Raw genomic sequence first — 57,671 nt, 5'->3', positions numbered from 1 at the left:
ACTTATATGTCAGATTTAAACCTGATTACTGCTAGATTTTACAAGCAGTTCTGAGGTCGTCTACTGCGTCTGTTTTTTCCCAGGTGAAGTCGGGGTTGTTGCGGCCGAAGTGACCGTAACATGCAGAAGGCTTGTAGATGGGGCGTCTGAGGTCCAGTCTCTGGGAGATGTACCATGGGCGCAGGTCAAATACTTCTTTAACTGCATTGGTCAAGGTTTCATCATCAACCTCGCCGGTTCCGTGGGAAGTTGCGAGAATGGAAACAGGTTCAGCAACACCGATAGCGTATGCAACCTGTACTTCTGCGCGTTCAGCAAGGCCTGCTGCTACGATGTTTTTAGCGATGTAGCGAGCCATGTATGCGCCGGAGCGGTCAACTTTGGATGGGTCTTTTCCGGAGAAAGCACCACCGCCGTGGTTACCCATTCCGCCGTATGTGTCATTGATGATTTTACGGCCGGTAAGACCGCAGTCACCCATAGGACCGCCGATTACAAAACGGCCGGTGGTGTTGATGTAGATTTTAGTAGCATCATCAACCATGTCAGCCGGGAGAGTTGCGAGAACAACTTCTCTTTTAATATCTTCATAAATCTGACCCTGCTCGATGCCGTCATCGTGCTGTGCAGCGATAACAACGTCTGCAATGCGGACAGGTTTACCATTGAAGTATTCGAAAGAAACTTCGGTTTTACCGTCAGGACGCAGGTAGTCGAGAGTCTTGCTTTTGCGGACTTCGGTCAGTTTACGGGAAAGTTTGTGAGACCAGTAAATTGGTGCAGGCATCAGAGTATCAGTTTCTTTACAAGCGAAACCGAACATCATTCCCTGGTCACCGGCTCCCTGACTTTCAGGGGAGCTGCGGTCAACACCCTGTGCGATATCAACGGACTGTTTATCAATAGAAGAGATAACAGCACAAGTGTCAGCGTCAAAACCCATGTTGGAATTGACATATCCGATTTCGCGAATGGTATCACGAACGATAGCCTGAAAATCAGCGTAGCCTGTGGTGCTGATTTCACCGGCGATGAATGCCATACCTGTTGTTACCAGGGTTTCACACGCTACACGTGCATCTGCATCCTGAGTAAGAATAGCATCAAGGATTGCATCAGAAATCTGGTCAGCCACTTTATCTGGATGACCTTCTGTTACGGATTCAGAGGTAAAAAAGTACTTGCCTTTGCTGCTGATCATTAAAGTTCCTCCTAGAGTGAAGTAAAGAGAGCATTTACTGGAACCGTTTTCCAGTAAGGCTCTGAAATATTGGTTTAAAATTAACTATATAAATAAATTTGCATATAAGAATAAACTAACGTTACACGTTTATTTGCAAATTGTCTATCAATCTTGCTTTGCCAACCTGCACTGCCACAGCACAAAGTGCCGGACCTTCAATTTTCTCAAGAATGCTTATATTCTCAGGGTGGACAATTTCGATGTAATCCACCTGACTGCCGGGAATATTGGCGGCGTAAAAATCAGTTAGTGATTTTTTAAGTTTAGCGGAGTCTGCTTCACCCTTTGCAACAGCTTTTTTCATCTCTTGCAATCCTTGCTGGAGCATGGGGGCTACCTTCTTCTCTTCTTCTGTCAGATATACATTGCGGGAACTTAGAGCCAGACCTGATTCCTCACGAACAATGGGATGTCCTTGAATATTTACAGGAATATTCAGGTCGCGGACCATGCGTTTGATAAGAGCCAGCTGCTGCCAGTCCTTTTCACCGAACACAGCAATGTGCGGCAGGGCGGTCATGAACAGTTTGGTTACGATTGTTGCAACACCTCTGAAATGAACCGGACGGGACTGTCCGCAGAGATTTTTCGCAAGTTCAGGAACTTCAACCCATGTACTGTGTGTAGGATAGTACATGGAACCTTTTGAAGGGATGAACAGGATATCAACACCGCGTTCTTCAGCCAGTTTTGAATCGCGCTCGATATCATTCGGATAATTGTCTAGATCTTCGTTTTCACCGAACTGAGTTGGGTTGACGAAAAGGCTGACTATAAGCACATCGGCCTGCTTGCGGGCCTCACTCATCAGCTGCAGATGTCCTTCATGGAAAAATCCCATGGTAGGAACAAGGGCGATTGTTTTGCCCTCACTGCGAAGCAGCAGGGATAAATTTTGTAATTCTTGAGGATTTCTTATAATTTCCATTTTTTTACCGTAATAATTTGAATATAGGTGCTAAAAAAATATGTAAAACTGGGAAGTTCAATTACGCTTATCGGTTATATGTGTCCATCTCATAATTGTGTTTTCGCAGGGAAGTATACACTGATTTCAGTATTTAAAAAATATTTTTTATATCCCTGTCTATTTAGCCGCTTGTATTGCAATGCGTTGCGGGTTATTGCCTTTGCCATGAACAAGGATAATCTATTTAAAGATGGAATCAGTCTGACTCCGCCGGATTTAATCCGCTATGAGCATACCCTCAAGGATTTGATTCAGGAGTTCCTGCCTTTTGAATCTTACAGCCTCTATTTTCCCAAGCCGGCTAAAGGCCAGTTTCGTGCTGAACTCAGTTTCAGTTACAATGAGGAAGAAGGAGAGTTGTTGCTGCCGCTCAGACTTCGTGGTCGCGGCCTCTGCTATTTTATTGCCAGAGGTGTAAAACTCAGTTCTCCTGATACGACTCCACCTTATCTGGAAGCTCTTGCCACCTGCTCACTAGAAAAAATTCTGCTTTATAAAACATCCATCACGGACAAGCTGACCGGTATGGCAACCCGTGAATATTTCATGACCAAACTGGTCAAAGAGCTGGATCTTATTCAAAATTGTATGATGCCGGCTCCCGGCGGATGCAAAGATCCGGGTATTCCTACTTTCAGTGGTTCCGTTGGAGTTGTAGTTCTTGATCTGGATAATTTTCAGCGCATTAACGACCGCTATGGCTACTCTATTGGTGATGACATCATTTCCAATGTGGCTTCATATATCAGCGACGCTGTGTTTGAATCGGTCATTTGTGCCAGAATCTTTGATGATAAATATGCCTTCCTTATTCCTGATGGACGGCCCAAGGTCTGCGCCAGACTTGCCGAAGAGTTGCGGGCACTGGTCGAAAGCCGTCCTGTGGAAGATCCTGTAACCGGTGATATCCTTAAAATTACTGCCAGTGCAGGTTTTGCCAACTATCCGCAGAGTTTGTCCGGGCCGCATTTTAAACGCAGTGCAGAAGAGCAGAGCCGTATTTTAATGCGTAAGGCTGCTAAAGCCGTAGCTACTGCCAAAGATTCCGGGCGTAACTGTGTTTTTGCTTATTCCGATATTTTGAAGCGTGGTGGCAAGGTTTTGGAGATACTGCCTCTGCAGCGTCTTGCTCTCAGTATCGGCCATAGTGTTGATGCCCGTGAAGGGGGCCGTTTTCTGGTCTGGTCCCCTGATTATCAGTCCGGCACGCAGGTCAATCTTACCGAAGATGAGCGTATTTCAGGCTCTTATCCCACCATGTACAAGGCTGAAATTGTTGTGATCGAAGTGCAGGATGAAATCGCTTTTGCGGAAATCCTGCATTTAAGTGACCCAGCATGGCCTGTGACAGAAGGTGACCGCCTGACTATGCTTGACGAGAAGGACAGCTTTTTTGATACGCAGGCCGGACCTGAATCATCAACTGCTCCGCAGCGTGATATAGTCACCGGACTTTATAATTACAAAGAATTTATCGGGCGTTACAGCCGTAAACGTCAGAATATGGATAAATTTTCTGTCGCAGTTCTGCGTCTTGCTGCCAATCCTGCAGAACAGGGCGGTAATTTTCAGAAATTGACTGATGCGCAGGTGCAGAAAGTTGCTTCACGGGCAGAGAGCTTTTTTGATGAATCATGCATGGGCGGGCGTTACAGCTTGAACAGCCTGATTTATTTTTTTCCTCATGAGGAATCCGACTCCGTAATGGAAAAGATTTTGCGATTGGTGCGTGAATGTCTGGCTGACTTTGATATTGATCTTGCCGCAGGAGTCGCATCATTTCCATTTTTGAACTACAGACGTAGCGAAATTCTTGATAACTGCCGCAAAGGCCTTGATCATTCATTAATGATGGAAAGACCTATGGTGGCTCAGTTTGATTCTGTTTCACTCAATATTTCCGCTGACAGGCTTTACGTGGATGGCGATATTTACGGAGCCATTGAGGAGTTTCGTTTGGCACTTCTTGCTGACTCGGATAATATTCTGGCCCGTAATTCGCTGGGTATCTGCTATGCGCAGGTTGGCAAGCCTGAGAAAGCCCGTAAGCAGTTTGAACATGTTCTGGAAATTACTCCTAAAAATATAATGGCTCTTTATAATCTGGGCTGGGCCTGCCAGATGCTCGGTAATCGTGACCGGGCCAGAGAAGCCTATGAAAAATGCCTTGAACTGGAACCTGAAAATGTCTTTTCTCTGGTTCGGCTCGGAGTTCTGGCAGAACAGGATCTAGGTCTTGATGAGGCTGAAAAGTATTATTTAAAAGCTGCTGAATTAAAGGGCGGAGATTCACTGACCATGCGGCATCTGGCCCGTCTCGCCTATGCCCGTAAAGATGTTAATAAAGCCCGCGAATATCTGCATCTGGCTCTTAATGCCAATCACAATGATGCTCATGCCATGAACCTTCTGGCACAGCTTTATCTGGAAAGTGGGGAAGATCCGCAGATCGCTGAAGTTCTTGCCCGTCAAAGCGCAGCTCTGAAGCCGTCAAGAAATGAGTTCTGGGAAACTCTGGCCGATACACTCGATGTACAGGGAAAAAAAGATGAAGCCAAAAAGGTTCGTTCCAGAATATAGGCTTTGTGCTTGAAGTATTTAGCGCTTTTATGTGGTGGATTTTTCATTTTTAAGTATGTTGTGAATATTAAGGTTTAAGTCGGTCAGAAAGTTTTTAAAGTAGAGGTCAGAGAGGAAAAGTTTTTCCTCTCTGGATTCCTGAGGAAAGTTTTTAATTAGTGTCCAGAATCTTTGTTGCTCTTTACCTTCTTATATGCGGGACAATCGTGTTTCGCATGTTTATTCCCGAAGATGTGGAACGTGAGTTTTCTCCTTCCATCCGGCGGGAGGTCCAGCAGCGGGTAATGGTTGCGGAAAATGAGCGTAAACCTGTTGAACCTTTGTTCAGACAAGTGGCCACAGAATTTTCGCTGGACCCTGAAATTCTTTATGCTATCGCCGATCATGAAAGTGGCAACAATCCATGGGCATTGAATATTGAAGGGCGGGCAATTTATCCGGCGTCACGGGAGAAAGCTCTTTCTATAATTGAAAAGAACCGAACCAAAAGTTTTGATGTCGGGCTTATGCAGGTTAACTCATTCTGGATAGATAAATTTGATTTAAGTGTTGCTACGGCTCTTGAGCCTGAAGGAAATGTACGTCTCGGAGCATGGGTTCTTAGATATTGTCTTGATAAGTATGGCTATAACTGGCGGGCAATAGGGGCATATCACACCGGCTCACCCAAAAAAATGCCGGAACGATCCCGGGCTTACGCAGAAAAAGTCATGAAAAAGTACAATTCTTTGATGGAAATATCCCGTAATGTCAAAAAAAAGAATTAAACTGATCAGGAATATTAAGAGCGCAAATACATTGTTTCCTACTTACCGGACCAAGTTATGAATGAAAATGACTACGTAATTCTAGATGTCGAAGCCTGTAAATTTGCTATTCCATCTGTGCAGGTGGATAAAGTTGAGCGGGCGGTTTTGCTGACACATGTGCCTGATGCACCTGAACCTGTACTCGGGGTGATCAGTGACGGTGGCAGGGTGATCCCTGTGCTTGGTTTGCGCAAAAAGCTGGGGTTGCAGGAAAGGGATGTTATTTTATCTGACCGATTGCTTTTCAGTGAATGTAATGGGCGTAAAATTGCTATTCTTGTTGATAATGTCAGTGCTGTTGTAGAGATTGAGCCTGGTTTGGTGAGGGTAGCGGATGAAATCTGGCCCGGAGTTGTTTTTTTGAAATCTCTAGCCGGAGTAGATGAGGATGTTGTTCTGGTTCAGGATCTGGGCGCAGTGCTTGATGTAGAGCAGGGTTTTAAACTTGATGCCGCTTTAAAGGCTATGAGAGATCTGGGAGATATTGAAGCTGATGGTGAATGATTTGACTGATGAAAAAATTCAGCAGCTTGCTTCAATGGTCCGTGATAAGTACGGGCTTGATTTTCAATCTGATCGCTGGCGTGATCTGCGCCACGCAGTGAAAGATTTTTATAGTGATAATAAAAAATTCAACTCGTCCGTGCAATGTCTTGATTACATAATTTCTCCGCAGGCAATGCAAAAAGATCTAGAACTTTTTATTAATAACCTGACTATAGGCGAGACATATTTTTTTCGTGATCCACGGACATTGGACGTAGTTGAGCAGGATATTCTACGCAATAAATGCGGAAAAGGAAGTGGTATTAACGGTGCCGTCCGTATCTGGTCTATGGCCTGTGCTACAGGGGAAGAGCCTTATACACTGGCAATGATCTGCAATCGGTCAAAAGTCTGTTGTGAAATTTTCGGGACTGATATCGACAGCAGGGCACTGATAAAAGCAGAAGAGGGGCATTACCGCAAATGGTCTTTTCGCACCGAAGCTACAGCTTACCGGGATATTTATTTTCATGAATCCGGTACAAATTCATATTTCATAGACCAGTCCATCAAGGATATGGTTACTCTTACGCGTTTTAATCTCATTGGCGATAAGATCCCTGCATCATTTACTGGTATGGATCTTATCTTTTGCCGCAATGTTCTAATGTACTTTTCTTCAGAGGGAGTTAACCTGGTTCTGGATAAGATCTGGAACAGCATGAGTCCCGGAGGCATACTGGTGGTTACTGCCAGTGAATCGGCCCTGATAACCAATCATGGAAAGTTTGAGCCGGTCAGTTTCGGCCCCGTCCTTTTATTTCGGAAGAATGTTAATTTTGCTCCTGAGAAACTGCAGTTTTCAGATTTATATGATGATTCAATATCTCCGGACAGTTTTGACTTGCCACAGGGGTTTGGCCTTTCAGGATCGGATTTTTCAGACTATCAGTCAGGTGATTTTTGTGATGATTATACTTCGCCTGAAGCTGGCCCGGACTTATTGGTGCAGGACGATACAGATATTTTCAGCACAGATATTCTGGATAGTTCAGAAACAATGCAGCCATCTTCTGAATCTGCAGTTGACTCATGTGGAGTAGACTTTATTGCAGAAGCTGAGAAGTTGCGCCGAATTGGTGATAAATCCGGTGCATTGACTCTGCTTAGAAGGAGTCTGGATACTGGACTAAGCAGAGATAAGAAAGTGGCAGTTCTATATGCTCTGGCTGAAATAAATGCGGATTCAGGTATGCTTGACGATGCAGCATACTGGTGTAAACAGGCTATTGAAGCAGACAAGGTATCTGCTGAGCCGCACTTTATGCTCGGGCAGATCAAAATGCAGCAGGGAGACTTGGACGGTGCAGTTGCCGAAGTTCGTAATGCGATATTTTTAAATTCGGGTTTTATTATGGCTCACGTGGTACTTGGCAATATTTATATGTCCTGCAGTGACAAATTATCTGCCATGAGGCATTTTAGAATTGCTTTGCAGGAACTTGACCGCTTGGAACATGATGAAATCATTCCGTACTCTGATGGAACAACTGCCGGAAGACTTAAGGAAATGGTTAAACTGGTTAACAATAACATTGGTTAACAGGTACTGAAATTATGGGAAATTCTAAGGTCTCTGAATTTATAGGCCGTGAAAATGACCGTGAGCTGCTCCGCAAAAGAGCGGTGAAACTGGCGCTAAATGTTGATGACGATCTCAGTGAGCATACAGAAAGCAACTCACGGGATTACGTCATATTCAGTATGGGCGGTAATATTTATGCTATCGAGACTGTCTTTATCAAAGAAGTTCTTGAACCTGATGAGATTGTTTCTGTTCCCTGCACACCTGAATTTTTGAAAGGGGTGGTCAGTGTACGGGGTAATATCTGGGCTGTTGTGGATTTGTGTGTCTTTTTTGGGACCGGTAAGCCCGTTGATCCACAGAGTTCTAAAGTGTTACTCCTATCTTCCGGTGAGAAAGAGTTTGGAATTGTTTTAGATGAAGTTATCGATGTTATACCTATTTCAAACGTTGAAAATAAGCCGCTTACTCAGAGTAATAACTCAGTATATCTCTATTCCAGAGGAGTTACAGAAGACCTTAAAATTATTTTAAACGGTGAATTGCTGTTAACTGAAAAAGCCTTCGTAATTAATGAGTCCGTAGGCAATATTTAGCGTGCAAGGCGTCCAGTGTGCAGTATTTATTATACAGAATCTGATCATTTCAGGGTGTAGAATATGACCATGAGCGATAAAGAACTTAAAAAAAGGCTGCTTAAAGCATTCCGGGGTGAAAGTGTTGAGCGCATGCGGGTGCTTTCATCGGATTTCATGCGGCTTGAGAAAGGTGGCAATGAGCAGGAATTATTATTGCTCATCGAGTCGTCATACCGCGAGCTTCACAGCCTGAAAGGTGCGGCCCGTGCCGTTGGGCTGGGCGGAGTTGAAAAATTTTGCCAGAGCTTTGAATCATTTTTTTCTGTATTAAAGAAGAACAGTCTTGTCCCTCCAAAAGCAATCAGTTCTTCCATGCTGGGCTGGCTCGATATTCTTGATAATATTCTGGCACAGGAGGATGACTCTGAGGCTATACTTCAGGCCCCGACTCCGGCTCTTGCTCTCTCGCAGATGAAAAATTTTGTTGATTCCCCTCATCTGATAAATGATGAGTCGGAAGAGGACGGAATCTTCTCTAATACTTCCACTGCAGAATCTGCGGTCGTAAATGAAACTGAAGATTTAACCCCTGCGGCATTGACTGAACCCGATTTAGAACTGGATTCTCCCATTCTTCAAGAGAATATAGAGACTGCTGAGTATACGATTTCGACACCGTCAGATAAGGGCGTAGCTACTGGTGTAAATAAAGTGTCATCACGGCAGGCAATGGACGATACTGTAAGGCTCAGTTCTTCTTTTGTTACCGGATTGCTTCTACGGACAGAGGAACTTATTTCTTCGCGTAATGCACAGAAGGCAAGGTCGAGGGAAGCTGTTGTTCTGGAAGATTCTCTTGCTGACTCTTTGAAGTTTTTTCAGAATTTTTATGAAAATAAGAAGAAATTTTTAGAGGATGAAGAACTTGTTTTTTTTGCTGATATGGAAAAGAGGCTGGAAGATTTTTCTCGCCATTTAAGTTCACTTTCATCTTCAGCTCAAAAAGCTCAATGGGAGCTTTCTTCAAAAGTAGATTCACTGATCGGTGATTTTAAAGATTCCATGCTTCTTCCTTTTTCATCAATGCTGGATGTCTTCCCTCGAATGGTCCGCAGTTTAAGTGCAGAGCAGGGGAAGAAGTGTGAGCTGGAAGTCTCTGGCGAGAATGTCCGTATTGATCGACGAATCCTTGAAATGCTTCATGACCCGCTTATGCACATGATCAGGAATTCTATAGATCACGGTATTGAATCACAAGAATATCGTGCTGCGGCAGGCAAACCTTCTTGCGGAAATATTTCATTTTCCATTACTCATACTGACCGCGATATCGTCAAAATTATTTATAGTGATGACGGCAAGGGAATAGATTGCGATAAGCTTCGAACCGTAGCAATACAGAATGGTATTGTTTCCAGGGAAGAAGCAGAGCAGATGGATCATAGAGCTGTTCTTGATCTTGTTTTTGTTTCGGGTATGTCCACCAGCGATATTATTACTGATATTTCCGGGCGGGGGCTGGGGATGGCCATAGTAAGGGATAAAGTTGAGGCGCTGGGCGGGAATGTTGTAGTTGCCAGCCCTGAGGGGAGAGGAGTCCGGGTTATCATGAATATTCCGGTTGCTCTAACCTCTTTCAGGGGAATTATTGTCGAGGCCGGAGGCAGTATTTTTGTGGTTCCCAAGGCCGGAGTCCGCAAAGTTCTGCTGGTTCGGCAGGAAGATATAGGCTCTGCCGGTGGAAGAGAAACTATTTTATTTTCAGGGCGTCCCATACCGTTGATAGGTCTTGCAGACATACTTGAACTCACAGTGACGAAAGCTGAGAAACAGTCATTTCCTGTTTTTATTATGGGTAAAGGCCGTAAGGCTGTTGCTATAAGTACTGAAGAGCTGCTCGGCGAACAGGATGTAATGGCTAAAAGTATGAGGCAAATACTTCAAAGAGTCAGAAATGTTGCAGGATTTTCAATGATCGGATCAGGTCGGCTGGTTCCTATTCTCCATGCTCCTGATATGGTCCGGACTGCTTTGAGTATTAATTCAGGTGTGAAAGTAAGATCTTCTTCCCACCAGATTGGTGAAAAAGAAGTTAAGACTGTCCTCATTACTGAAGATTCAATCACTTCACGTATGCTGCTCAAAAATGTGCTGGAAGCAGCGGGATATAATGTTGTCACTGCTGTAGACGGTCTTGACGGTCTCAACCATATTAAACAGCAATTGCCTGATATTCTTGTTTCGGATGTTGAGATGCCGCGTATGGATGGCTTTACTCTTACATCAGAAGTTAGAAAAATGCCTCAAAGTGCCAATCTTCCTATTGTGCTTGTTACGTCTCTTGGATCACAGCAGGATAGAGAACGCGGAGTGGAGGTTGGTGCCGATGCCTATATTATCAAGTCCAGTTTTGATCAGGGGAACCTGCTTGAGGTGATCAGTCGTTTAATAGGATAGATATTAATAAACAAGTTTTTAGTTTTATAATTTATTTTGTTAAAGCCGCGTAGTTGTATTTGTTATAGCAGTAGCTTTTTTTTGTGATTTATTGATTCTTTGAGTTTTAGTATGTAACAATAATACTAAATTAGTAATACTGCTTAAAGGCTTTTGATGAAGATGATTTATTCCCAGTTTATGAACTGAATTGTTGCTGTTTTGAATGTACTATGGGGTTAATAGTTTTTTTTGAGACGTTTCAATCGGGGGCACAGTGATTAAGGTACTGATTGTAGATGATTCAAAGTCTGTCTGCGAATTATTTAAAGAAATGTTTAATCGTGAGGATGACTTTGAGGTCGTAGGCTGTGCAGAAGATGGGGCTTCAGCACTTCGCATGGTTAAAGACCTTGCTCCTGATGTTGTTACTATGGATGTCAATCTTCCTGATTTTGACGGTTTTACTGTGACCCGCAGCATCATGGAAGAGAGTCCTGTTCCTATTGTTATAGTGAGTGCTGTGTATAGTTCATCTGATGCGGAACTTGGTTTCAGACTGCTTGATACAGGTGCTTTATCCTTTCATGATAAGCCGGCACTTAATAGTGATGATTTTTACGGGCAAATGGCTGAAATAATTATGTCTGCCCGGCTCATGTCCGAGGTCCGTGTTGTGCGGAGAAAGGGGAGGCTGAAAAAAGATAATTGTATTAAGATATCTGAGGATACAGCATTTGAAGGTCTGCATAATTATCCAAAAGAAGTAATCTGCATAGGTGCTTCAACCGGCGGACCGCAGGCGGTTAAAGCAATCCTGATGTCGTTGCCGGTCGGTTTTCCAGCTCCTATAATTGTTATTCAGCATATGTCGAGCGGATTTACTGCAGGTATGGTTAATTGGCTGATTGATAATACTGGACATAATATTAAAATTGCAGAACATGGCGAAATAATTCGGCCCGGTGTTGTTTATTTTGGGCCTGAAGAGTATCATCTTGAGGTCTCTGCTGATCGTAAAGTTGTTTTGTCAGAATCTCCGGCAGTGAATGGTATCCGGCCTACTGTATCTGCGTTGTTTGATTCTGTTGCCCGAAATATAGGTCGTCTTGCTGTTGCTGTTCTGCTGACAGGAATGGGGCGTGACGGTGCTGATGAGCTGCTTAAAATCAGGCGCAGCGGAGGGCATACTATTGCACAGAACCGTGAGACTTCAATTGTATTTGGAATGCCGGGAGAAGCTGTCAGAATAGGAGCGGCTGTTCAGGTTTTACCGCTCGAAAAAATAGGGCCTGAATTAGTAAACCATATTTGTGGAAGTTGAGGTTTTTTTAGTGCGCAGTAATCATATACTTGTAGTTGAAGACAGTCTTACGCAGGCTGTTAAATTAGAATATTTTCTTTTTTCAAGAGATTTTCAGGTTACGTTGGCGTCAAATGCTGAAAAAGCTCTGGAAATACTTGGCAATAAAAAAATAGATCTGGTTATAAGTGACGTGATTATGCCCGGCATGGACGGATATGAATTATGCGAAAACATTCGCAGAAATCCAGCCTTCTGTTCTGTACCAGTTATTCTACTGACCAGTCTTTCAGATCCTGGTGATATCGTTAAAGGACTCAAAAGCGGTGCAACAAATTTTGTAACCAAGCCTTACGATGAGCTTTTTTTATATTCTCGCATAAAGTCTGTATTAAATCCTGATTCATTTGAAGCTGACCAGTCTGTTGTTCAGGAAGTTAATTTTGAATTTCATGGTGAGAAGCATGTTTTAAAAGCAGACTTCAGTCAGGTATTTCAACTTTTACTGGCAACATACGAAAATACTCTGCTCCAATCCAGACAGCTTGATACCGCCCATAAAAAACTCGTCTCCCGTAAAGAACAGCTCAGCTCCGTTCTGGATTCAGTCGCATCAAAAATTGCTGTGTTGGACCCGGATTTAAAACTTATTGCCGCTAACGGTTCATGGCGTGATTTATTCATGCCCGAAGATGCTGAAGCAGAAGTTGAAGGTGTCGATTTTGCGCAGGCCATTTCCAATTCAGGGCGCCTTAGTGTTCCTATAGAAAATATAGTGAACGGAGTTCGCTCTGTTGCTGCCGGGAAAGAAAAGAAATTTACTTACGAATATTCACTGGAGACAGGAAGTAAGTCAGAAGTGAACTGGTATATGCTGGAAGTGACACCTATGCGTGGCAAATCCGGTGGAGCAGTTGCTTCATTTATTGAAATTACTGACCGTAAAAATATGGAAAGTGAGATTATCAAGGCTCGTGACGCGGCGGAAAAAGACAACCGTTTTAAGTCCCGCTTTCTGGCATCAATGAGCCATGAAATCCGCACACCGCTGAATGCCGTAATCGGTATGACCGACCTTACTCTGCGTTCTGAGCTCACTCCTGAACAAACTGATAATCTGGAAATTGTCCGGCTCTCAGCATCTCAGTTACTTACGCTTGTTAATGACATTCTTGATCTGTCAAAGGTTGAGGCCCGCATGCTCAAACTGGAGAACAAGGATTTCAGTCTCAGCGAATCTTTATACGAAGTTATTAAGAGCATGGAGTCGCAGGCTAAAGAAAGGGGGTTGGTACTCAGCCTTGATATAGAGGAAGATGTTCCTGATATTGTCTGTGGTGATAAAGGGCGATTGAAACAGATTTTGTACAATCTGGTGGGTAATTCACTTAAGTTTACTGAACATGGTGGTATTTTTGTTCTGGTCACAATGCTGGATGGGAAAAATCATTCAGGTGAAGTTGTTTTACAAGTTTCAGTTCGTGATACTGGAATAGGTATTCCGGAAGATAAGCAAAACATAATTTTTGAAAGTTTTCGTCAGGCAGATGATTCTACCACCCGTAAATTTGGCGGTTCAGGTCTGGGGCTTGCCATTTCCCGTGAACTTGTTGAGATGATGGACGGTAAAATAGGTGTCCGCAGTTCTGAAGGATACGGCAGTGTTTTTACGTTTCATGTAGTTTTGCAACCGGGTGATCCTTCAAAAGTTATCAGTGAAAATCTTGTTGAAAATGAAGCTGACGATACGGAAGAATGCTCATTTAGAATTCTTCTGGTTGAAGATAATCCTATCAATGTCAAAGTTGCTACCAGCCTGCTTAAAAAAATGGGACATGTTGTCGCTGTTGCCGATAACGGTGTTGAGGCTATAAGCACTTTGTCACGTCTTTCTGTAGACTTGATTTTGATGGATCTTGAAATGCCTGCTATGGATGGCTTTGAAGCTTCAAGAAATATTCGCCTTGGAAAAGCCGGGGAAGACAAAAAGGATATTCCCATCATTGCTATGTCCGCCCATGCCATGGCTGGAGTGAATGATAAGTGTACAAAGGCGGGGATGAATGATTACATTGCCAAGCCCGTACAATATTTGGATTTACAAAATGTGATTCAGAGGGTTTTGAAGCGTTTACCCAGAGCAGCTGTTTCAGAGCTTACTCATGAAAGCTTTGAAGATATGGTTCTGGACATATCTAAGGCAAACGAAATTTATTGCGGTGATGATGGTCTGTATACTGAGCTTTGCACCATGTTTCTTACCGATGTTGAAGATGATGTTATGAGTCTTACTGAAGCTCTGGATTCTAATGATTTGAATACAGCCAGACGTATAGCTCATACTCTTAAAAGCAGTTGTGCCGCTATCTGTGCCCCAAAAGCTCGTGATATTGCAGTAAAACTTGAAAAAGCTGTTGTGGCTGAAGATAAAACGGCTGTTGACGAACAGCTTAAAGCATTCATGAATGAATCCAAAAGAATTAAGAACGCATTTAAGAGCTGACCATTTTTATTAAATATCATTAAAAAAGGGCTGAAACCGACGTATGTAAATACGCTGGTTTCAGCCCTTTATATTGTACTGATTGCGGACTTATTTGAGAGCTATTTCAAAAGCAGCATTAACTATTTTGGCAGCTTCTTCCTGAATGGCAACAAGGTGTGCCAGTCCTTTGAATGATTCTGCGTAGATTTTATAAATTGACTCTGTGCCTGATGGACGTGCAGCAAACCAGCCGTTTTTAGTGACAACTTTGAGTCCGCCGATTGCTTCACCGTTACCTGGAGCAGCAGTAAGGCGTTCTTCAATTATTTCACCTGCAAGAGTCTTTGCCTGAACCATTTCAGGAGTCAGAATGCTGAAAGCACTTTTCTGCTCCTCAGTTGCCGGGGTATCAATGCGCTTGTAAACAGGACTTCCAAAGTCTTTTTCAAGAGCTGTGTAGTGTTCGCCGGGATCTTTATGTGTTTTGGCAGTAATCTCAGCTGCAAGCAGATTCATTATTATACCGTCTTTGTCAGTAGTCCATACTGTTCCGTCTTTTCTAAGAAAAGATGCACCGGCACTTTCTTCACCGCCGAATCCACAGGTCCCTGCAAAAAGAGGATCAACAAACCATTTAAACCCGACCGGAACTTCCATGAGAGGGCGGTTTATGGATTTTGCTACACGGTCGATCATGGAGCTGGAAACCAGAGTTTTACCAACAGTAAGGTCGTCTCTCCACTGCGGTCTGTTTTTGAAAAGATATTCAATTGCAACAGCAAGATAATGATTCGGATTCATCAGTCCACGGCTTTTGGTGACGATTCCATGTCTGTCTGTATCCGGGTCATTTGCAAATGAAATGTCATATTTATCTTTCAGCTCGATAAGTCCTGCCATAGCATAAGGAGAGGAGCAGTCCATACGGATTTTTCCATCCTTATCAACATGCATGAAGGCGTACATTGGGTCGAGCTTCTTATTTACTACACTGAGATTAAGATTGTATTTTTCGGCAATAGGTTCCCAGAAATCAATTGCTGCCCCGCCCAGAGGATCAACTCCGATACTGAGTCCTGATGCTGCAATGGCTTCCATATCGACTATGTTTTCAAGGTCGTTGATATACGGAGTGGCAAAGTCATATTCTTTGGTTGTATCCGCTGCGAAAGCCCGCTTTATAGTCATGCGCTTTACATCTTTGAGCCCGTTTTTGAGAATCTCGTTGGCCCTGTTCTGAATGGCACTGGTCACAGCAGTACCTGCCGGACCTCCGCTCGGAGGATTATATTTGAATCCACCGTCACGGGGAGGGTTGTGGGACGGAGTAATAACTACTCCATCAGCAAATCCATCTTTACGACCTTTATTGTAAGCAAGAATCGCGTGTGAAATTGCCGGTGTCGGGGTGTAGCCCTTATCGTTTACAAGTACTGTTACGCCATTGGCTGCAAATACTTCCAATGCAGATATCTGTGCCGGTTCGGAAAGTGCATGAGGATCTTTGCCTATATAAAGAGGTCCGGTATATCCTTTAGATTTTCTATATTCACTTATGGACTGGGCAATTGCCAGAATATGATCCTCATTAAAAGAGCCGTCCAGTGAAGAACCTCTATGACCAGAAGTTCCGAAAGCAACAAGATGCGAGCTTATAGAAGGGTCTGGTGTTATTGTATAATATGCTGAAACCAGTTTTGGTATGTTTTCAAGGATTTCTGGCGGAGCCGGTTTTCCTGCTAATTTGCTGAGTGACATCACGTCCTCCGTGTTTTTGTGTGCAAATGGAGAATATCAAAGAAATATAAAAATACAATGGTTAACAATTTTTTTCAAAGGATTGTAACCTGATCTAGCTTGTGCATGTACAATTGTTACAAATAGCAGCTAGTAGCTGGTTTTGTCCATAATTCAGGCAAGATAGACTTGGTTTTATTTTTGTAAAAATGGTGGATGTAGAGTAAATTTCAAATATGCACATATTTTATAATACAAAAAAATCCTAAATATAAGTCTGTTACATCTCGTAGAATCTTGTAAAAATACTTCGGACTTAACAGGATGTCAATTAATTGAGACTGGTGATGAAGTCCCAGTTGATTCTGGTACCATACAGGAAACAAAAGCCTGTGCATAAGGAAATCAGAGAAAAAAATATTTCTTTGGGATCAGCTTTTTTGGGATGGAAAAGCAGGGTGTACAGTTGAAATGGCAGGACAAGCCCTCTAATACTGAAAATTGAACCGATCATAATCAGGATAGGTCCCATGAATGGCATAGGTCTGAATTCGCCTGCACCTGAAAATGCATACATTCCGAAAATTGCCAGAACAGTTGCTATAAAGGCGGTAACCATAGTCGGGATTGCAGAATTTTTTTCTGCCAGTGAACTTAGATCTTCTCCTGCCCCGAAGTACCGGTAGGCTTTCGGCCCGACAATAATGATTACGACATGCAATATAGCAATCAAAAAGCAGATTGTTCCACCGAAGTTCAGGAGTATTGTCGGGTTATACATAAAAATAGTTCCTCAACTGTAATTAAGGATAGCGAGGCCTTTCGGCTTGCAGAGCAATAAATTTTTCAATGCCGCGTTTGCGCATGATCTCATTATTTATTTTCCAGCGGCTAAAGAGCGGTTCTTGCAGTCCAGTTTTTCCGCAATCCGGAAAAGAACTGCATTCAAAGCAGAATTCGACTTGTTGTTCTTTTACGCAGTCAGCTACTCTGCAATCCGGCAGACATGTTCTATTATCTGATCTGCATCCGTTGCAGGAAGGAGCGGAAAGACTATCCAGTAAAGTTCTGAACTGAGCATAATTTTCCATGGCAGGATTGAAACTTTTCAGCCTTTCGGCATAAACATCAAAGTTATCTCCGAGAGTTTCAGCAATCTGCTGGGCGTTTTTAGAAATCTTTCCGTGAACACAGCCAACGCATCGCGAGCAGTCCAGCCCGCATGGGGCGATTGGATCTCTTAAAAAAATATCTGTATCATCCATTTAAACAGCCTCTAGCGAAAGTTGGTGTGAGAAAAATACAAGTTATAATTCTCACATCTTTCAGCAAAGATAGCATATGTCCTTCAGATTTACGAGCAGCAGGTAACCATAAAAATTGAATTATAGAGAAATATTATTCGTTTTTTCTTGCAGTACTTCCTGCATTTCCTGGATATAAAATTATTTTTAGGAGAAAAAAATGAGAAATTAATTCTTAATTTTCGCACCAATTTTTAGATATCAGGTTTATTTTTGCTCTTCTAATAGACGTTATTTCAAAAAATAGACCCTGATACTAAGAGTATCAGGGTCTATTTTTTTATATTTATCAAGGCCGCTCGGCGGAAATTTTTGCTTAAAATATTATAACTTTCAAAAGTGACAATGGTTAAGCAACATGGTCCACCTTGGGCAAATCTGATATTACGGAGAGAAATATCTCAGATTTATTAACGGTGAGCTTCGAGTTCTTTGAGGAAATCAGGTGAAGCTTCAAAGCCTGTTTCAATGGCTTTATCGATGCACTCGATTGCCTTTGTGAAGTCTTCTTTTTCGGCGTAGCACAGAGCTAAGTTGTTCCAGGCTGGTCCGAAATTCTCAGCCAGTTTGACTGCCTTCTCACATACTTCGATGCAGTCATCGATTTCACCTTCGTTAAAGTAGGCACTACCAAGAGTGGCGAGGGCCTGTACGAAGTTAGGATCGTATTTTATAGCGCGTTTGAGAGCTCCGATAGCTTTATCAACGTCACCCTGCTGCATATAAACAAATCCGATATTGCCCCAGGGCACTGCGAAGAAAGGACGCTGTTTGGTTGCAGTGATGTTGTAACGCAGACAGCCGTCGAGATCGCCACGCTGCATAGCTATTCCGCCAAGCTGAACGTATGCTTCAGCCATTTTGGGAGATTCTTCAATCGCAGTAAGGAATTCACGCTCAGCTTCCATGAATTCTCTTTTAGAAAGGTGTGCAACACCGAGGTTGTAACGAGTGTTGCTGCAAGTAGGACTTGCTTCTTTTTTCTTTTTCAGATCGGCAATGTAATCATCAATATTATCAAACTGCTCCACAGCAATATCCTCTTGTTTTATCTATTGTTACAAAAAATATTAATCAGACCTTTTTTCCTTCTCTTTCGAGAAGGTCATGGTACCAGACACAAAAATCAAAAACAGGCCGTACTTTTTCAAAGTTCATAACCAGCATAACACCGAACTCGGCTGCAGCCTGAGCGTACTCCGAGTTTCTTCCTGCCTTGACTTCGCGGATGAATTCCTCGCAAAGCTGCTGAGAGGTTCTGCCGGTAATATCCTGTCGTAAATCGATGGGGTCAAATGGAAGCTGAAACGGGTCCCATTCATCATACCCAATTTTATCGACAAACCTGCGCCGGCGCGGCGAAAGTTTATCGTACATAAGTTTTTTCTGTTCTTCTATTTGTTCTCTGGTCAGATTGGACACATGGCCTCCCTGTATCTACTTGTACAGCTTATTTTTCGGGCATTGCGCCAAGTTCTACAGAGTAATTGCATGAAGCACAGGCAGATTTATCTTCGCTGCATGTGGTACATGCTTCAGATGGAGCTGCTTTAGGAGCAGCAACTTCCGGTTCCGGCTTTTTGCCTGTATTCGCACCAAGGTAATCTTCGGTGTATTCGGTTACAATAGCCATGGAAACTGGAACCAGAACCTCTGGCAGTTCTTTCAGACCGGAGTTAATGGATGCAGCTATTTCTGTACTGAGTTCCAAAAGTTTGGATTGCAGAGTGTCCATGTTGATAGTGGGGTATGCTTTACCCGGTTCAAATCCTGATTTCTGACAGGAATGAGCCTGTCCGCCTATATTCATGGGAACACCGTAAATACGGCAGGTCAGCGGTCTGAACTCATACAAGGCACAGAGGTCTTCTTTCAGCAGCAGAGGACATTTTACGCGTGCAAGGGATACTTCTTTAAGAATTTCAGTTGCTGGTGTTCCAGCCTGACTTGCTTTGAATGCGCGTCTTTTAATTTTATGGATTTTTCTATCTGCGGAGTCAGCATCGTGCATGATGTCTGAGCGTTTCATACCGCTGTAATTTTCGTTGAACTTCTGGTTCAGGTAAAGAGCTTCCACCAGTGTCAGATCGAAAAGGGCATGACAACAGTCGCTGCATCCTTTACCGCATTTGATACCGTCTGGAGTCTGCTCGGCTATTTTAGCAAAAGCCTTGTCCACTTCGGCAACAAGGGCTTCATATTTATTGAAAATTTCTTTGAATTCCAAAGTAAAACCTCCGTAAGAAATATATGGTCAGAAAGCTTGCGAAAAACACCGCGCAAACTGTTATAAACTAAGTCTTAAAGATCAGCAGTCAATCATTTGCATGAAAATAATTGTTGATTTCTGGAATGTCCGGACTCGCATATGGGCATAGCAGAATTAGGCTGTATATTTTGTCGGTGAGCGGCGCAGAAAATTAAAAGATACAGGGGAAGGGCAAAAAAGAAATTTAAGCTCCGGCGGGCAAAAAGAAATTGATGCTGAAAAAATAATCAGTGGATAATTAAAGAGCAGGCGGGAATCTTGGCAAACCATGATTCCCGCCTTGAAGCTTCTTAAAAAAAGAAGAACTTTCTAACTCTCTTCAACTGTGAGTGCACCCTGTTCGCATACTTCGATGCAGGATTCGCAGCCGAGACATTCGTCTTCGTTAACAGCTACTGCTTTGCCGTCCTGAAGTTCATAAACTTCGGTAGGACATACATCAACACATTCGCCGTCGCCATTACATTTGTCAGTATCAATAGTGATAGTGTATCCCATGGTGTTACCCTCCAAAAGATAGATTTTTTTTAGCCGCTGACAGTCTGCGTAAACTATGCCAAGCGGCTACGCAGTCTTTAACATTTAGGTTGGGCCGAAATTTTTCGGCTTATACCCCGACACAGGGCTTTTGAAATTTGGATATCTACTAGCCCTTCTCATGTCAAGAAGGGAGAAGCTAAAAAAGTAATAAAGATGAATAAAAATTATAATTATATGACCTATGCTAAGCTTTGGGCGGGGCTGTTTTATTTTATTGCAGCTGATGGATGACTTTGGTGCAACATTTATTTAATAGAAACCTTTATCTTAAATTTTAATTGGAAAATTTTCAGGAGTAACGATGCTGACCAAAGAACAGCTTGAAAAATATGTAGAAGCATTATGGTGGGGACTTACCACCGCTCGTACCAAGCCTTATGAGAAAGGCGATATGGTTATGATCCGTTATGAAATCGAAGCATTGCCTCTTGCTGAGGCTGTATTTAAAAAACTCATTGCCGAAGGGATTAATCCTGTACCTCGTCTTTCACTTTCCCCTGAAATGGAGAAGAGTTTTTATGGCAGCGGCAATGATCAGCAACTCGAGTTCATTGCACCCGGTGAGCGTGAATTTTCTGAAGGAATGAACGGTCTTATTGCTTTACTTGCGCCTTCTTCACTTACTCATCTGGCAGAGGTTGATCCTTCCCGTATGGGGAAGTGCGCTGTATCCCGCAAGTTTTTGCGCGATATTATGGAAAAACGTGAGCAGAACGGTGAACTTGGCTGGACTCTCTGCTCCTATCCAACCAAAGCGATGGCTGAATCAGCTGGATTGTCTCTGGAAGAGTTTACTGCGCAGATCGTTAAGGCCTGCTATCTTGATGAGGAAGATCCTGCATCGTGCTGGAAAGGCGTTTTTGAAAAAGCGTCAGAGGTCAAAAACTGGCTCAACGGCCTCGGTATAGAATCTTACCGCGTTGTTTCAGCTGATATGGATCTTACTGTAAAGCATGGCGATATGCGTCAATGGATCGGAGTTTCAGGGCATAATATTCCGAGTTTTGAGCTGTTTATTTCACCGGACTGGCGTGGAACATCAGGTGTTTATTACGCTGACCAGCCTTCATTTAGGTCCGGTAATTATGTTGAGGGTGTGCGTATTGTTTTTGAAGACGGAGTCGCCAAAGATATTACTGCCAAGCAGGGCGAAGAGTTTGTTAAAAAACAGCTTGCAATGGATGTCGGAGCTTCTCGTTTGGGAGAATTCTCTCTCACTGACCGCCGCTTTTCACGTATCGATAAGTTTATGGCGAATACACTTTATGATGAAAACTATGGGGGAGAGTTCGGTAACTGCCATGTTGCCGTAGGAGCTTCCTACTCTGATACTTATGCCGGAGATCAGACTAAGCTCGATGAGGAGCTTAAGAAAGAACTTGGCTATAATACTTCTGCTCTGCATTGGGACTTGGTGAATACACAGGATAAGACTGTTTACGCCACTCTGAAAGACGGAAGTGAAATTGTCATTTATAAGGGCGGAGAGTTTCAGATTTAACTCAGCTTTTGTTCAATAAGAAAAATCCCCTGCAAAATTAATTTTGCAGGGGATTTTTTTATGCTGCCATTAAAGCCGGCTAAAACTTGATGTAAAGTCTGACGCCGGACATGTAGAATTTGTTTTTAGGTTCAACGACATTAGCATTGCCGCTACCGTACATGACACTATCCGTGTTTGATTTAGCAAACTGCCAGTACCGGAAATAAGGTTCAAAACCGAGTGAGTAGTCGGTAAAGTCATACTCAATGAATGCTGAAAGACGTCCACCGCCTCCTGATGCGAAATCCTGAGTATTTGATGCATCTGAGTAATTGGAACCTGCTTGTGAAAGTTTGCTGTCCACGGTTCCTCCCAGCAGTAGATCACCTTCGATCGTTCCGCCGATAGACCAGCCATCATCCATGTTTGAGATGATGTTTATGCCTAACGGAAGATAGTACTGGGTTATCTCGCGTTCGTATCCTCCGGTGGCTTTGATTTTATCGTACCAGTATCTTGTTCCGACACCGATGTATGGGGTGTAGCCAATTTTTCCATTTTCAAAGCCCATCCCCAGCGTTGCCCGGCCACTGATAAAATAGTCGTCATTATCGCATTTAAGCTTAGTACCGTCGCTGTATTGCCCGTTGTATTCCAGTGAACCGGCAAGTCCTTCAAGTTCGGCATTGAGCATGATATCGTATTGCGTGAAGTAACCGGTCCATGAACCGAATCCACCGTTTAAAATACCTTTTTCATGCATAACGTCCGGTTCATCGTAATACATATACATTCCTTCATAGCCCAGCTTGAATTTGCTGGTCGGGAACAGCTCCCTGTCTGCACAGAGAGCAGAGGTCGCTATAAGCATCAGACCGATAACTAATGTGATTATTTTTCTTTTAAACATGAGTACATGAACATCTCTATTAAAGATTTAGATTCCTGTGCAATATCAACTTCTTCCGGGAAGAAGATAGTGTATTGAGCAATTCCGAGTAAAGTCGAGTAGTAGGTCGCAGCGGCAACTTCAGGTTTCAGATTTTCTCTGAAAGTTCCATCTTCCATTCCCTGCGCAATAAGTTCTTCAACTTTTTTAATTAATTTATATTCTTCGTTTCTGAATTTGAGTTTGAACGGCATCAATTCTTCAGACCATTCGGTCTTGTTGAACATGATTGTGAAAGCGTCACGAAAGTTTTGATCTATTCCTGCATGACTGATCCAGACTTCCATCAGGTTCGAGAGCATTTCCTGAGGAGATATGTCTTTATCAAATTGAGAGAAGAGCAGGTCACGCACCGGCATGAATGCGAAATCAAATAGTTTTTCAAAAAGATCGGTTTTGTTTTTAAAATGCCAGTATACCGCTCCACGGGTTACTCCCGCATCTTCAGCAATATCCTGCAAGGTTGTTTTGGCATATCCTTTTTCATTAAACACTTTAAAGGCTGAGGCCAGTAAAGCCTGCCGCGTTTTTTCCGCCTCTTCTTTAGTCTTTCTAGCCATATTTATCCCTGCTTATCTAATTCAGAATTATTTGGTAACCCTAAGTATTTCGTTTTCCTTACAGGTTGAAACAAAATTTGTCATCCTCTGATCCTGTATAAATGTATCAGAGTGACATGAAAATGACTCATAAAAAAAGCCTGCACAGTGGATACTGTACAGGCTTTTATAAATGCAATTTGGTTTGTATTAGAATCTGACAGGAAGTGCTTTTTCGAGCGCTTCAAGAACTTTTTTATGTTCTTTGTCTACAACCTTGTCGGTCAGAGTCTTCTGTGCGTGGCGGTAGGTCAGGCGGAATGAGAGGTTACGCTCTTCGTCTTGGCCTTCCGGTGTAAACACATTGACCAGCTCAACTGATTCCAGCAGACTCAGTTTTAAGCCGAAGATTGCATCTTTGATAGTTTCAGCGTGCAGTGAAACGGGACCGATAACAGTCACATCACGTCTGGACGGAGGATAAACCGGCAAAGGTGCAAACTTGATTTTATGAGCCATGACAGTGTCACGCAGCAGGTCGGCATTAAGATCTGCCATCCATACTTCTTTTTTTGCATGATATTTGTCAGCGATATCAGCTTTAACCATACCCATAAAGCCGATTTCCTTTTCACCCAGAGTAATGTTTACGCAGGGTTCAAGGTAGGAATGGTCTTCGGCCTGAGTAAAAGACGCTTCGCCAAGCTTAAGGTCGGAAAGCAGATTTTCAACCAGCCCTTTTATATCAAGATAATCAGCATCGCCATGTTCGTGAGGCCATTCTGAACCGTTACGTGGACCGTTGAGCATAATTCCTAGACGGGACTGCTCACGGGTTTCGGTATCTGAATCAGCGTCTTTAACAAACTGTTTGGCTATTTCAAAAACACGGATGTGGCTGTTACCCTGTGCAAGGTTGTGACGCACGGTATTAAGCAGGCCCGGAGCCAGCTGTGTACGCATTACGTTCTGATCTTCGCTGAGAGGGTTGGCAATGTTCACACGTCCTTCCTTCGGCAGTCCTAGGAGGTCCAGATCATCATCACCCACAAAGCTGTAGTTAATGGCTTCGTGCAGGCCTACGCCGCGACCCCAGTTTTTGATTCTGCGATAGAATCCGTATGGAGTCTCCGCGATTACTGTTGAATCAAAAGTCTTGGATATACGGGGCAGGACAGAAGGAATTTTATCCATGCCGAAATAGCGGGCTACTTCTTCGTACAGATCAGCCTCACGTTCGAGATCAAGTCTGTAAGATGGAGTAGATACTTTCCAGCTGTCTGCATTGCTGTCGTCAACTTCAAGTCCCATAAGGGTGAAAGCTTTTTTACTGAACTCAGGTTCCAGATTAAGGCCGAGCCAGGAGTTACAGCGTGCATGACGATAAGTATGAGTGCGGTCTTTCCAAGGAGTCGGTTCGTTTTTGACTACGCCGGAGACTATTTTGGCACCGGAAAGTTCACTCATAAGCTGAGCTGCACGATCCATAGCGAAAGTGTTCATCTGCTGGTCTACGCCGCGCTCGAAGCGGTAGGATGCCTCTGAAGGCAGAGACAGGCGGCGGGCAGTTTTACGGATAGTACCGGGACGGAATACTGCTGATTCGAGCACAACGTTAGTTGAGCCGTCATGAATTTCAGAGTTCATACCACCCATAACACCGGCCAAAGCAACCGGACGTTCAGCATCCCAGATGAGCAGGTCGGAACTTATAAGGTCACGTTCCTGTTCGTCCAATGTGGTAAACTTAGTGCCGTCAGAAGCCGGAGCTACGCGGATTTTTCCACCTTTGATCCGGTCTCCATCAAATGAGTGCAGGGGCTGACCAAGTTCAAAAAGGATATAGTTAGTCACATCAACAATATTGCTGATGGGACGTACGCCTACGGAAAGGAGACGATAACGCATCCAGTCCGGGGAAGGAGCAATCTTAGCACCCTGAAGAATTCTTGCCTGATAAAGAGGGCAGAACTGAGGATCATCAATTTCAATCTTGAGCAGGTCTGCTGCATTACCGCCGGACTCAACAAGATTGAGTTTGGGCATTGTAATGGGCAGATCAAAGGCCAGTGCTGTTTCGCGGGCTATACCAAGTATAGACAGGCAGTCAGCTCTGTTCGGTGTTACGCCGAGATCAAGAACAGTTGTTTCCATATTCATGGCTTCAACAAAGTTCTGACCTGGTTTAAGATCTGCCGGCAGAACCATGATGCCTTCATGGGCATCGGAAAGCTCAAGCTCCCGTTCGGAGCAGATCATACCAAAAGACTTAACTCCGCGGAGTTTTGCTTTTTTAATCTTCATGCCGCCGGGCATGGTTGTTCCCACTTTTGCAACAGGAACATTCTGTCCTTTTGCAACGTTGGGCGCACCGCAAACGATGCTTAAAAGTTCATCCTCGCCTACGTCAACGGAGCATACTGAAAGCTTATCAGCTTCAGGATGCGGATCGCATTCGACAATGTGACCGACAACAAGGGGAGTGATAGCTTCAAAAGGATTGAAAATTTCTTCAAGCTCAAGGCCGAGCATGGTCAGCCTGTCGCCAAGCTCCTGAATCTCTCCCTCGTAAGGAACGAAATCCCGCAGCCATTGCATGCTTAAAAGCATTTGAGCCTCCAGCAGCCTGAATAGACTGCATAATCTGATTAATTTTATCTGAACAGTGTATAAGTTTTTGCGGTGCTTCCGGTAACCCTGAACGGGGTAATGTCTTCGCGACTCTGCCGGGTGCCTTAAACCCTTTTCGAAAAAAGGGTTTAAGAATCCCAAAAACTTTTAATAGGGCTTTACTAAATGATGTGAAACTATCCGTGGTTGGTTTTAAACAGAGATTTCACAACAAAACGGTGAAGCTCGTCTATTAAGAAAACTGTTCGAGGAAACGGATATCGTTTTCGAAGAACATGCGCAGATCGCCGATGCCGTATTTGAGCATGGCAACACGTTCAATACCGAGTCCGAAAGCAAAACCGGAATATTTCTCTGTATCATAGTCAACTGCTTTCATAACATTGGGGTCCATCATGCCGCAGCCGAGGATTTCCACCCATCCGGTCTGTTTGCACACACGACATGGTTTGCCGTCAATGGTGCCTTTCCCGCCGCACATAACACAGGAGATATCGACTTCTGCACTTGGTTCGGTAAATGGGAAAAAGCTTGGACGGAAACGCACTTCGGTTTTGGGTCCGAAGAGCTGCTGAACGAATGCGGTAAGAGTTCCTCTGAGGTCCGCCATGCTAACATTCTGATCAACCAGAAAACCTTCGATCTGGTGGAACATTGGAGTGTGAGTCAGGTCGGAATCCCTGCGGTATACCTTACCCGGAGCGATCGCAGCCAGAGGAGGAGTTCTATCCTTCATAGTACGGATCTGCAATGGGGAGGTGTGTGTACGAAGCAGGATGGAATCTGAAATATACAGAGTGTCCTGCATATCGCGCGCGGGGTGCTCCGGCGGAATGTTCAGAGCTTCAAAGTTATACCAGTCGTTTTCGACTTCGGGGCCGGTTACGACCTCAAAACCAAGTCCGATGAACACATCACAAATTTCATCCATAACCAGAGTAACTGGATGGAGGGAACCTTCGTGAGGTTTGCGACCGGGCATGGTCGGGTCAAATCGGGACAGGCTCTCGGCAGTGGCAGCCTTTTCGAGCTGGGACTGCTTGCATTCGATAAGATCGGTAAGAGCTGTTTTGACTTCGTTGGCTTTTTTTCCTGCTACAGGCTTATCTTCTTTGGACAGGGATGGAAGACCGGCCATGATTCCTGCAAGGCGGCCTTTACGGCCAAGCAGGTCAACACGGGTTTCTTCCAGTTCCTGTAAAGAAGAAGCCTGATCCAGGCGAGCATTGCACTCCGGGACCAGGCTTTCAAGTTCCTGTAACAGGGACTTAACGTCCGTCACTTTAGCTCACCTGAGCTTTAGCAGTCTCGGCAATTTTGGCGAATGCAGCGGTATCGCTTACAGCCAGTTCTGCCAGGACTTTGCGGTTCAGAGCGATGCCAGCAGTAGAAAGGCCATGAATGAGACGGCTGTAAGACAGACCGTTCAGGCGAGCTGCAGCATTGATACGCTGAATCCAGAGTTTACGCATTTCGCGTTTACGAACTTTACGTCCGACATAAGACATGCACAGTGAGCGTTCTACACGCTCTCTGGCAGTGCGGTAAAGGGTAGATCCTGAACCACGGAAACCCTTGGCCATTTTTAAATATTTTTTATGGCGCCTCTTGGCGGCTATTCCACGTTTGACTCTCATATGTATTCCTCCAGGAATGTCTAAAACCAGCCGCGAACGTGTCCCGCGGGCAGGAGTTTGTATTAATAGTTATTTATGCCGTTAGGCATTACTTACGCAATTAAGCGTAGGGGAGCATGCGTTTGACTTGACCGATATTGGCGCTGTCAACTGTAGTGCTCTGACCCAATCTGCTTTTGCGTTTAGCGTTCTTCTTGGTCAGGATATGACGAAGTCCCTGACGACGGCGTTTGAATTTGCCACTACCAGTCTTGGAGAAACGCTTTGCAGCGCCTCTTCTAGTTTTCATCTTAGGCATTTTTATCCTCCTAGGGAAATACCGGCATGTGAGCCGGAAAAAACCTTATTTTTTTATTGGAGCCAACATCATGTTCATGGTGCGGCCTTCGGTTCTAGGAGATTGCTCCATTTTGGCAATATCCATAGTATCCTCTTTGACTCGCTCCAGTACAGTCAACCCTCTGTCCTTATGGACAATTTCTCGGCCCCTGAAAAATATTGTGACCTTGCACCTATCGCCGCCTTCCAGAAACCGGCGGATGTGCTTGAGCTTTGTTTGGTAATCGTGCTCGTCGGTTTTGGGGCGAAACTTGACTTCCTTAATCTGGATTACAGTCTGTTTCTTTTTGGCTTCCTGCTTGCGTTTTTGCTGCTGATACTTGAACTTACCATAGTCCATTATCTTGCATACAGGCGGATCTGCCTTCTCTGCAACTTCTACCAGATCAAGACCCCGTTCCTTTGCTATCTCAAGGGCTTTGTGTGTTGGAAGAACTCCCAACTGTTCACCTTCATCATCGATAACTCTGACTTGGGGGACTCGAATGCGCTCGTTTCGGCGGGCACCGTCATCCCTACGATAGGGACGCCTACCGTCATGCTGAAAAGCTATAGCTCATGCCTCCGCGTTTGAATGGTTCATTGATGGCGGTCGAAATAAGCTTTTCCGCATCATCAAGAGACTTGAGTCCGGGGTCTTCCCCGTCGCGGGCCCTTACATTGACCGATTCCGCAGCGACTTCATTGTCGCCAATAATTAACATATACGGGATCTTTTCAAGTTGGGCTTCCCGTACCTTATAACCCAATTTCTCATTTCTTGTATCAACCTCGGCACGAATGCCCTTTTCTTGCAAAAACTGCAAGACTTTTTCTGCATATTCGTTCTGTGCGTCGGTAACTGTGAGAATTTTTGCCTGAACAGGAGAAAGCCAGGCAGGCAATGCTCCTCCGGTGTGTTCTATAAGAACTCCGATGAAGCGTTCGATGGAACCGAGTATGACCCGATGTAACATTACAGGCCTGTGACGTTCACCATCCTCGCCCACATAACTTAAGTCGAACCTATCTGGCAAGGTAAAATCACACTGTATAGTAGCACATTGCCAGCGGCGTTCAAGAGCATCTTTAATAATAATATCAATTTTGGGTCCGTAAAAAGCTCCGTCGCCCTCATTGATTGAGTATTCTAAACCCATCTCATTAAGAGCATCAGTCAAGGCGGTGGTTGCTTTTTCCCAATCCTCATCAGAGCCGATAGCCTTTTCGGGCTTGGTGCTGATTTCGGCTTCATACTCAAATCCAAAAAGATCCATTACATCGCCGACGAATTTTGCAACTCCGATAATTTCGTCCCTGAGCTGGTCAGGGCGGCAGATGAGGTGAGCGTCATCCTGAGTGAATGAACGTACACGCAGAAGACCGTGCAGAACGCCGGATTTCTCATGGCGGTGAACTACTCCCAGTTCAAAATAGCGCTGGGGCATGTCGCGGTAGCTGCGGATTCTGGATTTGAATACCAGCATGTGAGAAAGACAGTTCATGGGCTTAATGCCGTAGGACTGCTCGTCAATCTCAGTGAAATACATGTTTTCGCGATAGTTGTCATAATGACCGGAACGTTCCCACAATTCTCTTTTGAGAATCAGAGGACCCTGAACAAACTGGTAACCGCGTTTCAGATGTTCTTTACGTTCGAAATCTTCAAGAATTGCTCTGACCAGTGCCCCTTTGGGGTGCCAGATGATCATTCCTGCACCGACATCGTTATGCACAGAGAAAAGATCCAGCTGAGTACCCAGTTTGCGATGGTCTCTTTTCTTTGCTTCTTCGAGCTGTGCAAGGTGCTTTTTCAGCGCTTTGGGATCAGCGAAAGCTGTTCCGTAAATACGCTGGAGCTGCGCACGATTTTCATCACCGCGCCAGTAAGCTCCTGCCACTGACTGGAGTTTGAAAGCCTTGATCATTCCGGTGCGGGCTACGTGAGGTCCACGGCAGAGGTCTGTAAATTCTCCGTTAGTGTATACGGAGACAGTCTCTACGCCCAGATCATTGATAAGTTCTACTTTATAAGATTCGCCCATGTCTTCGAATTTCTTGATAGCATCAGCGCTGGAAAGCACTTCGCAAGAAAATTCTTCATTGGCTCCAACGCGGCGCAGCATTTCAGCTTCGATTGCTTCGAGGTCTTCAGGAGTGAAGGGACGCTCATAATCAAAGTCGTAGTAAAAGCCGTTTGCAATGGATGGCCCGATGGTCACCTTGGCAGCGGGGTAAAGCCTTTTCACCGCTTCAGCCATAAGGTGAGCAGTGGAGTGGCGAATTATTTCCAGCCCTTCGTCAGTTGAAGCCATAACAGCTTCCAGTTCTGTGCAGTCGGTAGGTACGGTAGTCGTGAGATCAAGAAGCGTATCACCGCATTTGGCTACAACAACATCCTTGAATTGCTTCTTGGACAAGGCCTCTTTGAGTACCTCGCCGCAAAGTGCGCCCTGCTGAACCTCAAGTTCTTTACCTGCAACTAGCATATCCACTCTCTCTCTGCGGAAGATTTATCCTGCTCCTGATAAAGGGGAGGATATTCCATTAAAAATTTGCTTATATCATTTTCCGGTTACAAAGGTATGTAACTAAGTGTGATGATTAAAATTAGTTCTCTTAAAAAGTAAAAGTCGCGAATAAAAACGCACTAATTTTAATGCACGAAAGGCAGTATTTTTATCTAACTAAATTAGAGAAGTCAAGGGGGTAGCTGGGGTCAGCAGCTAGATAAGAGGGCTCATAGACGTTATTTTTTGAATTACTGTGGGCGGTTATACATGCAAGCCCTGTTTTACTTCTATTTAGTACTGAAATTTTAAAAGGATTTTTAGATTCTATTGCACCTCAAGAGCAAAAGCTGCTCTATCCTTGGTTTCATTGAACCCTACAATTTCAAATCCTCCGTTTTCAGCATTACAATCCATTATTTTGATTGTGTCACCCTCGAAAACTTCTGATAAAAATCCTATGCGGATAGAGCTGATTTTATCGGGGGCAAGCCCTTGATTACGCAGTGTATCGATGGACCAGCGTAAGTATTCAGTATTGTTGACATGCCCGTTGGCATCAAGGGAACTGTACGGAACATTAAGCGTGCGCAGTTCTTTGACAGGTATTCCCGGGCGCAGCCGTTTTATTTTATCAGTGAAAACGGTTTCGTCTTTAGCAACAAGATTTATGCGGTCATCTACATTGATAGGTTTGCGGGTTTGTGAATCAAGGACCATCCATTCAGAGCTGGCTTTGATAATCTCGCATCCGTTTTCATCACAGCCTAGAAAATCTCGGAAAGCACGCAGCCGCTTTGCCCCTTGAGACCATGTGGTCAGGGAAAAAAGTTTTTCCCGTTCGGGCAGTTCTTTCAGCTCGATACGCATGGAGGTCAGCACCCAGAAGCAGTTCAGGCCGGCCATATATTCAATGCCGAATCCTTCACGGTCAGCGTGAGCTGTTGCCGCCTCCTGCATGCGGCACATGAGCCAGTGGCAGTGCATTCTATTGTCCGGTCCAGTTTCATAGGCCGGAACAATAGAGCTGATGTTGAGTGAATCTCTTTCCATTTCTATACTTCTACCACTTGCGTCCAAGGTCCATTGGTGAATCAAGGCGCATCATGATCTGTCTGGTATCTTCTTCAGCCGAGAAGCGGTTGTACACGCCAAGCGCCCACATGGGGAAATACTGGCTGTATCCATGATAGCGCAGGTAGAACACACGCGGGAAGCCTGTACCTGTGAAATGTTTTTCATCCCAGCTTCCGTCTTCTTTCTGGTTATCCAGCAGATAGCGGATACCCCGGCTTACAGCCTTGCTGTGTACATGGCCTGCTGCCATGAGCCCGAGCAGTGCCCACGCAGTCTGGGACGGAGTGGAGTCGCCAAGTCCTGCGTAATTTTTGTCATTGTAGCTCAGGCAGGACTCACCCCATCCGCCGTCTTTGTTCTGATGATTCTTAAACCATTCAACAGCCTTGCAGACGTATGAAGAATTCATGTCTTCGCCAGCCTGACGTAGACCGCACAGTACAGACCATGTTCCATAAATAAAGTTCACACCCCAGCGGCCGAACCATGAGCCGTCATCCTCCTGTTCTTTTTTCAGGAATTCAATGCCTTCTTTGATGGGTCGGAAGCTTTTATTGTAGCCGATTACGCCAAGCAGCTCGATGACACGTGCGGTCAGATCGGAAGTTGGAGGGTCCAGCAGTGCTCCGTGGTCTGCAAATGGAATATCATTAAGGTATTCGGCGCAGTTGTCGATATCAAACGCAGCATAGCCGCCGTTTGATGACTGCATGCCGATAAGCCAGTTAACTCCTTTTACGAAATTTTCGTGGTATTCTTCCTGTTCCAGCACTCCTGCACGGGCCATTGCCATGAGGACCATGGCTGTGTCATCGAGATCTGGGTAGTGGGTGTTCTCGAACTGGAATGCCCATCCGCCTCCTTCAAGATCCGGAGCTTTGGAACGCCAGTCGCCGCGGAAGAAGATCTGTTGATCCCAGAGCCATTTGACTGCCTGTTTTGTCGTTCTGCTATCGGTTTCTTCGCCTGCTTCCATCATGGCGGAAAGGGCCAGACAAGTATCCCATATGGGAGAGTTGCAGGGCTGGCACATGGCCTGTTCCAGATTTCCGGCAGTACCTTGTTCAGGTGAGATATCAAGTTCAGGTGCAGCAGAAAGTTCACGGCCGCCAGTGACTACGGTGTGCTCCCACGGAGATTTTTCAGGTACGTGAAATTTATCGACCAGAAGTTCATCCACAGCTTTGAGGCCGCGTGCAAAGTCCGCATCTGATTCATCGTAACCCAGCAGGTGCAGGGCGGTGACAGCGTTGGCCATTGCCGGAAAAATTGCACCGATACCGCCGTTACCGGACATATGTTCACGGGTCCATTGTTCTGCGTAATTCATCGCCTTTTTATGTACAGATTCAGGGATGAACCGCATGGTTCGTTTAAGAAGTCTGTCCAGCAGAATGAAGGCATTTTTACGCCAGCCTTTATCACGGAATTTATCAATATGAATATGATCTTCCGCTGATTTACAGAAAAGTTCAGGTATAGCTTCTTCGGGACGCAGACGGCATACAGGGCGAATGGCGTAAATAATGAGCAGCGGGTAAATTACTGAGCGTGACCAGTATGAAACTTTATCCAGATGGAAAAAGAACCATTTGGGCAGCAGCACAATTTCAATGGGCATTGCCGGTGGGCAGTGCCACGGAATCTGGCCGAATGTTGCAAGGCAGATGCGGGTAAATACGTTGGAAGTCTCAGCGCCGCCCTTGGCAAGAATTATCTGGCGTGCGCGGACCATATGTTCAGCGTTCTTATCATCGCCAAGCATTTTTAGAGCCATGTAGGCTTTGACGGAAGCACTGATATTTGCAGGACCGTCTTCATCATGGAGAGGCCATGAGCCGTCGGGCATTTGTTTTGCCCTGATGTAGTTACCGAGTCTTTTCGCTACTTCGGGGTCCATCTTACGGCCCAGAAAACGGTTGAACATGATATATTCAGCGGGAATGGTCACATCGGCTTCAAGAGCAAAAACCCAGTATCCCTCAGGTGCTTGCAGGGAACGAAAGCGTTTTACAACTTTTTTAATGGCATCTTTCGGCTGGAGCAGGGAGACAACCTGCCGGCGTCCTTTTTTATGATCTTTCGTTTCAGTTTTTGCAGTGTTTTTTCTGGTCATTATCAAGTTCCTTAAAAGTATTAAAAAAAGGCGCGGAGCCTAGCAGCGTAGTGACTGATCTGAGCTGGAAATTATATTATGGCATCAACAGCCGAGTCGATTGCCTGCTTCTTCAATTTATCTATAGGGCCCCATTCAAATGAGGGGTATGTTATAAGCAGAGAGGTCAGCCCGTGCGCTGCCGCCATCACCGCATGGGCTGTAACAAGTATATCTTCATCGTCAGCTGTTTTGGGCATGCACTCTTTAACACAGTGATTAATGCGGTTATACATTGTTTTGCCTAGTGGATTATGCTGGAAGTGTGAGTTGTTATCGTTTATCAAGTCGCTCTCCATCATAAATCCTACCCTGTAGGCATTGGGATTTTCAAGGCCCATATCTACAAGAGTATATAGAATTTTCTTCAAGGCGTCTTTGGGGGAATTTGCAGCTGTGATGATACTGTTAATGGCTTGCAGAAAATCCCGGTATGTTTCCTCGGTCAGGCAGAGGAACAGTTCTTTTTTGTCCTTGAAGTGATGATATATAGTAGTAGGAGAGTAGCCTATAGTGGTGGCCAGCTTACGCATAGAGACCTGAGCATAGCCATGCTGAGCAAAAAGCTGTCTGGCTGCGTCAAGTATCAGCATACGCAATGGTTGCTGAGACATCTCTATTGTTTTAGTATTGGTTCCCATATTGTTTCTCCATAGCTTAACGCCGTTAAGTTGAGAGCTTATTTGCATGAAAGCAGCCACCTGTCAACAGAATGTAACAGTAAAATTGTATTTTACATTTGAGTATGTTTGTTTACAGGTGATAAGTATTCGAAGCTCAAAATATGCAGGTTTGGTAGGAAAAAGCCAGAAAAGTTCAAAAATTACTTGCAATCGAAATACGTGTTGTATATAAATTCTCGCCTCAGACACGCAAATAGGCTAGTATTTGGGTTGTCTGATTCAAAAAAAGCGTGGCCCCGTAGCTCAGTCGGATAGAGCACAAGATTCCTAATCTTGGTGTCACAAGTTCGATTCTTGTCGGGGTCACCATCTTGAATTATATTAAAGGGTTAACTCATATTTTGGGTTAACCCTTTTCTGCGTTTTATGGGGTTGTTTTTAGGGTGCTGCCAACCGGGGATGCCAACCTGTTTGAATGAGATTGATTGTGATAATTGATATCGTGATAAAGTCTGTTTAAATAGCTCTATTTGTGTGGAAGTTGAGATTCGAGTTCTTTTACTGCATCAAAAAAATCAGTAAAACAAGGTAAAGTCATATCTAGAAATGATGTGAGCATTTTTAAGTACCCTCTGTACTCTTCATCTGTTGAAGAGTACCACTCTAAAGAAACTGCGTCATCTAGAGAAATACTATGACGATCTTCGAGGGATAGTGAGCTTGTGTGAATATCACTTGATAGAAGGGTGTAGAATAAATAATATTCAAATTCTTTTTCTGCTGATTTAAACCTTTCGTATTTGTTAAGACTGCTATAGTGTTTAGGCACTCGTTTTTCTATTTCTTCAATTTTTTTATTAACGATTTTCAGGTTATCTTGAGACTCTGGTAATAGCTCTTTTGCGAAAACACTTTTTAATGGTCCTGTCATTTTTTGTAAATATCTGCGTTTCTCTTTGTACGCATCAAGCATACATGTTGAGTCATCACAGTCTCTAATTATAAGTGTACAGTTGATAGCAGACTCAAGAATAGTTCGTAAAATTAATGGAACACATATGAACTGTTTACAATTAATACAAAGAAGAGCTGCTTTAGCGTTTTGTAATATACTTGCTAAATGACTCCATACAAGTGCGGTCTTGGGGGAATGGGGCGATTTTCTTGTTTGTTCTAAGTCTTCAGTCATTTCATCAATGTCATTTTTTAACATCTTGAATAGTGTCTGATTACTTAGTTTTTGTGGCTGTTCCATTTTATTCTCTTCATTTGTAAGTATTGAATTGGTTTTGGTTAATATTTATTTACATTTTTCAAGTCCTTTTTGAATTAAATCTGAAAGTAATAATGGATTGATATGGTCTCTGCCAATTTTAAAATCTTTACCGTCTGCACCTTGCAAAGGGTAGCCTGATAATTTGTTTTGCTGCACCCATTTAATTGCTTGCCCATTCAGTGCGTATGAGCCATGTGTAGTGTTTATCCACACAATTTTTTTGTTCCCATTAGTCTTACAGTTTAATCCCGCGTAAGGGAATTTGGAATTTTCAGCATGTGCATATTGTGACATTAAGGCTGCTATTAACATAATCAACATTGTACCTAGAATTTTCATTTTTAGTCTCTTCCTTAACTCTGTTGTTGATAATTAGTATTTAGATAATTTATATTATTTTATTCAATATAGTTACAAAGTCTTGAGCAGCACTTCTTTTCGAAGTCAGCATGTAAATATTAATCTGATATGATGACTTGATCTTGATTTCTCCGTATTCGCATACGTACATTTCATAGTTGTCTTTGAACCTTTTATCTGGCCCTCCTTTTTTGTTTGGATATCTCCATGTGGTATCAACTATTTTAGTGTCACTAGGTGCATATTCTTCAATATAATTAGTATAGTCGTAAATAATATTTATTTTATCGTATGAGATGAATGCATATCCGCTGTTGTCGCAGAATAATAACCCGTCAGGCATAAAATATAACTGCTGCTTTGTCAGTGCAACAGCAGGTGTTTTTATGTTAGTATTCAGCCATTTTGGCTTACCTTCACCTGCTGATATTTTTGATCTATTCTTAATATTGCTTGCCCCAGAGTGTCTTTTTTTCTCGTGATCGTCTGTCAAAGATGTTGATTCATGAACTTCCCAGAGTCCAGAACACGAAGCTAAGTGGTTAAATGCTGAGATAATATTTTTATACTTCTCCTCTCCGCCTTCTTCGAAAGAGTACTCAAGGTTTACTGTTTTATTTTTTCTTACAAATACTGAGATGATCGGAATAATGACGATGCTAGCTACTGCTGCTGCTATTCCAAATGTCTTGTTAATATTGGCTAAGTACAAGCATATAGGGATCATTGCTATTGCTAACCCGTAGTCAAGTCGGAAAATAGATTCAGATTTATTTAATTTGGCAATTAATTCATCTTTTGAGTCTGAAATGATATCTTTTGCATTCTCAGATTTGAATACGGTAGTATTTTCATTGGGTACTTGCGCTACTGTCTGGGGCTCTACATAATTTTCATTGGTTTCATTTTGTCTTTGATTCGTTTTTCCCAATTCTTTTCGGTAGTATAATCCATGACGTCCTGCATGCACATAGTTTGACCCATCAGGTCGGATTCCAACTCTAAAGCCTTTAACTCCAGCTGATATACCTACTCCACTTTTGGAAAGGTTGAATCTTACTGGGCCGACTTTTATTGATTTTCGCAGGTACATTGACATGTTTTTCCCATATCCTCGAAGGTATCAGTGTGTTTACGTGGTCTTATTAATCATAAGATAAGAGTCCTATATCGCATAAAGAGGGATGAATAAAGTTTTTGAGGTAGAGCATGTAAAATTCGGTCAACCGAAGAAGCCACAAAAACACCCATCATCACCTGATCCACAGAATCACCCCAAATAATCACCAGCCCCCAGTGACCAAATCAAACCAATAAGGATAACCTTCAATTTTCAGAGTTATTTAACAATATGAAATTGAAGGAGATTTATTAATGCATGGACTTGACGATTCACTGTTCAACGTAATCTTTTCCTATACCAGAAAGCAGGCAATCGAAGACGGAAATTTAATCGATATAACCGAACAAGCGAAGGAAACCGGATTCAAGGTTCCAGTGGCTGTTCCGCCGAATCTTTACGAAAGATACATCACTCCACCGAAAGGATTTGAAGGCGAAGGGCAGAGCACTACTGGTCGGCTCCAAGACCCATTTTGTTATGGCGATGCAATGGACCTTTTTGATGGAAGTGCAAAAAGGCTAGTTTTCTTTTTCCCATACTTCATTAATTAAATTCAAAAGAATTGAAATCTTATTGTCCATTTTGCGGCGTTTAAGACAGATAATATAAAGTTTAAGTTTTTTATTCAACTTCGTAATTGGAAAGATTTTATACTGTTGTTTTACGTTTTCTATTTTGCTTACCGGCATTACAGACAGGCCAACTCCGTCTGAAACTAGTTTCAGAATTGCTGCTTCCTGATCCACAACAATCGCTTTGAGAGGTTCTTTTCCGATGCTTTCAAAAAAATTGGTAAGAATCATATTTATGGGGCAGTGCTCACTTGTCCAGATCCACGGAAATGTAGCAAGATCTTTTTCAGTTTTGCCTTCTAAACGGCTACGCCACTTCTCTGGCCCAACAATGGCCAAATCTATTTCTCCAAGAAGTTGTACCTCTATTTTGTTATCATGGGGAATACTGTAGGAGAATCCTAAATCAATTTTTCCAGTATTCAATTTTTCAACAGCATCCCAGCTCATCGACTCTTGCACGGTTAATAAAATATCAGGGTGTTGCTCTTTCAATCTTGTATATAGTTTTTCCAAGCGCAGAAGTAATGGATCAGTGTTAACTCCAAGGATTATCTCACCATAGGCTCCTCCTCTCAATTTTTCAGCTTCGGTATTGAAGTCCTTCATTCCACTCAGTACAATATCGGCCTTTATTTTAAGTTTTTGACCTTCCTCTGTAAGCTTCATCCCTTTTGGCGTTCTTTGAAAAAGAGAAAATCCCAATTTCTCCTCTAAAGATTTAAGTTGGACACTAATCGCAGGCTGAGTCAAATTTAAACGAGCTGCAGCCCTAGTCATATTTCCTTCTTCTGCCACTACGGCAAATGAAACAAGTTGGTATAATTCCATTTGTATCCTGTAAAAACGTCTATGCCGGATGTCTATAAAAAATGTTTATGAGCTCCATTAAACCATTTAATTGGACCTAAAAAAAACTCACTTGTACTCTTAACCAATATTCACTTAACAATCTCAAAAAGGACGGAACATGTATACACAAATTGCAGCAATGTGCATTTTTGCACTTTCAATGTCTATTACTCCAGGTCCGGTAAATATGGTTATTGTCGCTTCGGGAGCAAATCACGGATTGAGAAAAACATTACCTTTCGTCTCAGGTGCGACTATCGGTTTTATTATGTTGTTAATTGTTCTTGGCCTTGGGCTTATGCAAATTGTAACCGCCCATCCTACACTTCTGAAATATCTTGCGATCGCAGGCTCTTTATTTATTATCTATTTAGGATACAAGATAGGATCAGCACGATCTGATATCTCAATAGAAGAGGGCAGTTGCCCAAGTTTTAAGCAAGGTTTACTTATGCAGTGGCTCAATCCGAAAGCATGGATCGCATGCATAGCCGGTTTATCAATGTTTATGGATGATAAGTCGCTTGATCCACTGTTAATTTTCTCAAGTCTTTATTTTGTGATATGTTATCTGTCTCTTTTTATGTGGGCATTAATGGGTAGCAAGGTTGGTTTATTGCTAAACACTCCTAGAAGAATACGGCTGTTCAATGTGTCTTTAGGAAGTCTTCTATGCGCATGCGCATGTTATCTTCTTTTTGATTCTCTTCATGCAGCAATTTAAAATATGATTTGCTCACGTAGCGTGAGGATATCTTGAATAGAATTAATGGTTAACTTATTTTTTGAGTTGACCATTTTTTGCATTTTTATGAGTATTATTGGGGTGTTGAACAGTTGTTTTTTGAAATATACCTTCTCAAATCAACAGAATCATACCTGCATCACAAATTTCTTGGTCTCAGAATCATCCCAAAAAATCAATCCCACCAAATATAAAAAAATAAGTTTGGCGTGACCAACTCCCCCACCACAGGATAATCTCCAAATTTAACAACATACTAAATTTGAAGGAGATTCTGATGGTTAAAAATAGCGATCCACTGTTTAATCTTATCTACGCATATACACGGAAACAAGCTGTCGAAGATGGCAATCTGATTGATCTTGCAGCACAAGGAAAGGTGAAGGGCAGAGCACTACAGGACGACTTCGTGATCTGTTTACCATGTGTATGCTAGCAATTCAGAAACGACTGAATGAAAGTAGAGTTAACTTCAAAGTTCTATTCTTGATGAAGTCACAGCCGAGGTCCCTAGAAGAAATAGAGGTAGTCTGACAGATCGGGCCTGATGATGATATGAAACCCTGTATCACTTTAGGGACTATTGAGAAATCATACGGGTAATGGCGTAGAGTTGACGGATGGTTTCACTTCCATATTCAGTATTTGGTTATCCTCGAATTCGTATTCTTTAGATAGTTTCAGGCTGCGCCCGTCCTTCAGTTTCACCAGAAAGGTTTCCACGTAATTCGAAGGATCAGGAATTTCACTTGTTATTGAGATCGTTCTGGTTGCAGGGGAGTAAGTGATTTGCTGGAATTCTTTTCCTGTACTGATTTTGATTTCGTTGTCATTGAGGAGTACCGGTATGGTTTGGGATTCAGCTGCGGTTGTTACTGCTAACTCTAGAAACTGTTCTCTGGTCGTGTTATGGATTATTTCATCGATGGTTGTTGCTCCTGCGGTGATGGCTATAAGGATACAACTCAAGACTAATGCTATTAGAATTATCGATTTTATGATTTTCATTTGATTTCTCCTGTTACGGTGAAGTTCGGTTGACCGAAGATTTCGGTGGAGTGGGATACCAAGAAAAAGACCCCGTACCGGAGTACGAGGTCTATGTGTGTATCTCTTTTAATATCAAAGAGATATGTGGCTTAATTAGTTTTTTGCCATATAGCGTGATTTGATTTCCTTTACTGTTTCTCCTCCAATGCCAATGCTTGTTTCTGGATAGTCCTGAACAAGAACTGTGAAAAATTGTTCCGGTGTTTTGGTGACTTCACTTGCGATTGCAGTAAGCTTTTCTATTAATTCCTGTTTTGCTTCATCATTCAATTCTGTTCCTGCGTAAGTTATTACTGGCATTTTATTACTCCCATTTTTTGATTAGCGATATTAGTTGTTGAAAACTGGCTTCAGGGCTTCGTCCTGCTGTATCAAGAACGATTCTATCAGATTTCCATGGGTGGTATTCGCGGTGTTGAACTTGTTCCCACGTAGGTAGTCTTAAACCTGTTATGCTGGAAGTTCGAGTCTCAACCCTTTTTTGATGTTCTGCTTTATCGGAACAAATAACTTCGATATCGATGGTCCTTGCACCGGATTTTTGTGCAACTTCGCGCCATTCAGTTCGAGTTAACTCAATTGGGTTACAGGAATCAGAAACAACACTCCTACCACAGCCAAGGTTGTCTGCAGCCATTCGATAAGCAAGGCGATAACCTTCTCCTTCGACCTTGCAGTTGCATAAGTCCCGCAATGCTTGTTCTATGGTGTCAATCCTGAGGTATATACTGTTCAATTCAGTACTTAACCTTTGAGCAAGAGTACTTTTTCCTGACCCCGGTAGGCCTGAAAAAATATATAAAGTGGGCAAATTCATTGTCTACGAATCGTATGATTCTATGCGCCAGCAACGGGAGAGCATATTTCGATTAAGAAACCATTGTTGTCAGCAACATAAGCTATTGTTTGTCCCCAAGGTTGTTGTTGAGGTTCTTGGATGATTTTTGCTCCGGCTGAACGTGCCTTTTCAAGTGCTTCTGCTACATTTTCAGTTTCAAAAGCGATCTCAAACACTGGAGCTGATGGATTGGGGGTGTCTGACGATTTACCTAGCTGATTCATGAGTTTGTGTGAAGAAAATGCCAGAGTGGTTCCACCAGTGTCTAATTCACCATATTCACCTGATTCGTGGATCATCTTGCGGTTAAAACCAAAAACATCTTCATAGAAAATAATGGTGCTGGTGACATCTTCAACGTAGAGAATGGTGTACTTGAAATGCATGTTAACTCCAGGTATTGTTGAGTTTCTTGTATATTGATTCAGGGCGACTGTATTTGTCAGATAAGAGGCTTATATCTATTTTTATTCCATGTTACAATCTGTTGGTATCTCCCAGAAAAAAGTACATTCATGTCAACCGGATGCCAATCTGAGTCAAAATAAATGAGTATTTACTTACAATTATATACAAAACAAGTTGAATTAATTCAGCTATTTATATACAACAAACAGGATTCCTAATCTTGGTGCCACAGGTTCGATTCCTGTCGGGGTCACCATCTTGAATTATATTAAAGGGTTGACCCTTTTCTGCGTTTTACGGGGTTGTTTTCGGGGTGCTGCCAACCGGATATGCCAACCTGTTTGTTTGAGAATGATTGTGATAATTAATATCGTGATGGTTTTGATTATTCATGCTGTTGGTTTATCTCTGTAGCGTTTTTGCTCCAGTTTTTGATGTAGAGAACTTTATTTTTATTCAGTTTTAAAAAAGAGTTATCTTGTAGAAGTTTTGACGTTTCTTCGCCGTATTTATTAATTTCATCAATAGCTATAAATGATTGTTTGGTATTGTTGTTGTAAACTGATATTGTTTTAGAAACGTCGTTATTGTTGATGTTTTTGAAGAGAACAGAGTCATGGATGATGAATGGTAAGTCGGTTAGTTCAAATAAGGCTAAATCTAAAAGAAGTAGTATTGAATAGGCTGTCCCGGTTCCAGTATCATCTGCAAGCTCATATTTATAACTCATTCCGGAAAAAGAAATAATTGGACTTCTATCGGAATTGAAAATTTCTTGCGATAATTTTTTAATCTTAATATTTATTATTTCAGCTATTTCTGTTAAAAGCTCTTCTCGTTTCGTTTTGTGTTCAGTTTTAAGAATTTTGACCTCTTCTGTTACTTTTGCTTGTTCATGATAAAATTGAATTTGTTCATCAAGTTTAGTTTCTTTTTTGGTTAATTCATAAATTCTATTTACAATAGAACTTGGTGTTTTGATTTTTGTGAGTTTTGAATTAATTTTTATATCGATTTGATCAATTTGATCTGTTATTTCGATTAGGTATGAGGTTATTTCATTCTTATTGTTTGTTAGCTCTGACTCTATTATTTTAGTTATATTTTGGTGAAAGTGTTCAACATCGTCAATTTTTTTTAACGAAATTGTCGGAAAGTATTGTTGTAAATTTTTTAACTCTCTTGAAGAAATATTTTTATTTTTATCTAAATTAGAATTAATGCGTTTTAACTTTGTGTTCAGCTCTAACTTTATTCTTAGTAGAGAGTCTTTTTGTCCTGTTAGTTCTAAAATTTCTTCATTGACTATTTCTTGAATGTTGTTGACGTGCAGTGACAATTTATTGGCAATGTCATTTAGTTCATTTCGTACATCTAATATCTGTGTTTCATTATTTTTTAGTTCTTTTTTTGTTATCTTATGTACAATATTTTCATCTTGTATGATTTTTAATGCTGTTTTTCTTTTTTCTTTTGCTGAAAGTGCTGTGCTTATTTCATCAAGTCCTTTGTGTTTGATAAAGAGCCTTAACAAATAGTTTTGACTTTTACTTTCTGATTGTTCTTTATACGATGCAAGTGCTTTGTGAACATCTAAATTATCTTTGCCCCAAATTCTTGAGACCAATGAGACTATTTCTCTAAAAGTCATATTTATGTTTTCTAGTCTGTAGAGCGTAATTAAGATATTAGTGTATTCCTTGTTCTCTAATGTCTCTATCTTCTCGCGGTTTTTGTTGCATTTATATACTAGTTTAGGTTCAGATGTGTCTTTACAAAAATAGTAATCTTCATCATCAAAGTGAAAAGTAAAATAGTATGTATGATGACCCAATTCTTTTATTGTATCAGTGTTTGTTTTGAAAAAGGTCTTTCCACCAAAGATCAAATCCAAAATCATTAACATTGTGGATTTGCCTATAGAGTTACTTGCTTCTTGGTCTCCAAGAACTACATTTAATCCTGAATTAAAAAAAATGTTTTTCTCATTAAATTTGTCACAATATATTTCAGTCAACATATTTAATTGTTCCTAGTTTTTGGTCAAAATCGATAATATTTAAAGCAAATAGCATGTCTAGAGCGTAAATATACTCTGCTGCATCCGCAAAGTGGTTTTTGTGTTTTTGGTACAATTCTAACACTGTCAGCTCAGAACCGCTTGGCAGGATAAGGACTTTTGTCTTTGGTAGTATTGAATCCTTATAACGGATGAACTTATTAGGCAAAATCATTCAAAAACCTCACAGTTTTGTATGAAAAAAGAAATTATGATTTCCGCACCTTCTATAGATTCACACTTCGTTTTAACTTTTACCCAATTTACAAGGTTTTCAAATATTTGTAGTTGGCTAAAGTTTTGTTTTTTTTGATTTAAGTAAAATACTTTGATTTGTAGCGCTATTTGTTCAGATGTTCCGGGTGACTGGTTTTCCAGAAGGCTTAAATTAGTTTTAATAAAATTAAAATATTCACATACGTTATATTTAATTTTTTTTTGGGTTGGTGCTGGTATTGATGCGTTTAATTTGCTTTCAATTGTTTTAGGGTCAAGAGCTAAATTTCCTTCTAATTCTGTGGCATCATCATATAAAGCTTGAATTATTTTTTCTAATTCTTCCTCCAAGCTATATTTCTTCCATAAAAATGATTGGTCGTCTTTTGAAAGTAGTTTCTTTTTTAGATTCAGCAGTGTTATATATTCAGAGTGAGTTCTTGGCTTGTCAAATTTGGTATGGCAATTAGGACATAAAGGAATTAAATTATCTGGCGAGTTAAGGTCCTTGCTTAGCAATTCCACATTTTGAAGAGTGATCATCTCTTCTGGTTTAGGGTTTAGTGGGTATATGTGTGCAAGCTCATACTTTTTATGATTTCTCCCTTTTTTTTGATAAAAAAGAGGCTCTTGACAAAGTGGGCAAACTCGATCGACTTGCGAAAGTAGCATGGCCTCGTCAGCATCAGATAATTTTTTTCGTTTTGACATTAACTTGCTATTATTAAGTGGGTGGTAAATTATTTGTTATTTTATTTTAAGTTATTAAATGATTGAGTGTATTAATGTAAAGATTTATTTGGGTTGTTTCTCATACGTCACCGTCATCATATTCGGTCAACCGAAAAATCCAACAATTCATTCATCATCACCTGATCCACAGAATCACCAAAAAAATCAACTTACCCCCGTGACCGACACCCACACCACAGGATAACCTCCAAATTTAACAACATACTAAATTTGAAGGAGATTCTGATGGTTAATAATAGCGATCCACTGTTTAATCTTATCTACGCATATACACGGAAACAAGCTGTCGAAGATGGCAATCTGATTGATGTTACAGCGCAAGCGAAGGAATCAGGATTCAAAGTTCCAGTCTGCGTATCATTAAATCTACACGCAAAATACATCACACCGCCCAGCGGACTTGAAGGTGAAGGGCAGAGCGTTGAAGGTCGACTGCATGATCTGTTTACCATGTGCCTGCTGGCTATGCTGGATAAACTGGACCAGAGCAGGGTGGGGAAGAAGAATTGTGGAGCAGCTATTAAGATTAAGAGGAAAATGAAAATCAGGATGAAAAAATATTGGCAATTAGAATTCTGTACTAATTTAGAAACTGTACTCAGGAGAGCCGAGGAAGAGAGCTGTTATTTATTGGCCACACTCGAAGTAAGCCCGATGAATCTTTATGGTAAATTGGGGTTGGAGGCTGTGTTTTTTGGGTGCTGCCAACCTTTGGTGTCAACCGGGGCGAATAAGTGGTATTGTGATTTTTTTGCGCCGTTGATGATGTGTTTTGCTATATTGGTCATGTTAAGTAAGAGCCTGATATTAAAGATATTAATAAATTAAGACAATAGCAAAAATCGTTGCTGCTAAATCATTGGCGTGGTACGGGATATTTAGTATGTAATTAATTATGGTTACTATGATTGATTATATATTAATTAGGCAAGACTTACTTTCTACCCTTCAAATGGAATGGATATGAAAAATATAATTTTCTTAACGTTCATATTCATACTGACTTTATTAACTGGATGTGAACAACACGGTATCGAGAAAAAAGATACTGACTCGAAATCTCATGAAAATATTGAAGCTGAAGCTGAAGCTGAAGCTGAAAAGCCAAAAGATTTGAAACAGATTATTTTGACTCTGGGCTCATGGAGAAAAGATGATGTCGAGCAGATCAATTATATTCTTAGCAAGTTCACTGACAAGTATCCGCATATCGTAATCAAATTCGATCCCACCTCCCCGTCAGATTATAACGAAGTCATCGAAGCGCAGTTGGAAAGCGGAACTGCGCCTGATCTTTTTTATCTTCGCTCTTTTTCTCACTCCAGAAAGTTATATGAAGCTGGATATTTATTTAAATTGAACTCTCTCCCGGGAATAAGGGAACAGTTTCCAGCCTCTATGCTGAAGGCTTGGTCTACCAGCGAAGGAGATATTTATGGTGTGCCTTTGATGGCTGTTTCTCATGGTATTTATTATAATAAATCTTTTTTTGAGAAAGAGAACATCCCAATTCCCCAAACATGGGAAGAATTGCTAGCCATAGCTGAACGTATAAAGAAAATGGGTATTGTTCCGTTTGCAAATACAACAGGAGACGCTTGGACCATTAATGGATTAATTCTTCAAAATGTAATCCCAAGCATTATTGGCGGTGCTGATGGAAGGCTGGCATATTATAATGGACAGAGATGCTTCAATGATGAACAGATGATTGCGTCATTTCAAGCGGTAAAGGATATCTCTGCTTATATTTCAAGTAATCATAAATTATTGAAATATGCTGATAGTTTGCAGTTGTTCGCACAAGGTAGATCACCGATGTTGTTTGGTGGCTCATGGGATATTCCTTTCTTTGAAGAACGCAATCTTGATTTTGAATGGAGTGTTTTTGTGATTCCACCACCTGCCGGAAAAGAGTGTTTTGTGACATTCCATCCAGATTCAGGGATTGGGTTAAACCGTTCATCTCCTTATATTGAGGAGGCAAAATTGTTTTTACAATGGATGACGACTGCTGATTTTGCCTCTTTAGTTGTGGAACAGCTTCCCGGCTACTTTCCAATGCAAAATGACGTTATTTCCACAAAGAACAAATATGCAGCGCTTTTTTTAAGTTTTAATGATAAGTACAAAACTGATATGCGTTTTGTCTGGGGAAAGATTCGTGACGGTTCGCCTAGTGCCTATGAGTTAAGTCTCCAAAGTTGTATAGATATCATGAATGGCGTAATGACTCCGGTTCAGGCAGCCGACAATCTTCAACGCGGGTTATCTCAATGGTATACACCAGCTACCCAATGCTCTGATAATCAAAATGGTTCTACTCAATAAACGAAAAATTATTTTAAAGATATTCTTCGGCTACTTCCTTGCTCTTTGTTTAATGGTTGGAGCCGTGTCCTTTTCATATACTCGTCTGAATATAATTAAGGAAACTGTAGACAACCTAACTAATAATTTGGCTGAAACACGGTCCTTAGCTCAAGGTGTTACAGCAAAAATACGCTTGGTCCGTTTTTACGCCGAGCGTTATCGACGTTTTTACCATCAGGAGGATTTGGATCATTTTAATGATGAGATTGTCGATTTAAAGAAAGGTCTTAATGAGCTTATCTCTCAGACTGATAATCGAAAGTTGCTGAGCATGGTTCAAGGCATCCAGCGCGAAGTACACCTGTATGATATCCAGTTTGAAAATATCACAAAGCAGATTATGCTTAAGCAGATGTTGCTTTCCACTGTGTTTTTGAAACAAGAATTATTGATCGAAAATCAGCTTTCCGCCATCAGGATTAACATCGGAATTGTGCAGGAACCGGATATCTTCTTTTCATTTGGTAATGCTCGGAATGCATTCCAACTCATGCGGTTATATCAGTCAAAATATCTTCATGAAGATGATGAAAAGTACTATGTCATGTTCAAGAATAATTACAGGTATGCGTGCAAAGCGTTTTTGGAGTTGAAAGCTGCTCTTGAGTCCGTTACTGACAATTCCCATATAATGGTCAACGTTGATAAAGCAAATGAAGAGCTTAAAGCATACTATGAGATTTTTTTGAAAATTCGTTCTGCAAGTATTGATATTAATGGATTATCTAAAAAACTGGACCAACATGAACATGCCGTGACACAAATCTCTTCTGAGATCGCATCACGAATCGAAGACGAGTACAAGTCCCAGAATATAATTACGCACGACTTGGTCCATAGGGCTCAGGTAGAAATGGTGGGAGTTGTCATTCTTGCTATATCACTCAGCCTAGGGCTTATCCTTGTTATTTTCCGGACAGTGACATCTCCGCTATTCCGGGAGATGAGAAGGGAAGCAGAAGAGCTGAAGATTGCTAAAAACAATGCAGAAACAGCTCTTGCTCAGCTTTCAGAAGCAAAACAAAAAGTAGACTTCCTTGCTATTACCGATACATTAACTGGCTTGAATAACCGATTGAAATTGGATGACGAACTTAACAATCAATTCCAACGGGCTCAACGCTATGGAAATTCATTCTCCGTCATTTTGCTTGATCTTGATAAATTTAAAAGTGTTAATGATATCTTTGGGCATTATGTTGGTGATCAGGTTTTGAAGGAATCGTCAAGCATTCTCCTTGGTCATACCCGAAAAACAGATATCGTGGGCCGATGGGGGGGAGAGGAGTTTCTTGTTGTGTGTCCGGAAACCGATATGAAAGGAGCGTTTCAACTGGCTGAAAATCTGCGGCATGCGTTTGAAGACCGAGATTTTACCGATATCGGTAAACAGACATGCAGTTTTGGAGTTGCCAGTTATCGGGAGGGGGATGAAATTCAAACCATGATGGAACGGGCTGATAAAGCACTATACCAAGCCAAAGAAAAAGGGCGGAATTGTGTTGAAGCATACTGAGTGGGTCAGCTGCATATATACTTCCAATCAACCGACTGCGATTAACAAGCAGGACTCGTAATCCTGATGCCGCAGGTTCGATAAATCCGCAGGACAGCGGATTTGGACGTTGGTTCTTTACCAACGCCCCGAAGGGGTGAGCCCCAGTACGGGGCGAATCAATCCTGTCGGGGTCACCATCTAGTACAAAACTAGTATAATATTAAAGGGCTAACTCATTTTCAGAGTTAGCCCTTTTTTGCGTTTATTTGCGGTATTTTTTGGGGTGCTGCCAACCTTTGGTGTTAATCGGGGGTGGGTGAGTGTTCTTGTGATTGTTAATATAGAAAGCCTTTAAGCTGAACAAATTCCCAGTGTGGAATGTCTTTTTTATTTATCAGTAAAAAGTTTTTTAATTGTAAGGGGTTAAATTCATCCTTAACATCTGAAAAAAAATTGTCAGTCAGGCTGATAGCTGTGTCGCGTGGGACATTATTTTCAATCAAGAATCTAGTTACAGGACGATATGCACCACATTCGATTGCTCTTAAAAAAGGAGAGTCTCCAAATTTAATGTCATATAGAGGTTTAAGTAGTGCTGGGATATCATAAGATATTTTTGTCAATATAGTTTTAATTGTATTGTCAATTTTATCTGCGTCTGAATGATATTCTGTAGATAAAATGTTATATAGTGGTGTCTCTCTTGCCCATTCAATAGCGTTAATACTATGTACAAAAATAACATTGTCTGGTGGAAGGTCATAATAACGCTCACAATAGTGCGTGAAATTATATTTCATGAATTTTAATACATTGCATAAGTCTTTGGCTGCATTTTTATCATGTAAATTTATAGGAAGAGAAATTTTTGAAATTTTTGAGGCTATTTCCTGCAAATCTAGAGGGTCCCAATAGCGATTTTTGAGACAGATTTCAGGAGAAATTGTTAAAGAAGATAAATCTGTTACAGCTTTTGCATACGTTTCAGGATCAATTTCAATCCCAATTTGCTTAAATCTATAGGGTGCCATTTCCTTATAGCGGACAATTCCATGCCTGATATATGTTAAAAGAAAATTATGCTGAAAGTCGGTGTCTGAATATGGCTCACAATTGCGGAGACTGTTACAGATATCAATTTCTGCCAAATCAAATTTGTCGGAGTATCCAGCAGAAACTTCTTTGCTTTCGTCCTGAAGAAGATCGTATTGATCTTCCGGTTGTGAAAAAAATGTCTCATCCAGAATAAAGGTCCTACCAATAAAATCCTTAAGCAAACGTCCTGCTCGGCCCCGAAGATTTGCAAGTTCGTAGTTGGTTAATTTTGTTGCTCCATCTCTTTGAGCAATAAATAAATTGGGTGAACGAATAATTACATTTTGTGCTGGGAGATTTACTCCTTGCATTAAAGTTGTAGTGCAAACAACATTTGAAATCATTTTATCGCATACGGCAGATTCGATTGTTCTACGAACATGTAATGGCATCTGACCATGATGAAATGCGATTCCCCTACTTACCGTGTAGGCTAAGTCGTATAGTGGGTGGACAGTTTTTTTGATATAATCCACAAGGGAGTTTATATTTCCGTTTAATGGTGGATTGTCTCCAGTTGCAATGGCAATTGCAGTCTTTCTCGCTTGTTGCGCTGTCGGTGCGAAAACAATGTTTTTCGATTCTTTGCCAAGGCGGTCTAGGACTTCGTTTAAATAGCCATGGAAATTATCTGTATACCTTTTTTGGCCAAATCCTTTTACCAGTTGGTCATTTTCAATGTGTAACTCATTTGGAATATGTAGTAATTCGTGATATTGTTTGAAAATATATGATCCATTCTTTTCAGCAAATGCATACGTAACACTTGCAACAGGAGAGCTTTTTGCTTCCTGTTCATCCGCCTCAATCCCGAATAGATCAATACCAAGATGTCCTAATCCTTCGACTCTAGGTCCAGAGATGACGACATAGTCGGGATTACATGAAAATCTTATTTCAGTTATCGCATCAAATAAAATTTTTGATCTTACGTCTCCTTCATTTCCAACTCGCTCAATATTTTGAATTTCATCTACAACAAATATTCTAACCTCAGAAAAAGGAACTTCATTTTGGGCGAACGCTGCAACTGCTTTTTCTTGAGTTAAAACATAAATTGCTTTGGAAGGTTGGTGTTGGTCATTATAGGTTGTTAAAATCGGATAATCGTGCAATCCGAAGAAGTCTAATTTATCCCTAAAATCAGCAGAAACTTGAGCAACCAGACTTAATGTGGGTACAATGTAGATTACAATTCCTGATTTATTAATTAATAAGTCAATGCATTTTAGTAGAATAGCGTAAGATTTTCCTGCTGAAGTTGGTGCCGAAATACCTACAAGTTTGTACGTATCAAGGGCTTTCCAAAATTCTTTTTGGAATTCAGTCAAAACAAACTTTTGTTCACCAATTTCCACTTCACACCGAAGTTGATGGAGCATGATGGCGTGCTGGTTAATAATACTTTGTTGTGCAGAATATGTTTCACCTTCATAACCCGGATCAACCATCCCACTTGAAGGAGAAAATCCTATTCTTGAGAGGAAAAGGATTAGGGTTTCTGACAGTCCAGAGCAACTCTCGTTACAGTATGTCCATAGCAAAGCACAAATCGTTAAAACAATTTGTTTGAGTCTATCGCTATTTCTACGGGACAAGCGGTCTGCAATGGCGATTGATTTCTTGATTAGGTCATATGGGATTGGTTCAGGAGGTGAGGCTATCACTCCTAACTTATAAGCAATGGCTTTATGTTCATGTTCTAGTAGTCTGACGATGGTTTCAAATGTTTCATCTTTTGTCATAACTTACCGTCCAGAATCAAAGTCACTTAGCAGTTTGTCCAAATCCCAAATCGGGAATAAAATGTAATTCATCCGATTTAAAACCCCATGTTTAAAGCCTTCGAAAAGTTCTGCTTCGATGTTGGTGCATCTGTCTGTAATGATTTGCATGATTTCACTTTTGATTTGATCTTCAGATTCAAGTGCTAGAGATCGTGTTTCATTATACGCGATTAAGCATACAAGTTCATATCTGACGTTATTGAGTTGTCCGTCTTTATAGCTTTTTGCCACATCTTGAAGAGATTCATCTATAAAGTCATCATATGTGTATAGGTCTAGCTCTGAGTCTAGTGAATTAAAAGCATCAACAAGACTTGATAGAGAAACCTTAAAGGCAGTCGCGAATTTATATTTACTTTTATAGCATTTAGACTCGCCTAAAATTATGATGTTTTGAGTTTCATTTTTACAGTAATGTATTGCATCTGCACCAAATCTTTCATGTGAACTTGAAGTGGCTAGAGGCATCTTACGAAGCAATGGAGGAGCTTTAAAAAAATACTGAATAAAGTTGAATAATAATAGTTCTCCAAATTGTCCCTGTGGATATCCTGTTCTAAATTTTCGACGTGCTAAAGAGCTTAAATGTTCACTTGCATTGCCAAGGTCGCTGCTGTTAGCAAGTCTTTCTTGGAAGATTCTATTTTTTACTGCATTGCTATAGACCCAACTTGTAACCGTTTTTTGAAGTTCTGAAAGAAAGTCATAACGACGTTCATTTATGTCATTGAAATTAATTGCAACTCCGCAATGGTTTTTACTCGGTTGAATTGGAAATTCTTGTTGAACCCAGTAAACATGATTCATGAATGATTCTGTGTGAGATAACAGTTGTTCTATTTTATCTTCGTCTATCGGCATCTTATTTAAACCTCTTTCGGCATAAAATATTCTTTATACTCGCAATCTGTTTCTACTGAATCAAACAAATTATGACCATTGACCATTTAGCTCCACCTGCATTGCTGACTCTTCTTTAACGCAAAAAAATCAAATTATATTAGCATAGTTAACTATGTTGAGCCGTGCGATTGGATTGAATATCATAATGTGCCGACAATGACTAGAAAGTAACTGGCTCTAAATAAGGAAATGCGTATATACAATGTGTGGTGGAATTATCTTAGTAATAGGCTGTTTTGTTGGTTTACTAAACAACCCCACACATCTGATCCCCAGAATCATCAAAAAAATCAAAATATAATCAACCCACCCCAGTGACCAAATCAAACCAATCAGGATAACCTTCAATTTTCAGAGTTATTTAACAATATGAAATTGAAGGAGATTTGCTGATGGTAATTAACTGCGATCCACTGTTCAACGTAATCTTTTCCTATACCCTTAAGCAGGCACTCGAAGACGGAAATTTAATAGATGTGACCGAACAGGCCAAGGAAACCGGATTCAAGGTACCAGTGGCTGTCTCTCTGAACCTTTATGAAAGATACATCACTCCACCGAAAGGACTTGAAGGCGAAGGGCAGAGTGTTAGTGTTACTGGGCGGTTCTATTAATTTGTTTATGATGTGTTTGTTGGCGATGCAGATGTAGCTGGAAGAGAGCAGATTGTCGAGGAAGTAAGGACTTTTCAATTGAAAACTCTTTATCTAAGTAAGCGTGTTGTTATTAAGATTATAAAACTAGCTTTAAAAGTTGAGTATTAAAGTATATTGCTCTTTTGTTTGCCCATACATACCTGATGTGCTAACTTTAATACAGAACTGAAGGTGGTAATGTATATGAAACATTTTATTTTTTACATGTTCCTGTTGTTTTTTTTGATGTTCATGCCTTTGATGAGACAGATTGCCGTTGCTAGGGAGTCGTTCACAATGGCATTTGCTATGGAGCCTTCTAAGCATCCAGGCTGGAGGCTGGCTGAACTTATTTACACTGAAGCATTTCGTCGTTTAGGGAAGGAGTTTCGATATAATGTTTTTCCTGCCAAACGATCTAGCTTAATGGCTAATTCCGGCAAAGTTGACGGCGAACCTTCCAGAAATATTCAATATGGCGAGACTTATAAGAACCTTGTCCGTGTGGAAGAGCCTATTGTTGTATTCCGGGTAGTAGCTTACGCTATTGATCCGGAAATTTCTGTAAATGGGTGGGAGAGTCTGTTGAATACCCCGTATCGTGTTGATTATGTTCTGGGTTATCATATTGCTAAGGAAAAGTTACCGAAAGTTGTAAAAGCTGAAAACATATCTGTTATACCGTCGCCTTTCTTGGGATTAAGAAAACTTATAGCTAATCGGACCGACATCTTTGTGAATGACGAGATAACCATTCTAGGCATATTAAATTCTCAAGAATTTAAAAATTCAGGAATTATAAAAGCGGGTATTTTAGAACAGTCATTCACGTATCCGTACCTACATAAGAGTCATGCCAGCATTGCTCCCGAACTGGCGAAGGTCTTAAGGCAGATGAATGCTGAAGGTGAAATTAAGAAATATTTATATCAGGTTATGCATGAGTTTAGTAAAGACGGAGGTGGATGTAGCGACTTACCAGATAACGGAAGGCCGGACCAAGTTCTGCCAGAATATATTATTAATCATCCTTAGTTATACAGATGTTCTAGATTTTTTGTGTCACCTGTTTTGTTTCCAACACAACCAGCAATGCGTCCACACTACATGCTCCCCAGAATCATCAAAAAAATCAACCCACCCCCGTGCCCACATCAAACAGGATAACCTTCAATTTTCATGATTATTTAACAATATGAAATTGAAGGAGATTTGCTGATGGTGCTTTACCAGGAAATTTCAGATCAAGTCGGAACGAATATAGTGGAAGCATACTTTTTCCATATCGAAACACTGCCGATATGAAAAAAGTATGCTTAAATCTAACTTACTGCTGAATAATGACTTCTTGTCCGTTTAAGCGAATATTGCTTTCAGGAATTTTTATTCCCATTCCTTCGAGTACGTCTAGAAGTTCTCCGTATACGAAGTCGTCTGCCTGAATACCTTTGGCCAAATTTAAAATAAGGCTGCCGTCTTTTATTTCAGAATGACTGATCATGTCAGGCTTAAGATTTTTTTTAACTTTATACATTGTTCGCTTTGAATTGAGATGCACCGTTACAATAACAGGCTGTGTCTTCGGTATTTGAGTTGTAGTTATAATTCTTCGTATTTGTTCTTTGGCTTTATTCATGAGCAAGGATGCCGCATTGGAAGCTACTTCAGCTAATCCATCGCGAATAGCCACGCTAGCTTGTCCTTCAGGTACAATCACCATAAAGTCCTGACTTCCTACAGATTTAGTTTCTCCCGAATTTAGATTATATAATGAAATGGCTATATCTGCCTTCAGTTCTCGCGTAACCTGATCAAAGTATAAAGATTTAATTCTGTAATAAAGAACAATTGTAGTTTGCGCAGCAAATCTTGAGCGAACAAATTTAAGCAGGCTCTTATTTATAACAAAATCTTCGGAGTCAACATCAAAGTAAACTCCAACCAACGGGTCATCATTTGACCGTTTCATTTTCTGGAATTCTTCAAACTTATCCAGACTTGTGAGTTTAATGCCTTCCTGATTTGCTTTACTGATGATAGTATCTCTGATTGACCGCTGGTATGATGTATAGAATACCGCAAATGGTCCTAAACCTCTCAGTTTTCTAACACCTGTAGAATCTTCCGGGTTTAAAATCATTGAAATGTTGGCTTTTGTCGGAGGCTCTTCCATTATCAGAATAGTAACTTTTGTTACTCCTGTTTGTGCATCGCAACCTAGCTCTTCAAGCCTGTTGTTAAATTTTTTATCATCAATGCATACAACATACGAAGCCTCCATATAATCACCAATTTTAGAAACACTTTTGCGCGAGATGTTTCTAATTAAAAGAGCTCTGCTGTCAACTAGCTGCTTGGCGCACGCCTTTTTCACTGCTGACGGATTGATTCTTTTTAGGTAGCTGATGATAGCTTGTTTTTCAGCTAAGAGGTTAGCCTTTTTTTTATTCGCATAATTGACGTTACCTTTTATTGATACTGAAACGCCTACGTCCTCATAGGCGTTTCCGATTGAAGCAGTTAATATCAGGATGAGAACCGCACTAAGTATGGTTAATTTTTGTAAAATGTTGTTAACCATTTGTGTTGCCTCTCTGTCCCATTTCATTTTTTTCTTGGTTTTTTATAATTTCTTTGTAAGCTTCACTATTTCTGACGTTCATATCCAGAGCAAGTGCGCAACGTCCTATGCCATCAGCAAAATCCTGATTTGTATTTGCATATTTATTGAAAGCGAAGCGGTATATTTCTATAGAACGCTCAAAATCTCCAATACTTTCAAATGCTAACCCTAAATTGTATATATCATCTATATGTTTGTCCAAGTATGAGTCTGCAGAGCTTGCTAAATCTGCAGGGTCGGGCTGGACAAATGGAACTCTTTGTTCGGCTGATAGTTCGGCCTGCTCCTCAGCATATTCAGCCTTCATTTCTTTGAAGAGCATTTTTTTAGTCACTTCTTCAAAGTCTAGGGAGTCTATAAGCTCTCTAGAAAGTTCATCATCTTTATTGGTAATTTTAAGTGCTAGGTATTTAGACAACCCTTTAAAAGATTCTGTGATAAACATTGTCTGTGTTTTTTTGTCGAGACCGTGCATTTCTATATCAAATTCTTCGGAATGAGGTTGAATTAATCCCTTGAGGCGTGTGCCTATTGCGTCTGCAAGATCATTTTTCATACCAATCCTGTCAGGGATACTGTTGCATTTATTGGTTACTTTTTTGTCTAGGTAGGTCTTTCCGTAATTATCGGGATTATGATCTTTTCCAGCTGGTTGAGGCATTTCAGCTTTTTTAGATGAAGGGAAAAGTGACTTTAGGTTAATGGCAAAAATGTTTGTAATACTAGCCGCATCATCTTTAGCCGGGGGGCTTGCTGTCTTTTTGGCCGCGACGGTTTCTTCCTTAGCATTTAAAGTAACGCACCTGCCTTTATGTTTTTTATATCCGACAAGTTCAACATCTGTGGAAAAGTCACCATTACTAATGATTGCCGGTTTTTTAGCAATTTCAAAAACCTGTGCAACTTTTTCAATTTGTCCTTTGGAACTGAGTCTATAAACTGATAAACTCATCATCAAACTTGCTGTTACTGTTCTGTAATGTGATTTATAGAATTCATCTTTGACCTGAGTCGTCAGTGTTTTTCTACAATAAATTGGTTTTCCTTTATCTGTTTTGCCACATACATATTTCCGGACAACCCATTTTGATAGTGGTATTTTGGTTGGCATATAATTTTCATATTCATCAGAAATCTGCCACCATACTTTTCCGTAAAGTATACCGTTCAGACGATTTTTAGGTCTTGCACTATGATCTATTTTAACAAGATTCTTTTCCAGATCTAAATCAACTAACTGGAAATGAGGCTCACTATAGAGAGCACTTTCAACACAGCGTCGGGCGAGTTCGCAATCCCGTTTGTTTGCGGTATATTTTCCGTTTTTAAGGTTGCAAGTTATAGAGTTGAAAGGCAATACCGCAATTTTACTGACTCCTAATATTTTGATATCGCCTGGAGCAAGCAGTTTAATTTTTACCTTTGGTGTGCAGCCGGAAAACATGCATGCTAATGCAAGTAAAATTGTGAAAGCAAAGTATTTTTTACGCATCTAATTCTCCGTATAGGGTCCGATTTTGTAATTATCTATTTTGTGAGGATCTGGAACTTTAAGAGAGGCATCAACCATTTTTCTTACGCGCGAAACAGAATTACTGGCACTTTTATTTTCAGGATCAGCTATTGCAGCCATTTTATAATAATTAAGTGTATTAGTTCCGACTTGATCTGACATTTCCTCTTGAAACAAAAGAGGTTCTCCTTTTTGATGGGAATACTAACGAACCATCAAAACAGGGCACCATGCCCAAGGAGAACCACATGTCTAGTTTCAATCAAAACATCATAAAACACAAGATTGGTCTGTTAAATCTGGCTGAAGAGCTTGGTAATGTTTCGAGAGCTTGCAAGTTGATGGGCTTTTCTCGTGACACTTTTTATCGGTATCAGTCAGCCAAGGAAGAAGGCGGAGTCGAAGCTCTTTTTGATAAATCACGTCGTAAGCCAAACCTAAAAAATAGAGTTGATCAGGCTATCGAAGACGCAGTCTTTGTTTACGCAACTGACTTTCCTGCTCATGGACAAACAAGAGCCAGTAACGAGCTAAGAAAATTAGGTGTTTTTGTCTCGCCGTCCGGCATTAGATCTATTTGGCTGCGGCACGGTCTTCATAATTTCAAGCTCCGCCTGAAGGCTTTGGAAAAGATTTCAGCAGAGCAAGGAATTGTCCTTACCGAAGCGCAGGTTCAAGCTCTGGAACGGAAAAAGGATGACGACATTGCTTGCGGGGAAATCGAAACAGCCCATCCTGGCTATCT

General features: G+C 41.5%; 54 protein-coding genes and 1 tRNA gene. 19 read left to right on the top strand and 36 right to left on the bottom strand.

Annotated features, from left to right (window positions below):
* Nucleotides 1-31: 31 nt before the first annotated feature.
* Both metK and panC read right to left on the bottom strand, forming a co-directional pair.
* Entirely contained in the window at nucleotides 32-1,201 is a 1,170-nt protein-coding gene (metK, locus tag H589_RS0107075; RefSeq protein ID WP_027721370.1) for a methionine adenosyltransferase, read from the bottom strand.
* A gap of 121 nt (nucleotides 1,202-1,322) precedes the next feature.
* The gene (gene panC / locus H589_RS0107070) at nucleotides 1,323-2,171 is read right to left on the bottom strand and encodes a pantoate--beta-alanine ligase (protein WP_027721369.1); all 849 of its coding nucleotides are present in this window, start codon (nucleotides 2,169-2,171) and stop codon (nucleotides 1,323-1,325) included.
* A 207-nt stretch (nucleotides 2,172-2,378) separates the two neighbouring features.
* Between panC and H589_RS0107065 the strand changes: the two genes are divergently transcribed.
* The 8 genes from H589_RS0107065 (at nucleotide 2,379) to H589_RS0107030 (ending at nucleotide 14,493) form a co-directional block, all read left to right on the top strand.
* A complete protein-coding gene (locus H589_RS0107065; protein ID WP_245577062.1) occupies nucleotides 2,379-4,793 on the top strand; it encodes a GGDEF domain-containing protein in 2,415 nt (804 codons plus the stop codon).
* Between the two features lie 158 nt (nucleotides 4,794-4,951).
* Nucleotides 4,952-5,560: a lytic transglycosylase domain-containing protein gene (locus H589_RS0107060; protein ID WP_027721367.1), complete on the top strand. Its 609-nt coding sequence runs from the start codon at nucleotides 4,952-4,954 to the stop codon at nucleotides 5,558-5,560.
* Nucleotides 5,561-5,617: 57 nt separating this feature from the next.
* Entirely contained in the window at nucleotides 5,618-6,106 is a 489-nt protein-coding gene (locus tag H589_RS0107055; protein ID WP_027721366.1) for a chemotaxis protein CheW, read from the top strand.
* Nucleotides 6,099-7,691 carry a CheR family methyltransferase gene (locus H589_RS0107050; RefSeq protein WP_245577088.1) on the top strand — a complete coding sequence of 531 codons (1,593 nt, stop codon included), beginning with the start codon at nucleotides 6,099-6,101 and terminating at the stop codon, nucleotides 7,689-7,691. Before H589_RS0107055 ends, H589_RS0107050 begins: the two co-directional genes overlap by 8 nt.
* A 14-nt stretch (nucleotides 7,692-7,705) precedes the next feature.
* Nucleotides 7,706-8,269, top strand: a complete 564-nt coding sequence (locus tag H589_RS0107045; RefSeq protein WP_035075427.1) for a chemotaxis protein CheW — start codon at nucleotides 7,706-7,708, stop codon at nucleotides 8,267-8,269.
* Nucleotides 8,270-8,332: 63 nt separating this feature from the next.
* The gene (locus tag H589_RS0107040; protein WP_027721363.1) at nucleotides 8,333-10,708 is read left to right on the top strand and encodes a hybrid sensor histidine kinase/response regulator; all 2,376 of its coding nucleotides are present in this window, start codon (nucleotides 8,333-8,335) and stop codon (nucleotides 10,706-10,708) included.
* Between the two features lie 256 nt (nucleotides 10,709-10,964).
* On the top strand, nucleotides 10,965-12,011 hold the full coding sequence (gene cheB, locus H589_RS0107035; RefSeq protein ID WP_027721362.1) for a chemotaxis-specific protein-glutamate methyltransferase CheB: 1,047 nt from the start codon (nucleotides 10,965-10,967) through the stop codon (nucleotides 12,009-12,011).
* A 10-nt stretch (nucleotides 12,012-12,021) separates the two neighbouring features.
* Nucleotides 12,022-14,493 carry a response regulator gene (locus H589_RS0107030; protein WP_027721361.1) on the top strand — a complete coding sequence of 824 codons (2,472 nt, stop codon included), beginning with the start codon at nucleotides 12,022-12,024 and terminating at the stop codon, nucleotides 14,491-14,493.
* A gap of 90 nt (nucleotides 14,494-14,583) precedes the next feature.
* Here H589_RS0107030 and pgm read toward each other — a convergent pair whose 3' ends face one another.
* From pgm to H589_RS0106990, 7 genes are all read right to left on the bottom strand, one after another.
* Nucleotides 14,584-16,233, bottom strand: coding sequence for a phosphoglucomutase (alpha-D-glucose-1,6-bisphosphate-dependent) (gene pgm, locus H589_RS0107025; protein WP_027721360.1), 1,650 nt, complete (start codon nucleotides 16,231-16,233; stop codon nucleotides 14,584-14,586).
* A 310-nt stretch (nucleotides 16,234-16,543) separates the two neighbouring features.
* A complete protein-coding gene (locus H589_RS0107020) occupies nucleotides 16,544-16,993 on the bottom strand; it encodes a hypothetical protein (protein ID WP_027721359.1) in 450 nt (149 codons plus the stop codon).
* Between the two features lie 22 nt (nucleotides 16,994-17,015).
* Nucleotides 17,016-17,477, bottom strand: coding sequence for a DUF3795 domain-containing protein (locus H589_RS0107015; protein WP_027721358.1), 462 nt, complete (start codon nucleotides 17,475-17,477; stop codon nucleotides 17,016-17,018).
* A 449-nt stretch (nucleotides 17,478-17,926) separates the two neighbouring features.
* On the bottom strand, nucleotides 17,927-18,547 hold the full coding sequence (locus tag H589_RS0107010; RefSeq protein ID WP_027721357.1) for a tetratricopeptide repeat protein: 621 nt from the start codon (nucleotides 18,545-18,547) through the stop codon (nucleotides 17,927-17,929).
* A gap of 43 nt (nucleotides 18,548-18,590) precedes the next feature.
* Complete coding sequence (locus H589_RS0107005) at nucleotides 18,591-18,938, bottom strand: hypothetical protein (protein WP_084146908.1); 348 nt, start codon at nucleotides 18,936-18,938, stop codon at nucleotides 18,591-18,593.
* A 28-nt stretch (nucleotides 18,939-18,966) separates the two neighbouring features.
* Nucleotides 18,967-19,743 (bottom strand): YkgJ family cysteine cluster protein, encoded by a 777-nt coding sequence (locus tag H589_RS0107000; protein WP_027721355.1) that lies wholly within the window; start codon nucleotides 19,741-19,743, stop codon nucleotides 18,967-18,969.
* A 351-nt stretch (nucleotides 19,744-20,094) separates the two neighbouring features.
* Nucleotides 20,095-20,283, bottom strand: a complete 189-nt coding sequence (locus H589_RS0106990; RefSeq protein WP_027721354.1) for a ferredoxin — start codon at nucleotides 20,281-20,283, stop codon at nucleotides 20,095-20,097.
* A gap of 343 nt (nucleotides 20,284-20,626) precedes the next feature.
* Here H589_RS0106990 and H589_RS0106985 point away from each other — a divergent pair, with 343 nt between their 5' ends.
* The gene (locus H589_RS0106985) at nucleotides 20,627-21,826 is read left to right on the top strand and encodes an aminopeptidase (protein WP_027721353.1); all 1,200 of its coding nucleotides are present in this window, start codon (nucleotides 20,627-20,629) and stop codon (nucleotides 21,824-21,826) included.
* A gap of 79 nt (nucleotides 21,827-21,905) precedes the next feature.
* Here the strand turns inward: H589_RS0106985 and H589_RS0106980 are convergent, their stop codons facing one another.
* From H589_RS0106980 to H589_RS0106930, 11 genes are all read right to left on the bottom strand, one after another.
* A complete protein-coding gene (locus tag H589_RS0106980; protein WP_027721352.1) occupies nucleotides 21,906-22,718 on the bottom strand; it encodes a hypothetical protein in 813 nt (270 codons plus the stop codon).
* Nucleotides 22,700-23,317, bottom strand: coding sequence for a TetR family transcriptional regulator (locus H589_RS0106975; RefSeq protein ID WP_027721351.1), 618 nt, complete (start codon nucleotides 23,315-23,317; stop codon nucleotides 22,700-22,702). Before H589_RS0106975 ends, H589_RS0106980 begins: the two co-directional genes overlap by 19 nt.
* Before the next feature lie 189 nt (nucleotides 23,318-23,506).
* Entirely contained in the window at nucleotides 23,507-25,906 is a 2,400-nt protein-coding gene (gene pheT, locus H589_RS0106970) for a phenylalanine--tRNA ligase subunit beta (protein ID WP_027721350.1), read from the bottom strand.
* A gap of 253 nt (nucleotides 25,907-26,159) precedes the next feature.
* On the bottom strand, nucleotides 26,160-27,209 hold the full coding sequence (pheS, locus tag H589_RS0106965; RefSeq protein WP_027721349.1) for a phenylalanine--tRNA ligase subunit alpha: 1,050 nt from the start codon (nucleotides 27,207-27,209) through the stop codon (nucleotides 26,160-26,162).
* Nucleotide 27,210: 1 nt separating this feature from the next.
* A complete protein-coding gene (gene rplT, locus H589_RS0106960; RefSeq protein WP_027721348.1) occupies nucleotides 27,211-27,564 on the bottom strand; it encodes a 50S ribosomal protein L20 in 354 nt (117 codons plus the stop codon).
* Between the two features lie 100 nt (nucleotides 27,565-27,664).
* The gene (gene rpmI / locus H589_RS0106955; RefSeq protein ID WP_027721347.1) at nucleotides 27,665-27,862 is read right to left on the bottom strand and encodes a 50S ribosomal protein L35; all 198 of its coding nucleotides are present in this window, start codon (nucleotides 27,860-27,862) and stop codon (nucleotides 27,665-27,667) included.
* Nucleotides 27,863-27,907: 45 nt separating this feature from the next.
* On the bottom strand, nucleotides 27,908-28,456 hold the full coding sequence (infC, locus tag H589_RS0106950) for a translation initiation factor IF-3 (protein ID WP_084146906.1): 549 nt from the start codon (nucleotides 28,454-28,456) through the stop codon (nucleotides 27,908-27,910).
* Entirely contained in the window at nucleotides 28,440-30,371 is a 1,932-nt protein-coding gene (gene thrS / locus H589_RS0106945; protein WP_035075419.1) for a threonine--tRNA ligase, read from the bottom strand. The genes infC and thrS overlap by 17 nt, the downstream gene beginning before the upstream one ends.
* A gap of 348 nt (nucleotides 30,372-30,719) precedes the next feature.
* Entirely contained in the window at nucleotides 30,720-31,445 is a 726-nt protein-coding gene (locus tag H589_RS0106940; protein WP_027721344.1) for an acyl-[acyl-carrier-protein] thioesterase, read from the bottom strand.
* A 10-nt stretch (nucleotides 31,446-31,455) separates the two neighbouring features.
* The gene (shc, locus tag H589_RS0106935; RefSeq protein ID WP_027721343.1) at nucleotides 31,456-33,585 is read right to left on the bottom strand and encodes a squalene--hopene cyclase; all 2,130 of its coding nucleotides are present in this window, start codon (nucleotides 33,583-33,585) and stop codon (nucleotides 31,456-31,458) included.
* A 71-nt stretch (nucleotides 33,586-33,656) separates the two neighbouring features.
* Nucleotides 33,657-34,265 carry a TetR/AcrR family transcriptional regulator gene (locus tag H589_RS0106930; protein ID WP_027721342.1) on the bottom strand — a complete coding sequence of 203 codons (609 nt, stop codon included), beginning with the start codon at nucleotides 34,263-34,265 and terminating at the stop codon, nucleotides 33,657-33,659.
* Between the two features lie 274 nt (nucleotides 34,266-34,539).
* Here H589_RS0106930 and H589_RS0106925 point away from each other — a divergent pair.
* A tRNA-Arg gene (locus H589_RS0106925) sits at nucleotides 34,540-34,616 on the top strand.
* 157 nt (nucleotides 34,617-34,773) lie between these two features.
* Here the strand turns inward: H589_RS0106925 and H589_RS0106920 are convergent.
* The 3 genes from H589_RS0106920 to H589_RS0106910 are packed head-to-tail and all read right to left on the bottom strand — an operon-like array spanning nucleotide 34,774 to nucleotide 36,982.
* The gene (locus H589_RS0106920; protein WP_027721341.1) at nucleotides 34,774-35,502 is read right to left on the bottom strand and encodes a DUF5677 domain-containing protein; all 729 of its coding nucleotides are present in this window, start codon (nucleotides 35,500-35,502) and stop codon (nucleotides 34,774-34,776) included.
* A gap of 45 nt (nucleotides 35,503-35,547) precedes the next feature.
* Entirely contained in the window at nucleotides 35,548-35,862 is a 315-nt protein-coding gene (locus H589_RS0106915; RefSeq protein WP_027721340.1) for a hypothetical protein, read from the bottom strand.
* Between the two features lie 49 nt (nucleotides 35,863-35,911).
* On the bottom strand, nucleotides 35,912-36,982 hold the full coding sequence (locus H589_RS0106910) for a DUF4236 domain-containing protein (protein WP_027721339.1): 1,071 nt from the start codon (nucleotides 36,980-36,982) through the stop codon (nucleotides 35,912-35,914).
* A gap of 275 nt (nucleotides 36,983-37,257) precedes the next feature.
* On the opposite strand from H589_RS0106910, the gene H589_RS19365 reads away from it, so the two are divergent.
* Nucleotides 37,258-37,557: a DUF6573 family protein gene (locus H589_RS19365; protein ID WP_051249668.1), complete on the top strand. Its 300-nt coding sequence runs from the start codon at nucleotides 37,258-37,260 to the stop codon at nucleotides 37,555-37,557.
* Here H589_RS19365 and H589_RS19360 read toward each other — a convergent pair.
* Nucleotides 37,525-38,409: a LysR family transcriptional regulator gene (locus H589_RS19360; protein ID WP_051249667.1), complete on the bottom strand. Its 885-nt coding sequence runs from the start codon at nucleotides 38,407-38,409 to the stop codon at nucleotides 37,525-37,527. The two genes, H589_RS19365 and H589_RS19360, sit on opposite strands and share 33 nt — an antisense overlap.
* 139 nt (nucleotides 38,410-38,548) lie before the next feature.
* Here H589_RS19360 and H589_RS0106895 point away from each other — a divergent pair, with 139 nt between their 5' ends.
* Together H589_RS0106895 and H589_RS21070 are read left to right on the top strand one after the other, a co-directional pair.
* Nucleotides 38,549-39,154 carry a LysE family translocator gene (locus tag H589_RS0106895; RefSeq protein WP_027721338.1) on the top strand — a complete coding sequence of 202 codons (606 nt, stop codon included), beginning with the start codon at nucleotides 38,549-38,551 and terminating at the stop codon, nucleotides 39,152-39,154.
* Nucleotides 39,155-39,452: 298 nt separating this feature from the next.
* Nucleotides 39,453-39,611 carry a hypothetical protein gene (locus H589_RS21070; protein WP_245577059.1) on the top strand — a complete coding sequence of 53 codons (159 nt, stop codon included), beginning with the start codon at nucleotides 39,453-39,455 and terminating at the stop codon, nucleotides 39,609-39,611.
* 155 nt (nucleotides 39,612-39,766) lie between these two features.
* Here the strand turns inward: H589_RS21070 and H589_RS0106885 are convergent, their stop codons facing one another.
* From H589_RS0106885 to H589_RS0106855, 7 genes are all read right to left on the bottom strand, one after another.
* Nucleotides 39,767-40,144, bottom strand: a complete 378-nt coding sequence (locus H589_RS0106885) for a hypothetical protein (RefSeq protein ID WP_156891675.1) — start codon at nucleotides 40,142-40,144, stop codon at nucleotides 39,767-39,769.
* Between the two features lie 174 nt (nucleotides 40,145-40,318).
* Nucleotides 40,319-40,525, bottom strand: a complete 207-nt coding sequence (dmpI, locus tag H589_RS0106880; protein ID WP_027721336.1) for a 4-oxalocrotonate tautomerase DmpI — start codon at nucleotides 40,523-40,525, stop codon at nucleotides 40,319-40,321.
* A gap of 4 nt (nucleotides 40,526-40,529) precedes the next feature.
* The gene (locus H589_RS0106875) at nucleotides 40,530-41,042 is read right to left on the bottom strand and encodes a P-loop nucleotide/nucleoside kinase family protein (protein WP_027721335.1); all 513 of its coding nucleotides are present in this window, start codon (nucleotides 41,040-41,042) and stop codon (nucleotides 40,530-40,532) included.
* 20 nt (nucleotides 41,043-41,062) lie between these two features.
* Nucleotides 41,063-41,449 carry a VOC family protein gene (locus H589_RS0106870; RefSeq protein ID WP_027721334.1) on the bottom strand — a complete coding sequence of 129 codons (387 nt, stop codon included), beginning with the start codon at nucleotides 41,447-41,449 and terminating at the stop codon, nucleotides 41,063-41,065.
* 407 nt (nucleotides 41,450-41,856) lie between these two features.
* Nucleotides 41,857-43,491, bottom strand: coding sequence for a DUF2326 domain-containing protein (locus tag H589_RS0106865; protein ID WP_027721333.1), 1,635 nt, complete (start codon nucleotides 43,489-43,491; stop codon nucleotides 41,857-41,859).
* The gene (locus tag H589_RS21230) at nucleotides 43,481-43,705 is read right to left on the bottom strand and encodes an ABC-three component system middle component 7 (RefSeq protein ID WP_027721332.1); all 225 of its coding nucleotides are present in this window, start codon (nucleotides 43,703-43,705) and stop codon (nucleotides 43,481-43,483) included. The genes H589_RS0106865 and H589_RS21230 overlap by 11 nt, the downstream gene beginning before the upstream one ends.
* Complete coding sequence (locus H589_RS0106855; RefSeq protein WP_027721331.1) at nucleotides 43,702-44,457, bottom strand: ABC-three component system protein; 756 nt, start codon at nucleotides 44,455-44,457, stop codon at nucleotides 43,702-43,704. The genes H589_RS21230 and H589_RS0106855 overlap by 4 nt, the downstream gene beginning before the upstream one ends.
* Before the next feature lie 267 nt (nucleotides 44,458-44,724).
* On the opposite strand from H589_RS0106855, the gene H589_RS21180 reads away from it, so the two are divergent.
* From H589_RS21180 to H589_RS20345, 3 genes are all read left to right on the top strand, one after another.
* Nucleotides 44,725-45,327, top strand: coding sequence for a DUF6573 family protein (locus tag H589_RS21180; RefSeq protein WP_051249666.1), 603 nt, complete (start codon nucleotides 44,725-44,727; stop codon nucleotides 45,325-45,327).
* A 135-nt stretch (nucleotides 45,328-45,462) separates the two neighbouring features.
* Nucleotides 45,463-46,830, top strand: coding sequence for an ABC transporter substrate-binding protein (locus tag H589_RS0106845; protein ID WP_027721330.1), 1,368 nt, complete (start codon nucleotides 45,463-45,465; stop codon nucleotides 46,828-46,830).
* Nucleotides 46,814-48,388 carry a GGDEF domain-containing protein gene (locus H589_RS20345; RefSeq protein ID WP_051249665.1) on the top strand — a complete coding sequence of 525 codons (1,575 nt, stop codon included), beginning with the start codon at nucleotides 46,814-46,816 and terminating at the stop codon, nucleotides 48,386-48,388. The genes H589_RS0106845 and H589_RS20345 overlap by 17 nt, the downstream gene beginning before the upstream one ends.
* 317 nt (nucleotides 48,389-48,705) lie before the next feature.
* On the opposite strand, the gene H589_RS0106835 is transcribed toward H589_RS20345, so the two are convergent.
* Both H589_RS0106835 and H589_RS0106830 read right to left on the bottom strand, forming a co-directional pair.
* The gene (locus tag H589_RS0106835; protein ID WP_027721329.1) at nucleotides 48,706-51,210 is read right to left on the bottom strand and encodes a DEAD/DEAH box helicase; all 2,505 of its coding nucleotides are present in this window, start codon (nucleotides 51,208-51,210) and stop codon (nucleotides 48,706-48,708) included.
* A gap of 3 nt (nucleotides 51,211-51,213) precedes the next feature.
* Nucleotides 51,214-52,113: a HamA C-terminal domain-containing protein gene (locus H589_RS0106830; RefSeq protein ID WP_027721328.1), complete on the bottom strand. Its 900-nt coding sequence runs from the start codon at nucleotides 52,111-52,113 to the stop codon at nucleotides 51,214-51,216.
* A gap of 434 nt (nucleotides 52,114-52,547) precedes the next feature.
* On the opposite strand from H589_RS0106830, the gene H589_RS19345 reads away from it, so the two are divergent.
* Both H589_RS19345 and H589_RS19340 read left to right on the top strand, forming a co-directional pair.
* Nucleotides 52,548-52,769: a DUF6573 family protein gene (locus H589_RS19345; RefSeq protein ID WP_035075558.1), complete on the top strand. Its 222-nt coding sequence runs from the start codon at nucleotides 52,548-52,550 to the stop codon at nucleotides 52,767-52,769.
* Between the two features lie 225 nt (nucleotides 52,770-52,994).
* Nucleotides 52,995-53,825: a type 2 periplasmic-binding domain-containing protein gene (locus tag H589_RS19340; protein WP_051249664.1), complete on the top strand. Its 831-nt coding sequence runs from the start codon at nucleotides 52,995-52,997 to the stop codon at nucleotides 53,823-53,825.
* Nucleotides 53,826-54,117: 292 nt separating this feature from the next.
* On the opposite strand, the gene H589_RS0106810 is transcribed toward H589_RS19340, so the two are convergent.
* From H589_RS0106810 to H589_RS0106800, 3 genes are read right to left on the bottom strand one after another with little or no spacing between them, the layout of a single operon-like run.
* A complete protein-coding gene (locus tag H589_RS0106810; RefSeq protein ID WP_027721327.1) occupies nucleotides 54,118-55,371 on the bottom strand; it encodes a hypothetical protein in 1,254 nt (417 codons plus the stop codon).
* A complete protein-coding gene (locus tag H589_RS0106805; protein ID WP_027721326.1) occupies nucleotides 55,364-56,905 on the bottom strand; it encodes a hypothetical protein in 1,542 nt (513 codons plus the stop codon). Before H589_RS0106805 ends, H589_RS0106810 begins: the two co-directional genes overlap by 8 nt.
* Nucleotides 56,906-57,103 (bottom strand): hypothetical protein, encoded by a 198-nt coding sequence (locus H589_RS0106800; protein WP_027721325.1) that lies wholly within the window; start codon nucleotides 57,101-57,103, stop codon nucleotides 56,906-56,908. It abuts the gene before it with no gap.
* 71 nt (nucleotides 57,104-57,174) lie between these two features.
* Between H589_RS0106800 and H589_RS0106795 the strand changes: the two genes are divergently transcribed.
* Nucleotides 57,175-57,671, top strand: a 497-nt coding sequence (locus tag H589_RS0106795; protein ID WP_027721737.1) for a helix-turn-helix domain-containing protein, incomplete at its 3' end; no start/stop codon positions are given.

This window comes from Maridesulfovibrio zosterae DSM 11974 (genome assembly GCF_000425265.1).
Classification (GTDB): Bacteria; Desulfobacterota; Desulfovibrionia; order Desulfovibrionales; family Desulfovibrionaceae; genus Maridesulfovibrio; species Maridesulfovibrio zosterae.
The sequence above is the reverse complement of the archived record's forward strand: the minus strand, read 5'-3'. Positions and strand labels throughout refer to the sequence as shown.

What these genes read in the sequence shown, in the direction of transcription:
- H589_RS0106865 (WP_027721333.1), bottom strand. Translation starts at nt 43,491, where the DNA reads ATGTTGACTGAAATATATTGTGACAAATTTAATGAGAAAAACATTTTT.
- H589_RS0106975 (WP_027721351.1), bottom strand. Translation starts at nt 23,317, where the DNA reads ATGGCTAGAAAGACTAAAGAAGAGGCGGAAAAAACGCGGCAGGCTTTA.
- thrS (WP_035075419.1), bottom strand. Translation starts at nt 30,371, where the DNA reads ATGCTAGTTGCAGGTAAAGAACTTGAGGTTCAGCAGGGCGCACTTTGC.
- H589_RS19340 (WP_051249664.1), top strand. Translation starts at nt 52,995, where the DNA reads ATGAAACATTTTATTTTTTACATGTTCCTGTTGTTTTTTTTGATGTTC.
- dmpI (WP_027721336.1), bottom strand. Translation starts at nt 40,525, where the DNA reads ATGCCAGTAATAACTTACGCAGGAACAGAATTGAATGATGAAGCAAAA.
- H589_RS0106855 (WP_027721331.1), bottom strand. Translation starts at nt 44,457, where the DNA reads ATGTCAAAACGAAAAAAATTATCTGATGCTGACGAGGCCATGCTACTT.
- H589_RS0106985 (WP_027721353.1), top strand. Translation starts at nt 20,627, where the DNA reads ATGCTGACCAAAGAACAGCTTGAAAAATATGTAGAAGCATTATGGTGG.
- H589_RS20345 (WP_051249665.1), top strand. Translation starts at nt 46,814, where the DNA reads ATGGTTCTACTCAATAAACGAAAAATTATTTTAAAGATATTCTTCGGC.
- H589_RS21180 (WP_051249666.1), top strand. Translation starts at nt 44,725, where the DNA reads ATGGTTAATAATAGCGATCCACTGTTTAATCTTATCTACGCATATACA.
- shc (WP_027721343.1), bottom strand. Translation starts at nt 33,585, where the DNA reads ATGACCAGAAAAAACACTGCAAAAACTGAAACGAAAGATCATAAAAAA.
- H589_RS0106940 (WP_027721344.1), bottom strand. Translation starts at nt 31,445, where the DNA reads ATGGAAAGAGATTCACTCAACATCAGCTCTATTGTTCCGGCCTATGAA.
- H589_RS0107040 (WP_027721363.1), top strand. Translation starts at nt 8,333, where the DNA reads ATGACCATGAGCGATAAAGAACTTAAAAAAAGGCTGCTTAAAGCATTC.
- H589_RS0106980 (WP_027721352.1), bottom strand. Translation starts at nt 22,718, where the DNA reads ATGTTTAAAAGAAAAATAATCACATTAGTTATCGGTCTGATGCTTATA.
- H589_RS0107020 (WP_027721359.1), bottom strand. Translation starts at nt 16,993, where the DNA reads ATGTATAACCCGACAATACTCCTGAACTTCGGTGGAACAATCTGCTTT.
- H589_RS19345 (WP_035075558.1), top strand. Translation starts at nt 52,548, where the DNA reads ATGGTAATTAACTGCGATCCACTGTTCAACGTAATCTTTTCCTATACC.
- H589_RS19360 (WP_051249667.1), bottom strand. Translation starts at nt 38,409, where the DNA reads ATGGAATTATACCAACTTGTTTCATTTGCCGTAGTGGCAGAAGAAGGA.
- H589_RS0106920 (WP_027721341.1), bottom strand. Translation starts at nt 35,502, where the DNA reads ATGGAACAGCCACAAAAACTAAGTAATCAGACACTATTCAAGATGTTA.
- H589_RS21230 (WP_027721332.1), bottom strand. Translation starts at nt 43,705, where the DNA reads ATGATTTTGCCTAATAAGTTCATCCGTTATAAGGATTCAATACTACCA.
- H589_RS0106845 (WP_027721330.1), top strand. Translation starts at nt 45,463, where the DNA reads ATGAAAAATATAATTTTCTTAACGTTCATATTCATACTGACTTTATTA.
- H589_RS0106895 (WP_027721338.1), top strand. Translation starts at nt 38,549, where the DNA reads ATGTATACACAAATTGCAGCAATGTGCATTTTTGCACTTTCAATGTCT.
- rpmI (WP_027721347.1), bottom strand. Translation starts at nt 27,862, where the DNA reads ATGCCTAAGATGAAAACTAGAAGAGGCGCTGCAAAGCGTTTCTCCAAG.
- H589_RS0107065 (WP_245577062.1), top strand. Translation starts at nt 2,379, where the DNA reads ATGAACAAGGATAATCTATTTAAAGATGGAATCAGTCTGACTCCGCCG.
- rplT (WP_027721348.1), bottom strand. Translation starts at nt 27,564, where the DNA reads ATGAGAGTCAAACGTGGAATAGCCGCCAAGAGGCGCCATAAAAAATAT.
- H589_RS0106910 (WP_027721339.1), bottom strand. Translation starts at nt 36,982, where the DNA reads ATGTCAATGTACCTGCGAAAATCAATAAAAGTCGGCCCAGTAAGATTC.
- H589_RS0106915 (WP_027721340.1), bottom strand. Translation starts at nt 35,862, where the DNA reads ATGAAAATTCTAGGTACAATGTTGATTATGTTAATAGCAGCCTTAATG.
- metK (WP_027721370.1), bottom strand. Translation starts at nt 1,201, where the DNA reads ATGATCAGCAGCAAAGGCAAGTACTTTTTTACCTCTGAATCCGTAACA.
- H589_RS21070 (WP_245577059.1), top strand. Translation starts at nt 39,453, where the DNA reads ATGGTTAAAAATAGCGATCCACTGTTTAATCTTATCTACGCATATACA.
- H589_RS19365 (WP_051249668.1), top strand. Translation starts at nt 37,258, where the DNA reads ATGCATGGACTTGACGATTCACTGTTCAACGTAATCTTTTCCTATACC.
- H589_RS0106930 (WP_027721342.1), bottom strand. Translation starts at nt 34,265, where the DNA reads ATGGGAACCAATACTAAAACAATAGAGATGTCTCAGCAACCATTGCGT.
- H589_RS0107055 (WP_027721366.1), top strand. Translation starts at nt 5,618, where the DNA reads ATGAATGAAAATGACTACGTAATTCTAGATGTCGAAGCCTGTAAATTT.
- pheT (WP_027721350.1), bottom strand. Translation starts at nt 25,906, where the DNA reads ATGCTTTTAAGCATGCAATGGCTGCGGGATTTCGTTCCTTACGAGGGA.
- H589_RS0107015 (WP_027721358.1), bottom strand. Translation starts at nt 17,477, where the DNA reads ATGGATGATACAGATATTTTTTTAAGAGATCCAATCGCCCCATGCGGG.
- H589_RS0107045 (WP_035075427.1), top strand. Translation starts at nt 7,706, where the DNA reads ATGGGAAATTCTAAGGTCTCTGAATTTATAGGCCGTGAAAATGACCGT.
- H589_RS0106830 (WP_027721328.1), bottom strand. Translation starts at nt 52,113, where the DNA reads ATGCCGATAGACGAAGATAAAATAGAACAACTGTTATCTCACACAGAA.
- panC (WP_027721369.1), bottom strand. Translation starts at nt 2,171, where the DNA reads ATGGAAATTATAAGAAATCCTCAAGAATTACAAAATTTATCCCTGCTG.
- H589_RS0106805 (WP_027721326.1), bottom strand. Translation starts at nt 56,905, where the DNA reads ATGCGTAAAAAATACTTTGCTTTCACAATTTTACTTGCATTAGCATGC.
- H589_RS0106870 (WP_027721334.1), bottom strand. Translation starts at nt 41,449, where the DNA reads ATGCATTTCAAGTACACCATTCTCTACGTTGAAGATGTCACCAGCACC.
- H589_RS0106835 (WP_027721329.1), bottom strand. Translation starts at nt 51,210, where the DNA reads ATGACAAAAGATGAAACATTTGAAACCATCGTCAGACTACTAGAACAT.
- pgm (WP_027721360.1), bottom strand. Translation starts at nt 16,233, where the DNA reads ATGTCACTCAGCAAATTAGCAGGAAAACCGGCTCCGCCAGAAATCCTT.
- H589_RS0106810 (WP_027721327.1), bottom strand. Translation starts at nt 55,371, where the DNA reads ATGGTTAACAACATTTTACAAAAATTAACCATACTTAGTGCGGTTCTC.
- H589_RS0106875 (WP_027721335.1), bottom strand. Translation starts at nt 41,042, where the DNA reads ATGAATTTGCCCACTTTATATATTTTTTCAGGCCTACCGGGGTCAGGA.
- H589_RS0106990 (WP_027721354.1), bottom strand. Translation starts at nt 20,283, where the DNA reads ATGGGATACACTATCACTATTGATACTGACAAATGTAATGGCGACGGC.